This window comes from Bacillus sp. NSP9.1, from assembly GCF_000465465.2.
Taxonomy (GTDB): domain Bacteria; phylum Bacillota; class Bacilli; order Bacillales; family Bacillaceae; genus Bacillus; species Bacillus sonorensis_A.
The window spans coordinates 3,750,343-3,806,779 of record NZ_CP048273.1; the positions used below are offsets into that span (position 1 = coordinate 3,750,343).

61 protein-coding genes, 1 tRNA gene and 2 pseudogenes (2 of these 64 running past the window's edge) are annotated in these 56,437 nt (G+C 46.0%); 22 read left to right on the forward strand and 42 right to left on the reverse strand.

The window, feature by feature from the left end; all coding sequences use genetic code 11:
- The 3 genes from M654_RS19510 to M654_RS19520 all read right to left on the reverse strand — a co-directional run.
- Positions 1 to 157 carry the 5' portion of a GerAB/ArcD/ProY family transporter gene (locus tag M654_RS19510; protein ID WP_163170567.1) on the reverse strand. 986 nt of this gene lie to the left of the window's left edge, so only the first 157 of its 1,143 coding nucleotides appear in the window; the start codon lies at positions 155 to 157; the stop codon falls past the left edge of the window.
- 349 nt (positions 158 to 506) lie between these two features.
- A complete protein-coding gene (locus tag M654_RS19515; protein ID WP_026589598.1) occupies positions 507 to 1,919 on the reverse strand; it encodes an alanine/glycine:cation symporter family protein in 1,413 nt (470 codons plus the stop codon).
- 165 nt (positions 1,920 to 2,084) lie between these two features.
- Complete coding sequence (locus tag M654_RS19520; protein WP_026589599.1) at positions 2,085 to 2,462, reverse strand: DnaJ family domain-containing protein; 378 nt, start codon at positions 2,460 to 2,462, stop codon at positions 2,085 to 2,087.
- A gap of 261 nt (positions 2,463 to 2,723) precedes the next feature.
- Here M654_RS19520 and M654_RS19525 point away from each other — a divergent pair, with 261 nt between their 5' ends.
- From M654_RS19525 to M654_RS19535, 4 genes are all read left to right on the forward strand, one after another.
- Complete coding sequence (locus tag M654_RS19525; RefSeq protein WP_026589600.1) at positions 2,724 to 4,685, forward strand: lipoteichoic acid synthase; 1,962 nt, start codon at positions 2,724 to 2,726, stop codon at positions 4,683 to 4,685.
- A gap of 127 nt (positions 4,686 to 4,812) precedes the next feature.
- Positions 4,813 to 5,565 (forward strand): type I methionyl aminopeptidase, encoded by a 753-nt coding sequence (gene map, locus M654_RS19530; protein WP_026589601.1) that lies wholly within the window; start codon positions 4,813 to 4,815, stop codon positions 5,563 to 5,565.
- A 143-nt stretch (positions 5,566 to 5,708) separates the two neighbouring features.
- Entirely contained in the window at positions 5,709 to 5,864 is a 156-nt protein-coding gene (locus M654_RS23655; RefSeq protein ID WP_179115635.1) for a hypothetical protein, read from the forward strand.
- Positions 5,865 to 5,998: 134 nt separating this feature from the next.
- Positions 5,999 to 6,130, forward strand: a complete 132-nt coding sequence (locus M654_RS19535) for a YflJ family protein (RefSeq protein WP_077735322.1) — start codon at positions 5,999 to 6,001, stop codon at positions 6,128 to 6,130.
- Between the two features lie 42 nt (positions 6,131 to 6,172).
- Here M654_RS19535 and M654_RS19540 read toward each other — a convergent pair whose 3' ends face one another.
- Positions 6,173 to 6,823, reverse strand: coding sequence for an MOSC domain-containing protein (locus M654_RS19540; RefSeq protein ID WP_026589602.1), 651 nt, complete (start codon positions 6,821 to 6,823; stop codon positions 6,173 to 6,175).
- A gap of 110 nt (positions 6,824 to 6,933) precedes the next feature.
- Between M654_RS19540 and M654_RS19545 the strand changes: the two genes are divergently transcribed.
- The 3 genes from M654_RS19545 (at position 6,934) to M654_RS19555 (ending at position 8,241) form a co-directional block, all read left to right on the forward strand.
- On the forward strand, positions 6,934 to 7,206 hold the full coding sequence (locus M654_RS19545) for an acylphosphatase (RefSeq protein WP_026589603.1): 273 nt from the start codon (positions 6,934 to 6,936) through the stop codon (positions 7,204 to 7,206).
- Positions 7,207 to 7,321: 115 nt separating this feature from the next.
- A complete protein-coding gene (locus M654_RS19550; protein ID WP_026589604.1) occupies positions 7,322 to 7,606 on the forward strand; it encodes an autorepressor SdpR family transcription factor in 285 nt (94 codons plus the stop codon).
- Positions 7,603 to 8,241, forward strand: coding sequence for an SdpI family protein (locus tag M654_RS19555; protein WP_026589605.1), 639 nt, complete (start codon positions 7,603 to 7,605; stop codon positions 8,239 to 8,241). Before M654_RS19550 ends, M654_RS19555 begins: the two co-directional genes overlap by 4 nt.
- A 142-nt stretch (positions 8,242 to 8,383) precedes the next feature.
- On the opposite strand, the gene M654_RS19560 is transcribed toward M654_RS19555, so the two are convergent.
- The 3 genes from M654_RS19560 to M654_RS19570 form a co-directional block, all read right to left on the reverse strand.
- Positions 8,384 to 9,493 (reverse strand): nitric oxide synthase oxygenase, encoded by a 1,110-nt coding sequence (locus M654_RS19560; RefSeq protein ID WP_026589606.1) that lies wholly within the window; start codon positions 9,491 to 9,493, stop codon positions 8,384 to 8,386.
- Positions 9,494 to 9,623: 130 nt separating this feature from the next.
- On the reverse strand, positions 9,624 to 11,267 hold the full coding sequence (locus M654_RS19565; RefSeq protein ID WP_026589607.1) for a M14 family metallopeptidase: 1,644 nt from the start codon (positions 11,265 to 11,267) through the stop codon (positions 9,624 to 9,626).
- Between the two features lie 181 nt (positions 11,268 to 11,448).
- Positions 11,449 to 12,246 (reverse strand): MBL fold metallo-hydrolase, encoded by a 798-nt coding sequence (locus M654_RS19570; RefSeq protein ID WP_026589608.1) that lies wholly within the window; start codon positions 12,244 to 12,246, stop codon positions 11,449 to 11,451.
- Positions 12,247 to 12,370: 124 nt separating this feature from the next.
- Here M654_RS19570 and M654_RS19575 point away from each other — a divergent pair, with 124 nt between their 5' ends.
- The gene (locus M654_RS19575; RefSeq protein WP_026589609.1) at positions 12,371 to 13,153 is read left to right on the forward strand and encodes an MBL fold metallo-hydrolase; all 783 of its coding nucleotides are present in this window, start codon (positions 12,371 to 12,373) and stop codon (positions 13,151 to 13,153) included.
- A 6-nt stretch (positions 13,154 to 13,159) separates the two neighbouring features.
- Here the strand turns inward: M654_RS19575 and M654_RS19580 are convergent, their stop codons facing one another.
- From M654_RS19580 to M654_RS19590, 3 genes are all read right to left on the reverse strand, one after another.
- Positions 13,160 to 13,732 carry a VanZ family protein gene (locus M654_RS19580; RefSeq protein ID WP_026589610.1) on the reverse strand — a complete coding sequence of 191 codons (573 nt, stop codon included), beginning with the start codon at positions 13,730 to 13,732 and terminating at the stop codon, positions 13,160 to 13,162.
- Positions 13,733 to 13,793: 61 nt separating this feature from the next.
- Positions 13,794 to 15,230 carry an anion permease gene (locus M654_RS19585; RefSeq protein ID WP_026589611.1) on the reverse strand — a complete coding sequence of 479 codons (1,437 nt, stop codon included), beginning with the start codon at positions 15,228 to 15,230 and terminating at the stop codon, positions 13,794 to 13,796.
- A 108-nt stretch (positions 15,231 to 15,338) separates the two neighbouring features.
- Entirely contained in the window at positions 15,339 to 15,686 is a 348-nt protein-coding gene (locus tag M654_RS19590; RefSeq protein ID WP_026589612.1) for a YflT domain-containing protein, read from the reverse strand.
- A gap of 184 nt (positions 15,687 to 15,870) precedes the next feature.
- Between M654_RS19590 and M654_RS19595 the strand changes: the two genes are divergently transcribed.
- Together M654_RS19595 and M654_RS19600 are read left to right on the forward strand one after the other, a co-directional pair.
- Entirely contained in the window at positions 15,871 to 16,233 is a 363-nt protein-coding gene (locus tag M654_RS19595; protein WP_026589613.1) for a DUF3212 family protein, read from the forward strand.
- A gap of 65 nt (positions 16,234 to 16,298) precedes the next feature.
- Positions 16,299 to 17,330 (forward strand): NADP-dependent oxidoreductase, encoded by a 1,032-nt coding sequence (locus tag M654_RS19600; protein WP_026589614.1) that lies wholly within the window; start codon positions 16,299 to 16,301, stop codon positions 17,328 to 17,330.
- A 30-nt stretch (positions 17,331 to 17,360) separates the two neighbouring features.
- On the opposite strand, the gene M654_RS19605 is transcribed toward M654_RS19600, so the two are convergent.
- Positions 17,361 to 18,491: a DEAD/DEAH box helicase gene (locus M654_RS19605; protein WP_026589615.1), complete on the reverse strand. Its 1,131-nt coding sequence runs from the start codon at positions 18,489 to 18,491 to the stop codon at positions 17,361 to 17,363.
- A 137-nt stretch (positions 18,492 to 18,628) separates the two neighbouring features.
- Here M654_RS19605 and M654_RS19610 point away from each other — a divergent pair, with 137 nt between their 5' ends.
- Entirely contained in the window at positions 18,629 to 20,185 is a 1,557-nt protein-coding gene (locus M654_RS19610; RefSeq protein ID WP_026589616.1) for an ABC-F family ATP-binding cassette domain-containing protein, read from the forward strand.
- 125 nt (positions 20,186 to 20,310) lie between these two features.
- On the opposite strand, the gene M654_RS19615 is transcribed toward M654_RS19610, so the two are convergent.
- Complete coding sequence (locus M654_RS19615; RefSeq protein ID WP_026589617.1) at positions 20,311 to 21,495, reverse strand: MFS transporter; 1,185 nt, start codon at positions 21,493 to 21,495, stop codon at positions 20,311 to 20,313.
- A gap of 54 nt (positions 21,496 to 21,549) precedes the next feature.
- Positions 21,550 to 21,972: a MerR family transcriptional regulator gene (locus tag M654_RS19620; RefSeq protein ID WP_026589618.1), complete on the reverse strand. Its 423-nt coding sequence runs from the start codon at positions 21,970 to 21,972 to the stop codon at positions 21,550 to 21,552.
- Between the two features lie 163 nt (positions 21,973 to 22,135).
- On the opposite strand from M654_RS19620, the gene M654_RS19625 reads away from it, so the two are divergent.
- Entirely contained in the window at positions 22,136 to 22,960 is an 825-nt protein-coding gene (locus M654_RS19625; RefSeq protein ID WP_026589619.1) for an ion transporter, read from the forward strand.
- 39 nt (positions 22,961 to 22,999) lie between these two features.
- Here the strand turns inward: M654_RS19625 and M654_RS19630 are convergent, their stop codons facing one another.
- The 9 genes from M654_RS19630 to M654_RS19670 form a co-directional block, all read right to left on the reverse strand.
- On the reverse strand, positions 23,000 to 24,196 hold the full coding sequence (locus M654_RS19630; protein ID WP_026589620.1) for a cytochrome P450: 1,197 nt from the start codon (positions 24,194 to 24,196) through the stop codon (positions 23,000 to 23,002).
- Positions 24,197 to 24,215: 19 nt separating this feature from the next.
- Positions 24,216 to 25,217 carry a biotin synthase BioB gene (bioB, locus tag M654_RS19635; RefSeq protein ID WP_026589621.1) on the reverse strand — a complete coding sequence of 334 codons (1,002 nt, stop codon included), beginning with the start codon at positions 25,215 to 25,217 and terminating at the stop codon, positions 24,216 to 24,218.
- A 15-nt stretch (positions 25,218 to 25,232) separates the two neighbouring features.
- Positions 25,233 to 25,922 (reverse strand): dethiobiotin synthase, encoded by a 690-nt coding sequence (gene bioD, locus M654_RS19640; protein WP_026589622.1) that lies wholly within the window; start codon positions 25,920 to 25,922, stop codon positions 25,233 to 25,235.
- Positions 25,919 to 27,055, reverse strand: a complete 1,137-nt coding sequence (bioF, locus tag M654_RS19645; protein WP_026589623.1) for an 8-amino-7-oxononanoate synthase — start codon at positions 27,053 to 27,055, stop codon at positions 25,919 to 25,921. The genes bioD and bioF overlap by 4 nt, the downstream gene beginning before the upstream one ends.
- Complete coding sequence (bioA, locus tag M654_RS19650) at positions 27,045 to 28,391, reverse strand: adenosylmethionine--8-amino-7-oxononanoate transaminase (RefSeq protein ID WP_026589624.1); 1,347 nt, start codon at positions 28,389 to 28,391, stop codon at positions 27,045 to 27,047. The genes bioF and bioA overlap by 11 nt, the downstream gene beginning before the upstream one ends.
- Positions 28,376 to 29,146 carry a 6-carboxyhexanoate--CoA ligase gene (locus M654_RS19655; protein ID WP_026589625.1) on the reverse strand — a complete coding sequence of 257 codons (771 nt, stop codon included), beginning with the start codon at positions 29,144 to 29,146 and terminating at the stop codon, positions 28,376 to 28,378. Before M654_RS19655 ends, bioA begins: the two co-directional genes overlap by 16 nt.
- Positions 29,147 to 29,338: 192 nt before the next feature.
- Complete coding sequence (locus tag M654_RS19660; RefSeq protein ID WP_026589626.1) at positions 29,339 to 30,547, reverse strand: GTP-binding protein; 1,209 nt, start codon at positions 30,545 to 30,547, stop codon at positions 29,339 to 29,341.
- Positions 30,548 to 30,619: 72 nt separating this feature from the next.
- Positions 30,620 to 32,290: a nucleoside recognition domain-containing protein gene (locus tag M654_RS19665; RefSeq protein WP_026589627.1), complete on the reverse strand. Its 1,671-nt coding sequence runs from the start codon at positions 32,288 to 32,290 to the stop codon at positions 30,620 to 30,622.
- Positions 32,284 to 33,396: an NAD(P)/FAD-dependent oxidoreductase gene (locus M654_RS19670; protein ID WP_026589628.1), complete on the reverse strand. Its 1,113-nt coding sequence runs from the start codon at positions 33,394 to 33,396 to the stop codon at positions 32,284 to 32,286. The genes M654_RS19665 and M654_RS19670 overlap by 7 nt, the downstream gene beginning before the upstream one ends.
- A 135-nt stretch (positions 33,397 to 33,531) precedes the next feature.
- Here M654_RS19670 and folE2 point away from each other — a divergent pair, with 135 nt between their 5' ends.
- Positions 33,532 to 34,431: a GTP cyclohydrolase FolE2 gene (folE2, locus tag M654_RS19675; protein WP_026589629.1), complete on the forward strand. Its 900-nt coding sequence runs from the start codon at positions 33,532 to 33,534 to the stop codon at positions 34,429 to 34,431.
- A gap of 34 nt (positions 34,432 to 34,465) precedes the next feature.
- Here folE2 and M654_RS19680 read toward each other — a convergent pair whose 3' ends face one another.
- A complete protein-coding gene (locus tag M654_RS19680) occupies positions 34,466 to 35,131 on the reverse strand; it encodes a DJ-1/PfpI family protein (protein WP_026589630.1) in 666 nt (221 codons plus the stop codon).
- A gap of 125 nt (positions 35,132 to 35,256) precedes the next feature.
- Here M654_RS19680 and M654_RS19685 point away from each other — a divergent pair, with 125 nt between their 5' ends.
- Positions 35,257 to 36,171, forward strand: coding sequence for a LysR family transcriptional regulator (locus M654_RS19685; RefSeq protein WP_026589631.1), 915 nt, complete (start codon positions 35,257 to 35,259; stop codon positions 36,169 to 36,171).
- Positions 36,172 to 36,200: 29 nt separating this feature from the next.
- On the opposite strand, the gene M654_RS19690 is transcribed toward M654_RS19685, so the two are convergent.
- The 7 genes from M654_RS19690 to M654_RS19720 all read right to left on the reverse strand — a co-directional run bounded on the left by M654_RS19690 (position 36,201) and on the right by M654_RS19720 (position 44,381).
- A complete protein-coding gene (locus M654_RS19690) occupies positions 36,201 to 38,090 on the reverse strand; it encodes an ABC-F family ATP-binding cassette domain-containing protein (RefSeq protein ID WP_026589632.1) in 1,890 nt (629 codons plus the stop codon).
- Between the two features lie 82 nt (positions 38,091 to 38,172).
- Positions 38,173 to 39,597, reverse strand: a complete 1,425-nt coding sequence (locus M654_RS19695; protein WP_026589633.1) for an SLC13 family permease — start codon at positions 39,595 to 39,597, stop codon at positions 38,173 to 38,175.
- Positions 39,598 to 39,756: 159 nt separating this feature from the next.
- Positions 39,757 to 40,608 (reverse strand): methyl-accepting chemotaxis protein, encoded by an 852-nt coding sequence (locus M654_RS19700; protein ID WP_026589634.1) that lies wholly within the window; start codon positions 40,606 to 40,608, stop codon positions 39,757 to 39,759.
- A 15-nt stretch (positions 40,609 to 40,623) separates the two neighbouring features.
- On the reverse strand, positions 40,624 to 42,081 hold the full coding sequence (locus tag M654_RS19705) for a benzaldehyde dehydrogenase (protein ID WP_026589635.1): 1,458 nt from the start codon (positions 42,079 to 42,081) through the stop codon (positions 40,624 to 40,626).
- Between the two features lie 324 nt (positions 42,082 to 42,405).
- The gene (locus tag M654_RS19710) at positions 42,406 to 42,564 is read right to left on the reverse strand and encodes a hypothetical protein (protein ID WP_163170568.1); all 159 of its coding nucleotides are present in this window, start codon (positions 42,562 to 42,564) and stop codon (positions 42,406 to 42,408) included.
- A 68-nt stretch (positions 42,565 to 42,632) separates the two neighbouring features.
- Positions 42,633 to 43,352 carry a YebC/PmpR family DNA-binding transcriptional regulator gene (locus tag M654_RS19715; RefSeq protein WP_026589636.1) on the reverse strand — a complete coding sequence of 240 codons (720 nt, stop codon included), beginning with the start codon at positions 43,350 to 43,352 and terminating at the stop codon, positions 42,633 to 42,635.
- A gap of 111 nt (positions 43,353 to 43,463) precedes the next feature.
- The gene (locus M654_RS19720) at positions 43,464 to 44,381 is read right to left on the reverse strand and encodes a DMT family transporter (RefSeq protein WP_026589637.1); all 918 of its coding nucleotides are present in this window, start codon (positions 44,379 to 44,381) and stop codon (positions 43,464 to 43,466) included.
- A gap of 196 nt (positions 44,382 to 44,577) precedes the next feature.
- On the opposite strand from M654_RS19720, the gene M654_RS19725 reads away from it, so the two are divergent.
- Positions 44,578 to 44,739 (forward strand): hypothetical protein, encoded by a 162-nt coding sequence (locus M654_RS19725; RefSeq protein ID WP_163170569.1) that lies wholly within the window; start codon positions 44,578 to 44,580, stop codon positions 44,737 to 44,739.
- A gap of 13 nt (positions 44,740 to 44,752) precedes the next feature.
- Here the strand turns inward: M654_RS19725 and M654_RS19730 are convergent.
- From M654_RS19730 to M654_RS19750, 5 genes and pseudogenes are all read right to left on the reverse strand, one after another.
- Positions 44,753 to 45,040, reverse strand: a pseudogene (locus M654_RS19730) (nuclear transport factor 2 family protein); the annotation flags it as partial.
- Between the two features lie 144 nt (positions 45,041 to 45,184).
- Positions 45,185 to 45,307 carry a PhrK family phosphatase-inhibitory pheromone gene (locus tag M654_RS19735; protein WP_026589638.1) on the reverse strand — a complete coding sequence of 41 codons (123 nt, stop codon included), beginning with the start codon at positions 45,305 to 45,307 and terminating at the stop codon, positions 45,185 to 45,187.
- Positions 45,304 to 46,416 carry a Rap family tetratricopeptide repeat protein gene (locus M654_RS19740; protein ID WP_026589639.1) on the reverse strand — a complete coding sequence of 371 codons (1,113 nt, stop codon included), beginning with the start codon at positions 46,414 to 46,416 and terminating at the stop codon, positions 45,304 to 45,306. Before M654_RS19740 ends, M654_RS19735 begins: the two co-directional genes overlap by 4 nt.
- An 878-nt stretch (positions 46,417 to 47,294) precedes the next feature.
- Positions 47,295 to 47,525: a hypothetical protein gene (locus M654_RS19745; RefSeq protein ID WP_026589640.1), complete on the reverse strand. Its 231-nt coding sequence runs from the start codon at positions 47,523 to 47,525 to the stop codon at positions 47,295 to 47,297.
- Entirely contained in the window at positions 47,526 to 47,786 is a 261-nt protein-coding gene (locus tag M654_RS19750) for a glutaredoxin family protein (protein WP_035428779.1), read from the reverse strand.
- A 147-nt stretch (positions 47,787 to 47,933) separates the two neighbouring features.
- On the opposite strand from M654_RS19750, the gene M654_RS19755 reads away from it, so the two are divergent.
- From M654_RS19755 to M654_RS19765, 3 genes are all read left to right on the forward strand, one after another.
- Positions 47,934 to 48,092 (forward strand): hypothetical protein, encoded by a 159-nt coding sequence (locus M654_RS19755; protein WP_163170570.1) that lies wholly within the window; start codon positions 47,934 to 47,936, stop codon positions 48,090 to 48,092.
- A gap of 58 nt (positions 48,093 to 48,150) precedes the next feature.
- Positions 48,151 to 48,224: transfer RNA gene (locus tag M654_RS19760), tRNA-Cys, on the forward strand.
- Between the two features lie 26 nt (positions 48,225 to 48,250).
- Positions 48,251 to 48,973, forward strand: a complete 723-nt coding sequence (locus M654_RS19765; protein WP_035428781.1) for a phospholipase A2 family protein — start codon at positions 48,251 to 48,253, stop codon at positions 48,971 to 48,973.
- Between the two features lie 381 nt (positions 48,974 to 49,354).
- Here M654_RS19765 and M654_RS19770 read toward each other — a convergent pair whose 3' ends face one another.
- Positions 49,355 to 49,495 carry a YvrJ family protein gene (locus M654_RS19770; RefSeq protein WP_035428783.1) on the reverse strand — a complete coding sequence of 47 codons (141 nt, stop codon included), beginning with the start codon at positions 49,493 to 49,495 and terminating at the stop codon, positions 49,355 to 49,357.
- 277 nt (positions 49,496 to 49,772) lie between these two features.
- On the opposite strand from M654_RS19770, the gene M654_RS19775 reads away from it, so the two are divergent.
- The 3 genes from M654_RS19775 (at position 49,773) to M654_RS19785 (ending at position 50,646) form a co-directional block, all read left to right on the forward strand.
- Entirely contained in the window at positions 49,773 to 50,057 is a 285-nt protein-coding gene (locus M654_RS19775) for a hypothetical protein (RefSeq protein ID WP_152521013.1), read from the forward strand.
- A 114-nt stretch (positions 50,058 to 50,171) separates the two neighbouring features.
- Positions 50,172 to 50,453: a sigma factor-like helix-turn-helix DNA-binding protein gene (locus M654_RS24445; protein ID WP_026589642.1), complete on the forward strand. Its 282-nt coding sequence runs from the start codon at positions 50,172 to 50,174 to the stop codon at positions 50,451 to 50,453.
- On the forward strand, positions 50,443 to 50,646 hold the full coding sequence (locus M654_RS19785) for a hypothetical protein (RefSeq protein WP_026589643.1): 204 nt from the start codon (positions 50,443 to 50,445) through the stop codon (positions 50,644 to 50,646). Before M654_RS24445 ends, M654_RS19785 begins: the two co-directional genes overlap by 11 nt.
- Before the next feature lie 532 nt (positions 50,647 to 51,178).
- On the opposite strand, the gene M654_RS19790 is transcribed toward M654_RS19785, so the two are convergent.
- A complete protein-coding gene (locus M654_RS19790; RefSeq protein WP_026589644.1) occupies positions 51,179 to 52,093 on the reverse strand; it encodes a DUF5655 domain-containing protein in 915 nt (304 codons plus the stop codon).
- Positions 52,094 to 52,522: 429 nt separating this feature from the next.
- A pseudogene (locus M654_RS23980) lies at positions 52,523 to 53,170 on the reverse strand (HNH endonuclease); the annotation flags it as partial.
- A gap of 124 nt (positions 53,171 to 53,294) precedes the next feature.
- Here M654_RS23980 and M654_RS19800 point away from each other — a divergent pair.
- Complete coding sequence (locus M654_RS19800; RefSeq protein WP_051290481.1) at positions 53,295 to 53,981, forward strand: hypothetical protein; 687 nt, start codon at positions 53,295 to 53,297, stop codon at positions 53,979 to 53,981.
- 217 nt (positions 53,982 to 54,198) lie between these two features.
- Here M654_RS19800 and M654_RS24220 read toward each other — a convergent pair whose 3' ends face one another.
- The 4 genes from M654_RS24220 to M654_RS19815 all read right to left on the reverse strand — a co-directional run.
- Positions 54,199 to 54,402 (reverse strand): hypothetical protein, encoded by a 204-nt coding sequence (locus tag M654_RS24220; RefSeq protein WP_035428784.1) that lies wholly within the window; start codon positions 54,400 to 54,402, stop codon positions 54,199 to 54,201.
- 339 nt (positions 54,403 to 54,741) lie between these two features.
- Positions 54,742 to 55,233: a hypothetical protein gene (locus M654_RS19810; RefSeq protein WP_026589645.1), complete on the reverse strand. Its 492-nt coding sequence runs from the start codon at positions 55,231 to 55,233 to the stop codon at positions 54,742 to 54,744.
- Positions 55,234 to 55,319: 86 nt separating this feature from the next.
- Complete coding sequence (locus M654_RS23665; RefSeq protein WP_026589646.1) at positions 55,320 to 55,481, reverse strand: hypothetical protein; 162 nt, start codon at positions 55,479 to 55,481, stop codon at positions 55,320 to 55,322.
- A 579-nt stretch (positions 55,482 to 56,060) separates the two neighbouring features.
- A protein-coding gene (locus M654_RS19815; protein ID WP_026589648.1) for an SMI1/KNR4 family protein crosses the window boundary here: on the reverse strand, positions 56,061 to 56,437 show its 3' portion. The gene runs 76 nt beyond the window's last position; 377 of the gene's 453 nt are visible here — the last part of the coding sequence; its start codon lies beyond the right edge, outside the window — the gene reads right to left on this strand; the stop codon is at positions 56,061 to 56,063.

Below are 56,437 nucleotides of genomic sequence, written 5' to 3' on the forward strand. Positions count from 1 at the left end.
CGGCAGCAAGTGACGCAGGGATATACAAGACAGAGCTGCCTATGGTAAATAAAAAAACCAATACCTGAAATTGTCTTGCTGAAATCACACCATTTTCAAGCATATTTATACCTCTTCCAGCAATTTTCTTTCCAATAGTATGATCGCGAACAGACATTTCTATCCTGCAATGATAAATGTATGATATATGATCAAACATTACATATTACAGAAATGATTTTTGCTTTCAGTGCAAGTTTATGCTGGACTCACCTCTTGTTGGAGCAAGATAAAAAACGGCGGGGCACCGCTTAAACGCCCCAGCCGTTTTTTATCTTTACAAAAAGCGGACACGGGCTTGGAAACCGAGCCTGCCGAGCTAAGCTCACGCCCGCGCTGTTTTCATCCGCACATTCTGTTCAGCGCCCCTTCGACTCCTGCCATGCCAACGTTATTCATGATTCTCTATGCTTAAACTCGTAAAATCCATGGCTAAATCCCTTTTTCATTTTCCGTCTCGCCGATCGCTAAGAATTGTTTACCTTTTGCTGCGTTTCGTAAACGCTCTCTTGCTTTCCGATATCTTTCAAATAGTACTTTTCTGATGTGAAAAACTCATCGTATAAAGATCTGACTTTCCTGCTTAAGAGCAGCACCGCTATGATATTCGGAAACAAAATGAACGCAAGCGCAAGGTCAAGAAAGCCCCAAATCGCCTTCGCTCCGCCTGCCGCGCCGATGATAATGGCCGCCAGATAGACCAGCTTAAGCACATGTCCCGCGATCTTGCCAAACAAAAACTCGGCTTGCTTAACCCCGTAAAAAATAATCACCGTAATCGTTGATAAAACGAAGAAGACGAGCGAAATCGACACGAAATATTCCCCGCCGCTGCCAAAATAGCTGCGAAAAGCATCCGCGGTCAGCGCCGCCGGGTTTTGCAGGGCGTTTTCCCCTGTCCATACCCCTGATGAGAGAACGACAAAAGCTGTCGTTGTGCAAATCAGCAGGGTGTCAACGACAATGCCGATGACAGACCAGAAGCCCTGCCTCACCGGGTGGTCGGTCATTGCCGCTGCATGGGCGATCGGCGCTGTGCCCATTCCGGCTTCATTTGAATAAAGGCCACGGGCAAACCCCCAGCGGACGGTTTCGGCAATGGCTGCTCCTGCAAATCCCCCCAATGCCGATGAAGAGGTAAACGCATTCGAAAAGATGAGAGAGAAAAAAGCGGGCACTGCTGACACATTCGTGAGGACAATGAGGAGACCCGCCCCCACATATGCCCCTGCCATAAGCGGCACCACCAGCTCTGTCACTTTTCCAATCCGTTTGATCCCCCCGATGACAACCAGGCCGATCAAAAAGGCAATTCCGATTCCGGCGGAGATTCTATTGAGAGAAAAGGTTTGCGCCAATGAAACAGAGGCCGAATTTCCTTGCACCATGATGCTTGGAACCAGCTCAATGATCAGTGCGACGGAAAAAAAGACGCCAAGCCATTTCATCCGCAAGCCTTTTGTGATGTAGTACATCGGTCCGCCGACAAACTCGCCGTCTTCATTCTTTTCTCTGTAATGAACAGCAAGCACGCTTTCCGAGAACTTAATCGCCATGGCAAACAGCGCGATCAGCCACATCCAAAAAACCGCTCCCGGACCGCCGAACATAATGGCCGCCGGCACACCGACAATGTTTGAGGCGCCGACCGTCGAACTGAGAGCGGATGTCAAGGCCTGCAGCGGTGTGACCGTCCCTTCTCCCTTCGGCTTTTTCCCTACGCTTGCGATCGTCTGTTTGAAAATGTATAAAGGATAACGAAACTGAAAAAATTTCAGCAGGACCGTCAAATACAATCCTGTCCCCGTCAGCAACACAATTAAAGGCGGCCCCCAAAGCCAATCAGATATACGCTGTACCCATGTTAACAGTATGTCCATCCTATCACCCTTTGTTCGTTTATGTGTCATTACCACAAATGAAGAAACATAAACCTTTTTTGCAGCAATCACATATGAATAGGGTTCGTCATCATACCTATCGATTCCTTCGACTTCCAGATCGAAAGAGGTGGAGCAGACATAAAAAAACGGCGGGTCTCCGCCTTATGAACGCCCCAGCCGTCCGTATATTTTATCTTTATAAAAAGCGGACGCCGGCTTGGAAAACATTCCTTTTTTGTCGGCGAGCCTGTCGAGCTTGAGCTGGTTTTCCGTTTTTCTCTTCATTAAACGCTCGCGCTCGTTTTCATCCGTGCACTTGGCTATCAGCTCGTCAATCGTCATCATCTCTTTTTTCAGCGCCCCTTCGTCTCCTGCCATACCGGCGCTTTTCATGATCCGGTATGCCATGCGAAGATGCTCGGGCACATGCTGGGCCTCATCTTTTCTGAGCGGCTTGCCCATTCCGGGAAGATTGTCAAATTCCCCGTCCTTCATCGCCTGCTTAATTTTGTCCTCCGATATGATGCTCGCAAAATCCATGGTCTAATCCCCCTTTGTCGTTCATATACTATGATCAGTCTGCCACAAAAACACCCTTCCGCCAATATATGTGAAGCACAAAATATTTCCAGATCACCTTTCCGGACGTGAAAAATGCAATATTGCCGGGCGTTTTGCTGATATTTAGGCCGCTTGAGTTTCCGCTTTTCTAAATCGGCATTTCATGGTATATTTTATACATTCGTTTTTTTCTTTCGTTCCGATGGTTTTATACTGATCCGGAAAAAAGGAGTGTAACAATTGAAAAGATTTATTAAGGAGAGGGGCCTTGCCTTCTTTCTGATAGCCGCCATATTGCTATGGCTAAAAACTTATGCTGCGTATGTAATTGAATTTAATTTAGGAATAACCAACACAGTTCAACAGATTTTGCTTTTTGTGAATCCGATTAGCTCAAGCTTGTTCTTTCTTGGATTGGGACTCTTGTTCAAGAAAAAAATACAGCAGACAGCGATTATAGTGATTCATTTTTTAATGTCTTTTTTGCTTTATGCAAACATCGTATACTACAGATTTTTCAGCGACTTTATCACATTGCCTACGATCATGCAGGCAAGAACAAACGGGGGGCAGCTCGGAGACAGCATATTCTCGCTGATGCACCCGCTTGATGTGTTTTATTTCATCGATACTATCATTTTAATCGGTTTGGCCGTATTTTATAACAGGCCTTCTGAAACAAGCACGAAAAGACCGTTTAAAATTGTCATGGGTGCAAGCGTCCTGGTCTTTCTCGCCAATCTCGCGGTTGCGGAGATGGACCGTCCCGAGCTCCTCACCCGTTCTTTTGACCGCAACTATCTTGTGAAATACTTGGGAACTTATAACTTCACGATTTATGATGCGGTGCAAAACATTAAGTCAAACAGCCAGCGCGCCCTGGCCAGCTCCAGCGACGTGACGGAAGTTGAGAACTATATTAAAGCCAACCAGGACAAACCGAATGCCGAATACTTCGGCAAAGCGAAAGGCATGAACGTCGTATACATTTCCATGGAATCGCTGCAGACGTTCCTGATTGACTATAAGCTTGACGGCAAAGAAGTGACGCCGTTTTTAAACTCGCTGGCTCATGATGATGAAACATTTTATTTTGACAACTTTTTCCACCAGACTGGACAAGGTAAAACATCAGATGCCGAATTTATGATGGACAACTCGCTGTATCCTTTAGCACAAGGGTCTGTCTTCATCAATAAAGCGCAAAACACGCTGCAGTCGGCACCGGCCATTTTAAAATCCCAAGGCTATACATCAGCGGCGTTCCATGGCAACTACAAAACGTTCTGGAACCGCAATGAAATGTATAAAGCCATCGGATATGACAAGTTCTTTGACGCTACGTACTACGATATGAGCGAAGATAAAACGAAAAACTACGGCATGAAGGATAAGCCGTTCTTTAAAGAATCAATGCCGCTGTTAAAGAGCCTGAAACAGCCTTTCTATACGAAGTTCATTTCGCTGTCAAACCATTTCCCATTCGAAATGGATGAAGGCGATACAGACTTCCCGGCCGGTGACACCGGAGACAGTGTCGTCGACCACTATTTCCAATCGGCCCACTATATGGATCAGGCGCTTGAACAATTCTTCAACGACCTGAAAAAAGCCGGATTATACGACAATACGATTGTTGTCATGTACGGGGACCATTACGGCATTTCGGAAAACCACAACAAAGCGATGTCCAAAGTATTGGGCAAAGAGATCACGCCATATGAAAACGCGCAATTACAGCGGGTTCCGCTGTTCATCCATGCGCCTGGGGTCAAGGGAATCAAATCCCATAAATACGGAGGCGAAGTCGATGTAGCCCCTACTCTGCTTCATTTAATGGGCGTGAACACGAAAGATTACTTGATGAGCGGTTCAGACCTTCTGTCGCCTGAACACCGCGAAGTGATTCCGTTCAGAAACGGCGACTTCGTTTCTCCGGAGTACACGAAAACGAACGGACACTACTATGATACGAAGACAGGAGAGCTTCTGAACGAGAAAGACATCGATCCGAACATCGAAGAATCGGTGAAAAAAGAGCTCGAAATGTCCGATAAAATCGTCGACGGAGATTTGCTGCGCTTCTACAAACCGAAAGGCTTCAAAGCAATCGATCCGAGCGACTACGACTATACAAACCATAACCCGAAAACATCGGAATCTGATGCATCGAAAACGACAAATTCAGATTCAGGACAGTAATCGTCAAGCGCCCGCTTTCCTCATGGAAGGCGGGCGTTTTTTTGTCTTGAAGCCGGAGCTGTTCCTTTTTCGTGAACAGATATGGTAAGCTTGATTTGGAATATAAAAAAGAAAGCGGGAATGAATCGTGATTGTAACGAATGACCAAGAGCTTGAAGGGCTCAAAAAAATCGGCAGAATCGTCGCTTTGGCACGGGAGGAAATGAAGGAAAAAGCAGCTCCCGGCATGAGCACAAAAGAGCTTGACCTCATTGGAAAACAAGTGCTTGAAGCCCACGGAGCAGCTTCAGCTCCGGAAAAGGAATACGATTTCCCGGGAACGACATGCATCAGTGTAAATGATGAAGTAGCCCACGGCATCCCGAGCAAATCGACCATTTTACAAGAAGGCGATTTGATCAATATCGACATTTCGGCAGAATTCGGCGGCTACTACTCAGATACCGGCATTTCTTTTGTTCTGGGAAAAGGGGATGAAACGCTGCACAAGCTGTGCGAATGTGCTGAGAGCGCATTTCAAAAAGGCCTATTGCAGGCGCGGGCCGGCAAAAAGCAAAACCAAATTGGCAGAGCCGTATACAATGAAGCGAAAGCAAACGGATTTACCGTCATTAAAAATCTGACGGGACACGGCATTGGCAAAAGCCTCCACGAAGCGCCGAACCATATTTTAAATTATTTCGATCCGTTTGATAATGCATTGTTTAAAAACGGAACCGTCATCGCCCTGGAGCCGTTTGTTTCAACAAAAGCCGAACATACTATAGAAGCCGGTGACGGTTGGACGTTCAAAACGCCCGACGGAAGCTTCGTCGCGCAGATCGAGCATACGATCGTCATCACAAAAGACGAACCGATCATTTTAACACAGCTTGATTGATTTTCTCATACTGTCAGTATGATTCCTTGCAGGCCTCGCAACGAATGCGAGGGTTTGCCGAGACGCTTAAGGCCCGGACCCGGAGAGGTCCGGGCTTTTATGTTAAAATAAAAAACAGAATGTGCGAAAGGAGCCCTTTTGTTATGCTGTTTGCCATCATCGGGCTGATCTTTTTGATCGAGAGCGTGTTCTTAACGGTATACGCCCACAAAAAAAAGAACGGCTATTTAAAATACATCGGAATCGTTCTCAGCATTTCGATTGCTGTGATGATCATCGTCAGCCTGACACACCAATGACACCATGCGCAGACAAACTCCCGAATTAGGACGAAAGACTCAGTTTTAGAAAATTGTCGCCCACCCCTTTTCAACGTTTTTCTATAGATGTTAGAATGCCAATTGCATCGAATCATAGAAGGGAGTTTTCTGCCATGCATTACGGAAGCAAAGGCTGGTATGTAGAAGAACTGAAAAAGCTAGGGATGACGAAGTATGAAGGAAGAAAGCTTCAAAGCTATAAAGCACACTTTTTAGCCAATCTGCTCGACAGCATGAAAAAATAAACGTTTCGTTTGAAATAGCCGTGCCACTGGGCACGGCATTTTTTAAGCTGTGAGCTGCTTTAAAAAGGAAGCTCTCCAGCTGTCTGACAAAGCTTCGACCTCCAAAATCCTCTGGATGGCGGGCTTGTTATTCCTGTCATGATACATCAGATGGTTGGCGTATGAGACGGTCATCTCGTGTGGATCGCGGGAGACGAGCTCCAGCTGCGCTCGGGGCGCGACGATCCCTTCTTGCAATACCCTGAAATAAAATCCGCTGTAACCTGTTTCTCTCACTCTCAATACCATATCTTTTTCATTCAGTTTTTTGGCAAGCTTAAAGCACGGCTGCCGCGGCTGGCTGATCTGCACAAGAGCTTCTCCAAGCTTAAAAGTATCGCCGATGCACACATCTTTTTCTGTTAAGCCTTGTACGGTCACATTTTCTCCAAACGCCGCCTGAGGAAGCTTCTTGTTCAGAACCTCCTCCCAGTATGCATAATGAACCGCCGGATAGACGCAAACCGCTTTATCGGCTCCGCCATGGTGGACGAGATCGGCCTGCCTGTCTCCGTCAAAGTTCGTGCGGCCCAAAAACACGGGCTTGTCGACGGCCTGTTTCACAATCGCCGTCTCTACCTTTTTTCCGGCAAATTCGTATGTATCCGGCTGTCCAACGTAAATCGACAGAATCTCATATTTCTGATTTTCCAAAACCTCACGCCCTTCCTTTATTTTCATATTGTAACGATTCAATTCGATCATGTCTATGCCGTGATCTGAAATTGGGAAATATGATAGCATAGAAGAAAAGGGGTGTTCCTATGCTTCAATATCGAATCATCGTCGATGGAAGGGTCCAAGGCGTCGGCTTTCGCTATTTCGTGCAAATGGAAGCAGACAAACACAAACTAACCGGCTGGGTGCGGAATCTTGACGACGGTGCTGTGGAAATCCGTGCCGAAGGGCCTGAGGAAAGCCTGAAACATTTCTTAAATGCCGTACAAAAAGGAAGTCCATTCTCAAAAGTAACGAACGTGAAAGTGGAAGAAACAAAACACATCGATGGCTATCAAAAATTTAATATCAGCTATTAACCCCCATACAACATCCGCCGCCAATGGCGGATTTTTTATTGATGTATTGACTTCATCGCCTTTTTATTTTAGTATTTAGTTAATTAACTAAATATCGAATTAAGGAATGCTTGACATGAATCAAACTTTTAAAGCTTTAGCTGATCCGACGAGAAGACAAATATTGAATCTTTTAAAAGACCGGGATTTGACCGCCGGTGAAATTTCCGGGCATTTTCAAATGTCAAAGCCGAGTATTTCTCAGCATTTGAAAATCTTAAAACAGGCCGAATTAATCCAGGATGAAAAAAAAGGCCAGTTCATCATTTACTCATTGAATACCACCATGTTTCAAGACATCATCAGCTGGGCATTCAGTTTTACTGAACAAACAGATCAGAACGAAGGGGATACAAAATGAAGAAGCACTTATTTCCACTGTCTATGATTTTAGCTAACCTTTTGATGTGGGCGATCACTTATCCGCGCATGTCCAATCAAGTTCCCATCCATTGGTCATTCTCGGGCGAGGTTGACAGATACGCTTCAAAAACGGAAGCGATGCTCACCATGATGGCCTTGCTTGTTTTTATGTATATCTTAATGATCCTGACGCCAAAGATCGACCCGCGCCGAAAAAACTATCAGCTTTTTGCAAAAACGTATCATCTCATCATCAACGCCATGCTGCTGATCTTTTCCCTGATCAACCTGCTGCTCGTGATGACCGGGCTCGGCTATGACCTGCCGACGGGAAGCATCGTGCCGGTACTGGTGGGCGCTCTTCTCATCGTCATCGGCAATTACCTTCCGAGAGTCCGCTCCAATTTCTTCTTTGGAATCAAAAACCCGTGGACATTGAGCAGTGATGCGATTTGGAAAAAAACCCACAGATTTGCGGCGAAGGTATTTACCGCAGCAGGGCTTCTAATCGCGGCAAACGGCTTGTTTTCTTTAAGCGAAAATCTGATACTGCCCATCATTTTGCTTACCGTTTTTGCACCTTATCTCTATTCCTATATGCTGTTCCGGAAAGAAAACGGCATGAATGGATAAAGGCTGGATGATGGACATCCGGCTGTTTTAAAAATTCATGCCGAATAGTTAAAAGCAAAACATCAGGCTGTCCGTACTCCCGGACAGCCTCTTTTATTTGCTTCCCTGATCTTCAGCGAATATGCATAAGCTGACAACGTCCTTATTCTTCCCATTTCATTGTTTCATAGGGCTTTTCCTGATAGAAATAATTTGGTTTGACTTCTCTATCCTCATAATAGCTGTGAAAAATATGGGTCGATGCCGGCGATAGCGGCGGAATCAGCCATGTCCAGCTTGCAGCAAGCTCCCTTCCCTCTGCGGCTTCCTGTTCTTCAAACCGTTTAAACTGGCTGGCCGCGGTATGGTGGTCAACGATGCTGACACCTGCTTTTTTATAAGAATGGAGGACTGCCCTGTTCAGTTCAACAAGCGCTGTGTCTTTCCACAGCGAAGCATTCCGCACTGTATCAAGCCCCATAACGGCCGCGACTTTTTCGAGCACATTGTAGCGATCCGTATCCGCGAGATTGCGCGCGCCGATTTCCGTTCCCATATACCAGCCGTTAAAGGGGGCGGCATTATAATGAATCCCCCCGATTTCCAGCTTCATGTCCGCAACGATCGGGACGGCATACCATTTCAGGCCCAGCTCTCGGAAAGCGGCAATCTCAGGGTGTGTGAGCGCCACCTCTTTCACAATCGCCCTTGGCAGTTCATACCAGACTGGCGGACGGTCTTCGACTTGAAACACGAGCGGAAGCGGATCAAAAGGCGTTCCCTCGCCTTTCCAGCCAAGCGCCTGACAGACTTTTGTCAGCTTCAAGGAAGCCGGGTCGCCGATCACGCCGTCTTCCGTCTCATATCCCGCATACCTGATCAGCTGATGGTTCCAAATGGTCACTTTTTTCTTCCCGTCTTGCTCAGGCGGAAAAATGGTAATAAACGGTTTGATTTTCCCGCTGTTTGTCGCCAATTGAATGTGTTGAAAGAGCGCATCCCTTACCTCTTCCTCTGTTCGGACGTCCCTGTGATCAAGGACGTTTAGAGAATGCCAAAACAGCCTGCCGATGCAGCGGCTGCTGTTTCTCCAGGCCATTCGAGCGCCGTGTTCGATTTCTTCCCGCGTGTGTGTGTAGCTTCCCGTTTTCTTGATTTCCTCTTGTATGTTATGTAAACGGAGCTTTTTTTCCTCTTCGGATTTTGCCAGCTCTCCGTAACATTGCTCAATGAAGGCCTTTGCTTCATTCCATCGTTCTTCATGTGCCTCCAACCGGATTCTCTCCTTCCTGATCTAAAGAACTGATACTTATTGTATAGGTTTCCGGCAATGTTTAAAACCTTTCTGTATGAAATGACAAAAAACCGCTAAAAAGCATCCGTCAAATGACGGATGCCGCTTTTTATTCTTGAATATGAAGCGTCTTTTGCTCGGACATAAAGCGAAAGATCGGGAGCTCTTTGCCTATTTCAGACGAAATATAGCCTGTGCTGACAAAGCTGTCCACCGATTCAGGCTCAAGCGCGATCGATAAAAGGTTGGTTTGCGGCTGAGCGGTGAAATAGATTTTTGTTCCCTTTGGAAACTCTTTTGTCTTCAGTTTAAGTTTTGTGTCCACTTTTACGACAGGCCGGCCTTCGGATTCCCCCGCCGTTTCCTTGGAGACAACCTGATAAGCTTCGGCGGTGAGCTTTTGCTTAAACTTCAGCGTCACGCCTTTAAGCCCCTGATCTTGCAGTTTCTGATCGATTTCCTCATGCCCCGGCAGAACGAGATAGGCCGTCGGCCGTGTACGCGACAGCGTTGGAACAGATTGGCTGGCGCTGTAATATTGAACTGGCACATCGATGGCTTGTCCTGAGGCGATATCAGCCATTTTGAGCGTATCTGCAAATGGTCCGGCAAATTCGCTTTTGATGACGACCTGATCCTCGTCATTTGCCTTTATCGCTTTTTGGATGAGCCTTCGTTTTTCTGCGGCGACGAGATGCTTGACTTCAGCCGCATGCTTGACCGTCGTATCAATGATGGTCTCATGCGCGGCCACTTGGGCGGCGACTCTGCGTGCGAAATTTTCGCGGCCAATGTCGATTCCCCTGCTTTCAACCAGGAAGGAAAGAGCTGGCTGAAGGGCAAACGCGTTCCGCCCGATTCTCGCCTCTGTACCGCCTTCATAAATCTCTATTTTCCCGGCTTTGCTTTTGCCGGTCGTATAATAGGAATCATTTGAGAACCCTTTTTCATCAAGCTTTTCCTTGACTCCATCCACATAGAGGCTGTCAGCTGCATCCCTCAGCGGTTCCGGGATATTCAGATTTTTCCCTGATAAAATCAAAATATCGTGGTATTTTAACGCCCCTTTGTCACCGATTTGTTGGAATTCGTTTTGTCCGACGCCGTATTCATGAGCGTCAATCGCGACCTCAGGCGAGAATTTCGCGAATTCCTTATGGATGGCGCGCACTTCGGGAGACTCAAGCTTTACATGGTCTCTGTTTCCGTCGATTCCGCTCGACAGCCTCCTGTTAAAGTGATAGGAACCGTCAGGATTCACTCGCGGCACGATGATGACATTGACCTTCTCAAGGACTTGCTCACCGTATGGCCCGGCTAATTTCTCGGCCATTGCCAAAGCCGCTTCTCCGGCGGCTGGTTCATTTCCGTGAATCTGCCCCTGAAGCCAAACGGTCGGCTTTTTGGATATCGTGCGAATGCGCTCGTCTTTCGTAAAATAAAGCACCGGAATCTTTCTTTTTTCAATTGAAGAACCGAGATTTTTCATTTTGACATACGGGCTTTTTTTTGTCAGTCTGTGTATAAACTTCATCATTTCTTCCTGTGTCGTAAAGGCTTCCCCTTTTTTCACAAAAGCAGGTGTTTGAAAGGTTTCTTCAGGCTCTGGATACAGTGAAGACAATTGATCTGGCTGAGTGTAGTTTTTTCCGTAGTAAGGGGTTTCGGCGGCATGAACCGCATCGGAGAGCAGCAGTCCGGCAAACAAAATCGTCATCCCCAGAAAAGCTTGCAGACGTTTTGGCATGTTCATCTTTCCTCAGCTCCTTTCCTGAATACCTGCATTATAAATGAAATGTGCGCATTTTTTGTCTAAAATTTCAGAAAATGAATCATTTGGTACACATATACAGACGGGACCTTGATGAATTGCGATAAATGAAATGGTCCATTTTTCACTAAAAAACATTCGGCAGAACCGAATGTTTTAGCCTTTACGACTGTGAAGCAGGCAGGTGGTCGGACAGGCTGAACAGCTCCCGGGAAAAGTCGTCTCCCTTCATCGGTACGCCGTGTCCGGTCAACAGAGACGCCGGTCCGAGATCAGCCAGCTTGCGTATCGAATCGGCCGCTTGCGGCCAATCCATCGTAAAATATGCGGGCGGTCCGTTTAGCTCCTGCTTTTGGATCGCCACCTCAAAAAGGGATTCTTGCTCAACGGTTGTAATGGCATCACCTGCGATCAATGTTCTGTCTGACTGCCGGAAAAGCGAAACATGTCCAGGTGTATGACCTGGTGTCTCCACCCATTTCCATCCGGAAAGGAATGGGACGGAGCCGTCTTCGTCAAGCGGCTTGACATGGGATGAAATATTGATGGAATGCCGTGGAAACAATGGTGAAAGCTTGGCGACCAGCCCGCTTTTTACTTCCGGCTTGGCGGGCGGATAATCCGCTTTTCCCGTTAAATACGGCATTTCTTTCGGATGGGCGTATACGGGAACCGGCCATTTGTCCAACAGCTCTTCCAATGCGCCGACATGATCGAAATGCCCGTGTGTCAGAATGATCGCTTTCAGGCGAAAATCACTCCCAAATCGCTCCTCCGCCTCCTTTAAGATGGACGAAGCAGATTGAGGCATTCCCGCATCGATCAAAATGGCTTCACGCGTATCAGGATCAAAAATAAAATAGACGTTTACAATCTGAACGGTTAACCCGTAAACTCCTTCAGCATACTCCTCTAAAACACCGCTTTTAATCGAAGTCAGCGGCATATAAGGATCACTCATGATTTCACCACGCTTACTGTTCATATAACCATTAGTGTGCGCCTTTTACACCTTAATATGTGCTTTTTCTTTTAGATACCCCATGATACATTTAAAAAAACGATATCCAAAAGGAGGAAAAACGGTGATTGATGATTCATGGTTTACCGTGACAGATCTGGGCGGGGATACATTTGCGATCAGCGAGGACGGCCATTGGGAGCATGTCCATTCCTACTTGCTTCTGGGAGCGGATGAAGCGTATTTAATCGATACAGGCCTTGGCATTTCCAGCATTAAAAAGATAACGGACAAGCTGACAAGCCTGCCCGTCAAAGTAATTACAACCCATGTGCATTGGGACCACATCGGAAGCCACGGGGAATATGACTGCATTTATGTTCATGAAGCCGAGAAGGAATGGCTCACAGACGGAATCAAAGGGCTTCCCATTGAACAGATCCGCCGCGATGTCTCACGTGACATTACAAAACCGGTGCCTGAGACCTTTTCCCCTGAAAGCTATACTCCGTATCAAGGAGAGCCGACAGCCGTTCTAAAAGACGGCGATGTGCTCGGCAGGAGCTCAAGGCCGCTGATCATTTATCATACACCAGGGCATTCTCCAGGGCACATCTCTGTCTTCGATGAAACGACGGGCTTTTTATTCACCGGCGACCTTCTATATTCGGGAGCCCCCGTCTACGCTTTCTATCCAACGACTGATCCCTGCCAGTTGGTTTGCTCTCTTGAAAAAATATCCACCCTCAGGCAGGTCAAGAAAGTATTTGGCGGACACCATCAGCTTGGACTTGCCCCCGATATTTTAAAGGAAGCCGGGCGCGCCGCACATCATCTAAAAAAACACCGTTTGGCCAGGCATGGAACAGGCATTCATGAATTTAAAAGCTTCAGCGTTCAGTTTTAGCTCAAACTAAATATAGAGATTTTTCGCAGGAAGCCTTTTCCCGATGACGCGAAGCATATATGTACAGAGGCAAAAACCGATGACACCGCCAAGCGTGTTCAGGATTAAATCATCAACATTAAACGTTCTCACCGCGATCATTCCCGCCGCTGACAGGACTAGCTGCAGACATTCGATGAAAAAGCTCGTCAAAAACAGCAGGATGGCCGCGCTTTTAATAGATAGATGTCTCCATAAAAGCGAAAGATAAACACCTAAAGGTGCGAGGAGCAATACATTGTAAAACGTGAGGCGGGCGGCATGCCAAAAAAACCAGTCGAATCCGGCCGCCTGATACATTTGAAACAAGTCGCCCACAAAATAAAACGGAATGAGCTGAGCATCGATCGCTGCGAATTCCTGATCAGGAACATGAATTCCGCCCATCGTCAGCTGAAAGACGGCGCACAAGTAAACGAGGAAACTGGCAAAAACGATTTTTCTGAAAAAGCTTGTCCTTTTTCGATTTTTGACAACGTCATACAGAAAGTAGATAAAAGATAAGATGATACCGAGAATCAACAAATCAACAAACAACATACACTACACACCTTTCAAGTTCAAAAACAAAGAAGACAGGATGTCTCCCGTCTTCTTCATTTTACCATATACCCAGCACTTTCCACCATAATCCGCCGACAACGAGCCATGTCACGATATGAACGATCGACAGGATAAAGCCGATGAACCACCATTTTCCTTCCGGTATATAACCGGCTCCGAAAAAAACAGGGGCTGCCCCTGCGCCATAATGCGTCGTACAGCCGAAAAGGTTGCTGAAAAACGCGAGGGTGAGAGCCGATAAGAGCGGCGGCGCACCCGCGGCGACGATGACGGCGAAAAATGCCGAGTACATCGCGCTGATATGGGCTGTAGCGCTGGCAAAGAAATAATGCGAGTAAAAATAGACTAGAATTAAAATCAGGAATGCGCTGATCCAGGAAAAACCGGAAACAAAAGATTTCATCATATCGCTGAACCAGCCGACCATACCCAGCTTGTTCAAAAATGTCGCCAGCATTAACAAAGTCGAAAACCATATGAGCGTATCCCATGCACCCTGCTCTTTTTTAATATCGTCCCAGGTCAAGACCTGGGTCAAAAACAAGACCGACAGCCCGATCAAAGCCGTTGTCGTGGCGTCTATGTGAGCATTGCCTCCAAAGATCCATAAAAAAAGGACAAGGAAAAACACGATGACCATAAACAATTCCGAGCGTTTAAAAGGCCCCATTTCCTTCAGCTTGTCGGTCGCAATCCCAGCCGCATCCGGCGTCTCTTTAATTTCGGGCGGGTACAGTTTGTAGATGACAAGCGGTGTCACGATCAGGCTCACGAGTCCCGGGACAATCGCCGCAACGGCCCAGCTTGTCCAGGTCAAATTGACGCCCGCCACATCGTGAGCAAGCTTGGCGATTAACGGATTCGCCGCCATCGCCGTCAAGAACATCGCTGACGTAATCAAGTTCCCCTGGAAGCCGACATTCAGCAAAAATGCCCCGATTTTACGCTCTGTTCCTTTCCTCGGTGTTGAACCGAACGTCTCGGACAGCGAGTGGATGATCGGAAAAATGATGCCCCCCGCTCTTGCGGTGTTGCTGGGGATCGCGGGAGCGAGAAGCAAATCGCTGAAAAGCAGCGAATACGATAATCCGAGCGTTTTTTTGCCGAAGATCCGCACAAATAAATAGGCGATTCTCGCGCCTAAACCGGTTTTAATAAAGCCCCGTGAAATAAAGAATGCGATCACGATCAGCCATATCGTTTTATTGCCAAACCCGCTGAGCGTGTCTTCAATCGACAGCGTTCCGGTAAGGGCCGTCATCGCCAAAGCGAATATCGCGACTGCCCCCATCGGCAGCGGCTTGGAGATAAAGCCGATAATCGTTGCTACAAAAATAGCGAATAAGTGCCATGCTTTCGGATCCAATCCGCCTGGTGGCGGAATCAGCCAAATGACCGCTCCGGCTAAAATCGTAACGGCAAGAGGAAGGATTTTAACTGCTGGTTTTTGTGCTGTGTCTTTTTCTGTAGCCACAAGTTTCTCCTCCTATTCATATTTTCCGCTTATTATTCTACTCCTTTCACGATACCATTCAAATTTTATTTTATTAAAAAAACTGCCGACTTATGTCGGCAGCCTACGTTACACCCAGGATTTCACTTTGTCATGGTCTGTGACAAACAGGAGCACTTTCCCTTCATCGAGCCGCTTTTCAAACTGCTCGGCCTCCTGCTTTGAAAAGCCGATCTCATGCATTTTATTGCGGAGCTCGTCCCCTTTTTTCTGGAACAGATTGCCGACTGCATTTTTAATCCCCGTCTCCTCTGGTCCGATTGTATTGATCTCCGTGTTGCCTGCGAGTCTTTCCGTCCGGTCGTCGTCATGTGAAAGTACATAAATGTCTTCCCTGGCGACGCCGATCCTTTTGAGCTCCCCAACATCCTTCATAAGCTGTTCATCATTTGTATATTCCCGTACTACCGGTTTCATCCGAATCTCCTCCTTTTTTGATGCTGTATTTGCCAAATACCCGCTGTCATCAGCAGTAAACAAGCCAATGCTCTGCCGTAACAATATTACAATTGTGATACATTTTCAGGATCAGGTTTCGTCGGGCCGCTGTTTCAGGTACATGTTTAAAAAAGGACAAGGCATTCAAGGAGTGATGTTTCGCTTGAATTATTTTTCACAGGAGCAGCAATACAACGCGTGGATCATCAGCGATTTAGCCAAGCAGATTTTTTTAAGCGAAGGGCATCAAGAGACGGATACGCATATCTTTGAAAGCTTTGCGGCCCGCAAGTTCGGCATCAATATTGATTATGTCTTCTCGATCATCATGAATATCGGCGATCCGGAAAACAGAACGGCACACAGTACGGAAGACGTTTTAGCGTCTTATCTTTTTTCACTGCTTCCCTTCATTACAAAAGAAATGATTAAGGCCTCCAGAGAAGATGCCAAGCAATATGTAAAAAACGCCGCGGATTACCACCTTTTTCTTCCGGATTCAGTCCTGCGGCAGTCCTTTTTTTAACCGGGGGATGTTTTGCAATAGCGCAGTTTGGAATGATAAGGTTATGAAGAAAAGGAGGAATCATGATGCTGCAAAAACAAATTGAGCTTGCCAGACGGCCGCAAGGGCTTCCTGTCATCGATGATTTTCGATTTAAAGAAACAGCCATTCCGGAAGCAAAAGACGGGGAAGCGCTTGTCAAAACGCTGTATGTCTCAGTCGATCCCTACATGAGGGGAAGAATGCAGGATGCGAAATCGTATGTAGAGCCCTTTGCCCTTGATGAGGTCATCACCGGAGGCGTGATCGGCGAAGTGATAGCTGCAAAAGGAGACAAGCTGCAAAAGGGAGATGTTGTACTAGGGAATCTGGGCTGGCGGGAATATTCCGCAGTACCGGAAACAAACCTGCGGAAAATCGATCCTTCCCTCGCCCCTGTCACAGCCTATCTTGGCATCCTCGGCATGACAGGTTTGACGGCTTACTTCGGGCTTCTTGACATCGGCCGGCCGCAAGCAGGAGAAACAGTTGTCGTCTCAGGAGCAGCCGGAGCGGTCGGCTCAGCCGTCGGACAAATCGCCAAAATCAAAGGCGCACGGGTCATCGGTATCGCCGGTTCTGATGAAAAGACCGCATATTTGAAAAAACAGCTCGGATTTGATGAAGCGATCAATTATAACACGGCGGAAAACATCGCGTCAGCACTTGAAGAAGCATGCCCGAACGGTGTTGACGTCTACTTTGACAATGTCGGCGGCCGCATTTCAGATGCCGTGCTTACCCTAATCAACAAATTTGCGCGGATCCCGGTCTGCGGAGCGATATCTTCCTACAATGCCGAAAGTGCAAAGGATGACATGGGCCCGCGCGTTCAAACGGCTTTAATTAAAGCAAGCGCCCTGATGAAGGGATTTGTCGTCAATGATTACCGCGAACGTTTTCCGGAAGGCGCCAAACAGTTAGCCGAGTGGCTGAAAAGCGGACAGCTTCAATATGAAGAAACGATTACCGAAGGCTTTGAGCGCATACCAGAAGCATTTTTGGGCTTGTTTAAAGGACATAACCTCGGCAAACAGCTCATTAAAGTCGCCGAACCTGAAATGGCTCAGCTTCAATAAAAAAAGGAGGCTTTTCAAAGCCTCCTTCTGCTATTTTTCAATAATTCGTCCTCTTTCATAGACAATCCGCTGAAGATCGATCCCCAGCTTCTTCGCGAGTTTTTTCAGCCTTTCTTCCTCCACTCGGTTGACGAGGCTGATCACCGTTCCTTCATTTCCGGCCCTGCCCGTTCTCCCCGAACGATGGATATAGCCATCTTCATTGGGCAAATCGGCGTGGATCACAAATGGCAAATCTTGAATATCAATGCCGCGCGCTGCGATGTCCGTCGCCAAAAGCAGCGGAAACTCGCCTGCTTCAAACGCTTCTAGGATCTTGGCCCGTTCGATTTTTTTCGCTTCACTGTGCAGGACGCCGACATCAACATGGTGAAACTTCAATTTTTCGGCGTAAACGTTTAAATTGCCGATGTCCTTCACAAAAACGAGCGCCTGAAAACCGCTGAACCTTGAGAACTTCTGCAACATCTTAATTTTATCCCGCTGATCGCAGACGAGAAATTGGTGTTTGACTTTTGCGGATTCCTCGCTTGTTCTTTTGATTCTGAAAAGCTCCGCATCCTTTGTCATATCACGGAGCTCCCGTTCAGCGTCTTGTTTTAAAGTCGCGGAAAAACAGAGGATTTGCCGGTCGCGGAGCGTCGACTTGATGATGTTTGCAATCGTGCCGCGATGCTCCGGGGTGAGCAGGTGGTCTGTTTCATCAAGGACGATCGTTTTCACCTCATGCATTTTCAGCTTCTTCATTTTAATGAGCTCAAACACCCGTCCCGGTGTGCCCGCAATAATGTGCGGATGTTTTTTCAGCTTTTCCTGCTGTTTTTTGATGTTGGCTCCCCCGATAAGAGAAGCAGCTCTGATATCCGAGCCCTTCTTCCATTCTGTGATCACATCAAAAATCTGCATGACAAGCTCGCGGGAAGGGGCGAGGATCACAGCCTGGACGTGTTTTTGATCCGCCTCAAGCTTTTCTAAAAGCGGCAGGACGTAAGCGAGTGTTTTTCCCGTTCCCGTCGGTGATTCGGCGATCACGTCACGCCCCTCTAAAATCGGTGCGGCGGTGGTTTTTTGCACATTCGTCGGTTCGTGAAAACCTGCCGCCTTCCAATTTTCTTGAATAAACGGTTTTGCTTTATTTAAAAATGGCCATCTTTCCGTCATGTTTATCTCCTTTGTCCTCAGGTTGTTTCTGCTCTTAGTATCTCAAAACAGAGACGGCAGCGCAATTTTTCTTTTATTGTCCCCCAATGGTTCGATATAATCTTATAGAATACAGATTACAACTTGAGGTGCAAAACATGAGTTTACTTACAGTCACAAAGCTGAGCCACGGTTTTGGCGACCGGGCGATCTTTCAAGATATCTCCTTTCGCCTGCTCAAGGGCGAACACGTCGGTCTCATCGGGGCAAACGGTGAAGGAAAATCGACCTTCATGAATATCATTACTGGAAAGCTTGAACCTGATGAAGGCAAAGTCGAATGGTCAAAAAAAGTCCGGGTCGGCTACCTTGACCAGCATACGGTGCTGGAGCGCGGACAAACGATCCGCGATGTGCTGAGAAACGCCTTTCACTATTTATTCGAGATGGAAGAAGAAATGAACGCCATCTACGGGAAAATGGGAGAGGCTGATCCCGATGAGCTTGAGAAGCTGCTTGAAGAAGTCGGCACGATCCAGGACGCGCTCGACAACAACGATTTTTACGCGATAGATGCTAAAGTCGAAGAAATCGCCCGCGGTCTCGGGCTTCAAGACCTCGGTCTTGACAGGGATGTCACAGATTTAAGCGGAGGACAGCGGACAAAGGTGCTGCTTGCCAAACTGCTGCTTGAAAAGCCCGACATCCTTCTCTTGGACGAACCGACAAACTACCTGGATGAGCAGCACATCGAATGGCTCAAGCGGTATTTGCAGGAATACGATAACGCGTTTATTCTGATTTCGCACGACATCCCGTTCTTAAACAGCGTTATCAATCTCATCTATCATGTGGAAAATCAACAGCTGACACGCTACGCCGGCGACTACAATCAATTCCGTGAAGTGTATGAGGTCAAAAAGCAGCAGCTTGAAGCCGCCTACAAAAAACAACAGCAGGAAATCTCCGAGCTGAAAGACTTCGTCGCCCGCAATAAAGCGCGCGTCAGCACGCGCAATATGGCGATGTCCAGACAAAAAAAGCTCGACAAAATGGACATGATCGAGCTCCCTTCAGAAAAGCCGAAGCCGGAATTTCACTTTAAACAGGCGCGGACATCCGGAAAGCTGATTTTCGAAACGAAAGATCTCGTCATCGGCTATGACGAACCGCTATCCAGACCGTTAAACTTGAGAATGGAGCGCGGGCAAAAAATCGCTTTGTACGGGGCGAACGGCATCGGAAAAACGACGCTCCTGAAGAGCCTGCTCGGCGAAATTTCGCCGCTGTCGGGTGAAGTCGAACGCGGGGAATACCTTCATATCGGCTATTTCGAACAGGAAGTCAAAGAAAAAAACAACAACACATGTATTGAAGAGGTGTGGAACGACTTTCCTTCCTTCACACAATATGAAATCCGGGCAGCGCTTGCGAAATGCGGACTGACGACAAAGCATATTGAAAGCAAGGTGTCCGTGTTAAGCGGCGGCGAAAAGGCGAAAGTCAGACTGTGCAAGCTCATCAATTCGGAAACGAATCTGCTCGTTCTCGATGAGCCGACAAACCATCTCGATGTGGAGGCAAAAGAAGAGCTGAAAAGGGCCTTGAAAGAATACAAAGGCTCAGTCCTTCTCATCTCCCACGAACCGGAATTTTACACCGAGATCGCAACAGAAACATGGAACTGTGAATCTTGGACCACGAAGGTATTATAAACAAAAAACTTGTTTCCTTTGCAGGGAAACAAGTTTTTTTAGTAAGCCGATCATCGGGGTGAACGTTCACAGGATGTATAGACGGCGACCGCCGGCCCGTCAGCAAATGCAAGGATGATTTTCTTTTAATGACCTGCTCTAATCCCGGCCAAATGACGGCGGCCGAAGGCTAAGACGGCTACCCCGGCAAGAACTGCGATACATCCGGCAACATACGGTGTATGCGCGCTGAAATGATCGGCGAGAACTCCCGCGATCCATGGCGCGATCGCTCCGCCGATAAAACGGATTGAGCTGTAAGCACTTGAAGCGACTGACCGTTCGACAGGCGCCGCATTCATGACCGCGGTGGTCAAAATCGTGTTGATCATGCCCAAAATGCCGCCGGCAATGACAATCGCTGTGATGACAAAAGTCTTGTGCTCCGTCCAAATGCCGAGCGCCAATAAATCAGCGGCAAACAGCACAAACAGCAGGATCAAAGAACGGACGGTTCCAAGGACGCGCTGCACAGCCGGAGCGGTGAAAACGGATGTGACCGCAAGAAACAGTCCCCAGCCGAAAAAGACATAGCCGAGGCCCCTTTCATTCAAATCAAGTACGAATGGAGAATAGGCAAGCAAAGTAAAAAAGCCGAAGTTATACAAAAAGGCAGCCGCAGACAGCGTGAATAACCCTTTATAACGCAGCGCCCTGATCGGAGCGCTGACAGAAACTTTCTTTTGCGGCTTTGCAATCGGCGGCAGCAAAATGAAGATGGCCAGCAGCGCGACCGCCATTAAAACAGATACGCCGAAAAACGGCGCTCTCCATGAGATGCTTCCAAGCTCACCGCCGGCCAGAGGACCGACGGAAATCCCCAGTCCTAAAGCCGCTTCATATAAAATGATCGCTTTTGCGCTTCCGCCTGACGCCACACTCACGATGACGGCAAGAGCGGTTGAGATAAACAAAGCGTTTCCAAGTCCCCAGCCGCCCCGAAAGCCGACAAGCTGGGCGATGGATTGAGAAAATCCGCCGAGCCCTGCGAAAATAATAATCAGAATAAGACCGCAAATGAGTGTCTGCTTAGCGCCAATCCGGCTTGAGATAGCCCCTGACAAAAGCATCGCAAAACCTGTGACAAGCAGATAGCTTGTAAATAACAGCGATACCTGACTGGGGGACGCATCCAGCTGCCGGGCAATCGCCGGCAGGATCGGGTCGACCAGACCGATCCCCATAAATGAGATCACACATGCAAATGCTACGGCCCAAACTGCTTTCGGCTGCTTCAACATGCTTGATTTCTTCGATGGTTGTTCATTCATAACAGATCAGACCTTTCTTTTTTGCAAATAAACAAACGCTATAAAAATAGCGTTTTAATCAATGTTATCCAGCGCTTTCCGGGCTTTCTCGTTCATGCCCTCAAGGCGCTTCTTGAATGATTGGAATTTTTCAATCTTTTCATCTATCATCCGGAGCTGTTCATTCAGCATCGCTTGAATGTCTTCAAGCTTTTCCTTTCGCTCCTTTTGGTCCAATGATAAAAGATACCCTTCTTTATGCATTTCAAGATGCTTGCTCGTTTCCATAAACTGCTGAAGTTCATGGAGAGAAAACCCCAACACTTCCTTGGCGCTGATGACCTTTTCCAGCTCTTCCAAGTCGTCTTCGGAATAGAGCCGGACACCGCCTTCCGTCCGCTTTGGAGAAGAAAGCAAACCGATTTCTTCATAAAAGCGGATCGTTCTTTTGGTCAAGCCGCTTCGTTTTGCCATTTGATCAATCTTCATCCAGTTCACGTCCACAGCCTCCTGCCTTCTTACTGATTGTTATATGATATCACTCTTAAACTTTAACGTAAACGTTAAGTGTTGATCAACAAAAAAGAACTGACTTGACATTCGCCAGTCCATGTAACGTATCATAGAAATGGAAAACAAAACGGGAGGACAAAAAAACAAGGTGAATACTCATCAACATTCATTTAAAACAAAAGTTTCCACATTCGTCGAAAGCCGGATGTTTCAGTATTTTATTACGGCCGTTATTATTCTGAATGCCATTTCCATAGGTTTGGAAACCTATGCTTTTTTTAAGCCGTATCAACACATATTTTTTATATTAGACTGCCTGTTTTTAGCGATTTTCGCGGTGGAGCTGTCTCTTAAACTATCGGTGCAAAAACACCATTTCTTTAAAAACAATTGGAACATATTTGATTTTATTATCATCGCCGGCAGTTTCATTCTCTACAACACGAATTTCGTCAGCGTCCTTCGGATTTTCCGCGTGCTCCGGGTGCTTAGGACGATCACATCCATCCCGTCTTTAAGGCGGATCGTCAATGCGCTGTTTATGGCGATTCCGACCATCAGCAGCGTCCTGATTTTGATGATGATCATTTTCTATGTCTATGCCGTCATCGGGACGATGTTCTTTTCAACGATTGCGCCGGAATATTTCGGAAACCTGCAGCTCAGTTTTCTGACGCTGTTCCAAACGTTCACGCTCGAATCATGGGCGAGCGGAATCTTCAGGCCGATCTTCGCCGAAAGCGCCTGGTCCTGGCTGTATTTCGTCTCATTTATCGTCATTACGACCTTTATCATGATCAACCTGATCGTCGGTGAAATCGTCAATAACGCGCAAAAAATTTCTCAGGAAATTGAAGAAGAAACAGGAGATTTAAAGGAAGATACGAAAGAAATAAAAGAATTGCGGGCGGAAGTCAAAGAATTAAAGACGCTTTTATCAACCTATATCAAACAAAATGAAACGAAAGAATAAAAGAGCCGGTGTCTAAAAACCGGCCCTTTTTTGATCGGCTCACCTAAAGGCGACAGGCAGCTCGGCCAACGCTCTAAAACCGAATAACTTGCGGTAGCAAACATCTGATGCAGCCAGACGGAGTCCTGGCGCCCGCTCTAAAAGCGCAAGGATGGCCATTTGCGCTTCAAGCCGCGCCAATGAAGACCCTAAGCAAACATGAGGACCATGGCCAAATGCAAGGTGCGGATTCGGCTTTCTCGTGATGTCGAAAACATGAGGCTCCTTGAAAATGTCCGGATCGCGGTTGGCAGCACCTAAAAGGACGTATACCTGTTCATTCTTTTTGATCATCTTGCCGCTGATTTCACAATCCTCGGAAGCTGTGCGCGCCGTCATCTGTGTCGGACTTTCATAGCGCAAACACTCTTCAACTGCAGACTCAATAAGCAGCGGATTTTCCTTCAATACGGCAAGCTGTTCCGGATGCTTCATGAATGCAAGCAATCCATTGCTGACAAGGTTGACTGTCGTCTCATGTCCGGCAATGATAAGCAATATACATGTCGCAAGCATTTCATCTTCTGAGAGCTTTTCCTCACTGATGAATTTGCTGATCAAGTCGTTTTGCGGATGAGCTTTTCGCTTTTGCAGCAAATCTCTAAAATATGATATTAATTTCCCCGCCGTATCGCTTCCTTTGACCAGCGCCTGGCGCGAACGGGTCAAATCAATCGTCTGTATGACATTTGCCGTCCACTGTCTAAATTGATGCCTTTCATCTTCCGGGACACCAAGTATTTTGGCAATGACAAGACTAGCCAAAGGAAAGGCAAACTCGGAAACAATATCCGCGCTTTTCCTGCCATCGAGCTGATCCAGCAGACCAGCAGCTGCTGCTTTTATATCAGGCCGTAAGGATTCAACGATTTTCGGTGTGAACTCTTTTCCAATGAGCGCCCGCATTCGCTTATGGCCGGATTGGTTTTGATACAGCAGCATATTCCCCTGTAAGTTTTTCAGATATTCATATTTTGCTGTCGTTTCCGGAAGAGGAACGCGGTTTTGAAATCTGGCGTCCTTCAAAATCGCTGCTGCTGCTTCATATCCGGTCACATACCAGCCCGGATATTTGAATACCGTTCCTTGATAAACAGGATGAACAGACCGCAGCTTCTCATAAAAAGGATAAGGATCTCTCCAAAATTCAGCATCTGAAAGCAAACTAGGCTTTGCCGGATGTAATTCTAACGCCATGTCAATCCTCCGTATCGTTTTATTGTTGAAGGCTGGCTTTCATTTCTTCAACCGTTTCGACTTCAAATCCCAAATCACGCAGCATCTGATGGTCTTCTGTTTCAAGCTGTCCTGCCGTTGTTAAGTAATCTCCGACGAAAATCGAGTTGGCGGCATACAGCCCGAGCGGCTGCAATGAGCGGAGATTGACTTCGCGCCCGCCGGAAATGCGGATTTCCTTTGACGGATTGATAAAGCGGAACAAAGCCAGCACTTTTAAACAGTACAGCGGGTTCAATTCATTGACCCCTTCCAACGGTGTGCCGTCAATCGCATGCAAGAAATTGACCGGGATCGAATCGGCATCAAGCGCTTTTAAGCTTCTTGCCATATCGATGACATCTTGCTTCGTCTCCTTCATGCCGACAATGACACCCGAACACGGCGACATCCCGGATTGTTTGGCCGTCTCCACTGTTTGGACTCTGTCATCATACGTATGTGAAGTCGTAATATTGGAATGGTTGCTCTTTGATGTATTGATGTTGTGATTGTACCTGTCAACACCCGCCTCTTTCAGCCGATGAGCCTGCTCCGGTTTTAACAGGCCGAGGCATGCGCAGATTTTCAGCCCGTACGTATCTTTGATTTCTTTTACAGCATCGACAACTTGATCGACTTCCCGGTTTGACGGGCCTCTGCCGCTGGCCACGATGCAGTAAGTGCCGATATTTAAATCGCGGGCGCGCTTGGCGCCTTCAAGCAATGTCCTTTTGTCCACCATCCGGTACGAATCGATCGGCGCCTTCGATATGGCGGACTGAGAACAGTAGCCGCAGTTTTCCGGGCAAAGGCCGGACTTTGCATTCATAATCATGTTGAGCTTTACTTTTTTCCCGTAGTAATGCTTTCTAATTTGAAAGGCAGCATGCATCAAAAGCAGAACTTCATCATCCGGACACTCCAAAACGGCAAGCGCCTCTTCGTCTGTGACTTCCGCTCCCCCCAACACACTCTCTGCCAGGTCCATCCATTGATTCATCTTTTTTGCCCCCATTTACATTTGATTCATGATATAGGAAACATCGACATGGTCCTTTATCATGTTTTGCATGTTTTCCGCTGTTAGATGTTCAAGCTTCGGTGTCACGCCTAACACCGGCACTTCACATAATGTTTCAATCATCTCCGGGTTGGTTTGTTCATCACGGCCCGGCCGCACGCTGATGCCATTGATCACGATGCCGATCAAACGAATGCCGATGCTTTTGGCGTATTGTACGGTCAAATACGTGTGATTAATCGTTCCGAGGTCAGGCCTTGCGACAATGACAGCCGGCAGCTGCAAAGCCTTTATCAAATGGCTGACCAAATAATCCTTTCCAAGCGGCACCGCGATTCCGCCTGCTCCCTCGACAATGAAGCAGTCATGCCGATCCTTGATCTTTTTCCAATGGTTCATGACCTCCTCCATCCCGGCCGTCTTTCCTTCAAGCTTTGACGCAACATATGGAGCTAGCGGTTCTTGATATGCAAAAGGAGAAATGTCCTCATGAGAAAGAGCGGTTTGCGACATTTTCTTCAACAGCGATGTATCGCTATCCGGGTGTGTGCGCGAAATTCCGCTTAAAAAAGGCTTAAACACGCCGACATCGATGTTTTGTTCTTTTAATACAGCGGCAAGGCCGCAGGAGATGACGGTTTTCCCGATTTCCGTATCCGTTCCTGTTACAAAAAAACCTTTCATTTCACCATGTTCAACTCTCTTCCGATTAGATTAAACGCAACTAACAGATCGTCGATTTCTTTTAAGCTGATACCGGCGGAGACGGTCAGCCTGATCCGGCTTTCTCCTTCCCGTACCGTCGGCGGACGGATGGCCGGTGCATAAATGCCCTTTTTCTGAAGACCTTGTGCAAATCGCACGGCTTGCTGCGTGTCCCCGATGATCACAGGGATGATCGGTGTCTCTCCCCCCTTGACGGTAAAGCCGATTTTCTCAAGACCTTCCTTAACGGCTTTGACCGATGACTGTAATGACAGGCGTTGTTCTTGGCTTTCTTCGATGATCGCAAAGGCCTCGCACGCAGCGGCACAGCTCGCCGGCGGTATGGCCGTCTGGAAGATAAATGTTCTGGTATGATTCCGCAAAAAATCGATCAACGCGTGCGAACCTGCGGCAAAGCCGCCTTCTATGCCGACAGCTTTGCTTAAGGTGCCGATCACAACATCAGGACGGACGCCGAAGTATTCGCTTGTTCCCCTGCCATTCGCACCCAAAATGCCTGTTGCGTGCGCATCATCAACAATGACGAAGGCCTGGTAGCGTTTGGCAAGCGGGATAATCTGATCAAGCGGCGCGATCGTTCCATCCATGCTAAAAACGCCGTCTGTGACAATAAAGCGCCGCTTACCGCCAAATGTTGCAGAAAGCTTATCTTCAAGATCATTCATATCCATATGGCGGTAAATGACGGTGTCGGCTTTTGAAAGGCGGCATCCGTCAATAATACTGGCATGATTCAATTGATCGCTGAAGATGATATCCCCTTTTTCAGGCAGCGAAGACAGCACACCGATATTGGCTAAATACCCGCTTGAAAACAAAAGAGCCGCTTCCGTCTCCTTAAAATCCGCGATCTTCCGCTCAAGCCTTTCATGCCAGCAGGTATTGCCTGTCGTCAGCCGTGAACCGCTGCTGCCTGCCCCGGCTTGATCCAGCGCCATTTTGGCCGCCGCGATCAAACGGTGATCATTGCCCAGTCGCAAATAATCATTTGAAGCCCAGACCTTGTCGGCATCAGGCGTCCGCAATCTTCGGTAAAGACCGGCCGCTTTCGTTTTCTCAAGGCGTTCGTACAGCCAGTCGTCAAACGACACGGCTTGTCACCTCATGAATCGCTTCCTTCATAATGGCAACCATTGCTGCAAGCTCATCCGTTGTGCTGGCGAGCGGCGGCAGAAATGCGACAACATCCCCGAGCGGTCTCGTCAGCATGCCAAGCTCCCGCATTTTTAAAGAGACTTGGTACCCAACGCGCTGTTCAGGCGGATAAGCTTGTTTCGTTTCCTTTGACTGGACAAGCTCTATTCCGCACATCAATCCGAGCTGCCGGATGTCTCCGACATGAGGAAGGGATTTCAGGTCTTGAAGAAGAGCATGCACGACTTTCGATTTGGCGGCGACCTGTTCTACGATTCTTTCAGTTTCAAACAGACGCAGGTTTTCGATCGCAACCGCACACCCAAGCTGATTCCCTGTATAGGAGTGGCCGTGGAAAAACGTTTTCAGATTTTCATAATCGTCATAGAATGCGTCGTAAATCTCTTCTGTGGCAAATGTGACGGCAATCGGCAAATAGCCTCCGGTAATTCCTTTTCCCGCCGCCATTAGGTCAGGCTGCACAGCTTCGTGTTCACAAGCAAACATTTTTCCGGTCCGCCCAAACCCTGTCGCCACTTCATCAACGATCATGAACACATCGTATTTCGTGCAAAGCGCTCGAACGCCCGCTAAATATCCTTCTGGCATGACAATCATGCCTGATGCGCCTTGAACCATCGACTCAATCGAAAGGGCGGCGATCTCTTCGTGATGCTCCATCAAAAGCTTTTCCAGTTCTTCCAGGCATTCATCGCGGCACTGGTCCGGGTCGCCGCTCGTGGACCGGTATACATAAGGAACCCTTGCTTTGAAGCTGTCAAACATGAGCGGACCGTATACATGGTGGAAAAGCTCGATGGAACCGACGCTGACGGCGCCGATCGTATCGCCGTGATAGCCGTTTCGCATCGTGACGAATTTTTGCTTCTCGGGCTTCCCTTTATTCTTCCAATACTGAAAGGCCATTTTCAGCGCGATCTCCATCGCTTCAGCTCCGCTGTCGGAATAAAAAACGCGGGTCAGATTGTCAGGTGTGATCTTGATTAATATTTCGGCAAGCTCTGTCGCTGGAACATTTGTCATCCCCAGCAATGTGGAGTGAGCGATTTTTTCCAGTTGTTTTTTAATCGCCTCATCCAATTCCTTTTTGCGATGGCCGTGTACATTGAGCCACACTGAAGAAAAGCCGTCGTAATATTCTTTGCCATTTATGTCCTTTAGCTTAATTCCGTCTCCGCTTTCAATGATTAATGGATCTTGATCATAATCCTTCATTTGTGTAAAAGGCAGCCAAAGATGTTTTTTGCTTTTTTCAATTAACGATTGCCCCATTTTTCTCCCCCCGTCTGAATCAATACCGGCTGGTTTTCCAAGTAATCGATACAATTCTCTGCATTGATGAATCCGCGAACAAAAAATATTCGGCAGCCGCTTTCGTCTCCGTATTCTTTCATTTTCGTCATCCGCCGATAGCCCAGTTTTCGTGAAGCGACATAGCCGGTTATGTAATCGGGATCATCAGACCAGCATAATTCTGCGATGATATCCGGGTGTGCGCATACTTTTGCCGCTATCGCGAGCGCCTCCTTCAAGCGCGGATTCAGCGGCATGTCGCGCTCTCTGGCCCACTTTTGAAAGTCGTCTTCAGGCCAGTCGATCCGGGAAACCCGGACACCTTTTTCATGCCTCCCATCGATTCGCTCCCCTGCATCGATGTCAAACAAGACCGCTCCCCTCAGAGCGATGTCCTGAAGCGCTTTTTCAAACATGCTTGCTGGAACGCCCGCTTTTTGAAGAAGCGCCCGCGCGAGGGCCCGGCCGTTTTCTGCTGCATCAACTTCATGTGTTTCAACCGGCAAAGGCTGAATCAAGCTTACCGGTTCGTCAACACATTCAAACTGGATTTGCATAAAATCCGGTTCCCCTCTTGAATGGGATAAGGCTTTATCCAATAAGGTGTGGACGGCTCCCTTCAAACCGCTGAAGGATGTCAGGCGCTCTCCCCCGGATATATGCTTTCCGCCCTGTTCATGAGGTCCGTTTTTGGATGCTCTCATTCTGACGCTGTAATATTTGTCCCCCTGCATTGTTTCATCCCCCCTTTGAAACCGGACGCGAATATGTTAACTTAAATTAATTTTAAGTTAACATTACAAGTAGAATATTAGTATTCCTTACCTGATATGTCAACACGATGTGAAATTGCTCATACACAAAAAAAGACAAAAGGGAGCTTAAAAGGCTCCTCTTTTGCCTTATTGAAAGACGATTTGCTGTTGTTATGCCTGCCCTGCAGTTTCAATCTGCCAATCAAACGGGTCGGGCAGAAGCGACCAATCATCCGCCATTTCGGAATCTGTGAGCAGGCATCGATCCGCTTCGGCTGAAATCTCGTCAGGCGAAAGGTTGAGTCCGATAAAGACGAGCCTTGTATGGCGGTCGCCGAACTCGGGATCCCATTCCTCTAAAACCTCAGGCTCATCCCGCAATATTTGTTCCTGCTTATGCTTCGGCAAGGCTGCGACCCAATATGAGATCGGCTCAAGACTTGCGGAAGGACCCGCCTGGGACATCAATAAGGCAAGACTGTTCCTTGTCGCACACCAGACGATTCCTTTCGCCCTGACAATGTTTTCCGGAAGGGTATGAATCCAATTATAGAACCGCTCTGTATGAAAAGGACGGCGCGCTTCATACACAAAGGACGATATCCCGTATTCTTCAGTTTCAGGCGTATGCTGCTCCGGCCCCTGATTTAACTCCCTCAGCCAGCCCGCCGAATTGCTTGCCTTTTCAAAGTCGAACAATCCTGTATTCAAAATCTCTCCAGGATCTACTTCACCCTTTACCGCGCGGATGATTTTCGCAGCCGGCTGCAAGGTTCTCAGCACTTTTTCAAGCTTAGCCAGCTCCTCTTGGGAAACAAGGTCGCATTTATTCAAAATCAGGACATCGCAAAATTCGATTTGGTCAATAAGCAGATCGGCAATCTCGCGTTCATCCTCTTCCCCGACGGCTTCTTTTCGATCGAGCAGGCTGTCTCCGGACTGAAAGTCATGCCAAAAACGATTCGCGTCAACAACCGTCACCATCGTATCCAGACGGCAAAAACGGGTCAAATCGATGCCAAGCTCTTCATCAATGTAGGAAAAGGTTTGCGCAACCGGAACCGGTTCGCTGATCCCTGTTGACTCGATCACGATGTAATCGACGTTCCCCTGCCGGGCGAGCTTTTCAACCTCTATCAGCAAATCCTCCCTCAATGTGCAGCAAATGCAGCCGTTTGACATTTCGACCAGTTTTTCATCCGTCCTTGAAAGCCCGCCGCCCTGTTTGACGAGTCCGGCGTCGATGTTCACTTCACTCATGTCATTGACGATCACGGCGACTTTCAGCCCGTGGCGGTTTTGCAGTATGTAATTCAGCAAAGTCGTTTTGCCCGCCCCTAAATAGCCGCTCAACACTGTTACAGGAATTTTTTTACTCATTTTCATTCTCCTTTTTATCACTTTGTTAAATCGTAATAATTACGATTTGTATTTTATTTCATCACAAATCAGTTAAAAATGCAAAGGCACCAGTTTTAAAACAGCCCAAAACAATGCGGCCGACGCGGCAGAGGTGATCATTTGCCTTCCGATGAGACCGGCCGCCGTTCTCATCCCCAATTCTTTCGCGATCGTCCACACCGTCACCATGCAGGAAGAAAAAGTGGACGCCAGGTACACCAATAAAAAAAGCGTCCCTCCGGATAAAGCTTGCAAAAGAGCACCGTTTCCTTCATTAAAAAGGAGAATGCCGTCTTTCCTGATGATTGAAAAAACCAGTCCAGATGCGGCTTCACCAGGAGCGCCGAACGCGTGTAAAACAGGTGATGCAAGCAGTGTTAACAAGTGAATCACACCAAGCTCATGTAACATCGACGCGGCAAGGCAAATGATGAGAAAGATCGGCATTGCCTGCAGAATAAATTGATTCACCACCGATTTCACTCGAAATGCGGTTCCTTTCCACGATGGACGCTGCAAATAAGTTTTCCGGCTTTGAAAATAGGAAGACCATTTCTCATCCGCCGGATACCAAATCCGATTATGAACGGCCCCGACAATGACCAGCGCCGCAAGATACGGAATAAACAGCCATTCCCTGCCGGCGGCATGAAAAATAGAAATCGTCGCCCCGATTTGATAACTGCAGGCCGATCCAAATGATATCAATGAGACGCATTGCTTCCGCGTACACATGCTGCATGAGCGGGTCTGATGAACAGCCACGACATTGCAGCCAAACCCGGTTAAAAACGGCACTAAATCCCGGCCATTCAGTCCGATTTTTCTCATATACGGATCAAGTGAATCAACAATCCGATCCTTAACACCCGAATCATCTGTCAGCGCATTTGCAAAAGACATAAACAGCACGACCGGAAACGCCCAAACGAACGAATAGATTCCAAGGGAAAAAAGCCCGTAATTCCCGGCCAAAACCGCCCGAATCCATGACGGCTTTCCCTGCATCATGTGTTGAAGCGGTTCGACGACCCATTGATCCGCGTATGGCTGCATCCATTCGGAAACATGGTAAGCGAGCATCACCGGCAAGATAAACAACAGCCCCAGCACAGAAGCCGAAAGAATCGGACCCCATATCGGCCGGTCAAACAGCAGCTTTTGATCAGCAGTACGGCCAAGCTCGATCTGTTCGATCTGCTTCCGTTTCCCATGATGGAAGACAGCGCCTTTTTTTAAAAAAGCGAAGATTTTCTCTTTTTTATCTTCAGTCAGACGTCGCGAGTCGATAAGAAAGACAGGCAGATCATGTTTTTTCACTTGCTCAGAAAGCTTGTGCCGCATGTCCGCCGTCATCTTATCTTGAAATGTCACGATAAAACAGACATGTTGACAAACGGGCGGAATCAGCTCAAGGATCAGGCGAAGCTCTTCAGAAAAATGTGTCCCCCGCAAAACGGCCACCACCTTATCGGCCGTTTCAATTTCGTTCTTGACCGTCTTTTTCGCGATGTTGTCTTCCTCGCGAATGCCCGGCATATCAACAACCGTCCAGCCTGGAAGGCGCTTTCCCTCCCGTTCTGCCGCAAAAATCGTCGACCCCCTTACATTCGTTTCCTCTCCATACCCTTGACCTGTGATCGCGGAACATAATGTCGTTTTCCCGACCGACTCCAATCCAATCAATAATAGACGCTTGTGCTGCTTCGGTTTGATTAGCATTCACACTCAACCTCACAGCAGCTCAAATCATCGAGAAACATTTGATTGTTCCTGTATTCGGCCAACACGTTCTCATCAAGGGCAAAATCCCATTTTTTCAGTAAGTGCTCAGCAATAACGGCAAACCTTTGCCGGAATTTATAAATAAAACAAAAGACGGCGTTTTGATGCCTGACACTAGGTCCGATCAAATAAAGATGTTCCGTTTTTGTCGACATATCCTCTTTTGTTAAAAGCGGCTTGCCGTCTTCCCCCCACGCAAACAAACGGCTGATCTGCTCTGCTCCCGAATGAAAGCCGGTCGCCACAATCGGCCGTGTTTCAGAGCGGATTCTCCTTCCATCTGACAAGTGCAGATCATAGGCTGCTCCATTTGTCGTCAGTTTTCTGACACTGACATGTTCTAAAAATTGGACGTTTCCTTTTTCATACGCCTGTTCAAGACGTTCCCGGGTGTATGGCGAAAGCGACCGGCTCGGATCGGCCTCAGCGTTTTCCTGAAGGGCATTCGGCATGACGACCGTTACATCGCTTCCATATGACGCCAGCTGCTCCGCCGCATCCATCGCGCTTTCATAGCCGCCGATCACATAATAATGGCCTTTTTTCAATTGCCGCCATGCAGCCACTTTGCTGTTATGCAGCCCCAGCTCAGCTCCAGTGAAAGGGAGCTTTGGAAACTGGAATTCTCCGGTTCCCCAGATGACGGCCTTTGACTTGATGATGCCGTGATTCGTTTCTATTGAAAAACCGTCGTCATGTTTATGCAGCTTATGTACAGCCGTACCTTCTGCCAGAGGCAGCTCGAAATGCTCGGCTAAAAGCGCCAAATATTCCCCATACTCCTGCCCGCTCAAATGCTCTCGCTGAAATGTAAAAGCGGGAGATGTTCCCGGGGCTACAGCATTCAGATCTAAAGCGCCGAAACCTTGGCCTGTGAAGGATGGTGTGATCAGCTTCATTTCTTCAGGCCATTGCCAAAATGATGCTCCTACACGTCCTTTATCTAAAATCACGAACGATTCAAAACCGAGTTTTTTCAGAAGGATTCCCATTCCAATACCAGCGGGTCCTGCCCCGACAATGACGATTTCGTTATTTTCCATGACAATCACTCCTTAAACGAAATCATTACGATTTAAAAGATATGTTTCACAACGTGAACCACTTGATTTTATCACATCATTCCTGCAAAATAAATAGGAATTATTTCGATTTATGCTCAGAAAGGAGTTTCAGCAATGGAAAGAAAACTTCAATTCCCCGCAAAACCGGAGCGCCACCGCCGCTTCGGATCGGTTGAACCGATAAAAGGAATAAAGCCGACTGATAAAGAACACATGAAGGATCTGCAAAATATGCCGAACGACTATTTTTTCGATATTGACTCGGTCGGCATCGCAAATGTTTCACATCCGATCCAGGTTCAATCTGCTCTAAATCCGAGGACGCAGACGACAATCGGCACTTTTTCGTTAACGACCCATCTGCAAAAGAGCCGCAAAGGCATCAATATGAGCCGTCTGACAGAGCAATTGCAGCGCTACCATGAAACAGGCTGGACCGTTGACCTTCACACGCTGAAAGATTTCACAAAGGAATTGGCGGACAACATGGAGCAGCAAAGCGCAGCCGTTTCCGTTTCGTTTCCATGGTATTTCGAGCGGCGCAGTCCTGACACCGAATTGCCCGGACTGATGCACGCAGATGTTCAGATGAGTGTCTCCTTTGAAAAAAACAAAGGCTGGTCGCAAACCGTTGGAATCACGTCAAAAGTGACGACCCTTTGTCCTTGCTCTAAAGAAATCAGCGAGTACAGCGCCCACAATCAGCGCGGGATCATCAGTATCACGGCGCACATCCATGAACAGGCGGAAATGCCGGACGATTTTAAAACAGCACTCCTCGCCGCGGCGGAAACGAATGCAAGCGCCAAGCTCCATCCCGTCTTAAAAAGACCTGACGAAAAGAAAGTGACAGAACAAGCCTACGAGAATCCGAGGTTTGTAGAAGATGTCATCCGCCTGACTGCGGCCGACTTGTATGAAATGGAGTGGGTTTCGGCGTTTGAGATCGAATGCCGGAATGAAGAATCGATACATATGCATGATGCCGTGGCGCGGCTCTCATTTTCTAAATAAGGACGGGCTGCCGGGAATAAACCGGCAGCTTCGACTATTTGATTTTCCGCGCGTATTCAATATCATCCCGATACTGGCTGTACCCCTCTTTATACTCCATAATCCGAGCCGTTTCTTCAATGAATGTTTCATCATAGCCCGCTCTTCTCAATAAGTGAAAGCCCATTTCCATGCCTGAAGCGATTCCCCCGGCAGTGATGATCCGGCCGCTGTCGACGATTCTCGCCCGGCTGATGCGGCAGGCCGGCGCGATGTCAGCCAAGCGGTCGATCGGAACTTGCCCCATCTCTGACGCCTCAAGCCGATCCGGTTCTTTTCGGCTGGTGGCACAGAGCCCGTCTAAGAGCCCCATGCGACCGTAAATCCATGATCCCGTGCATACGCTGACCAAAAGCGTCGTCTCTGGCAAAGAGCGGATAAACTGATGCAGTCGTTTGTTGTTGGTTTCCTGGCGTGTGCCGAATCCGCCCGGAATGAAGAAAGCATCCATATCAGGCTGATCATTGAAACTGTAATTCGGTTGAACGGTTAAACCGGCTTGCGTCTGAACCGGTTTCATCGCATCCGCCACAAGAAAGGCGTCCAGTTCAGGATCGAGCCTCCTCGCCACGGAAAATACTCCGTATGGGGCGGCATAGTCGATGATTTCAGCATCCTTGAAAATATACACGCCAAGCCTAAATCCTCTCGTTCTGCTCATTGTTTTCCTCCTTCATTTTTCTTTTATTCTTGCAAAACCTACGATATCATGGAGAGAACCATTTTACTTATGAATGATTACGATAGAAGTCATTTTAATTTTCGATAGCGAGGAGATGCCAAGCTATGATTGAGCTTTTAGAGGGGAAATTTTTTAAAACCTTCATCGCCGTCATGGAAGAAAAAAACTTCAGCCGCGCCGCTGATCGGCTGGGGTATGTACAGTCGACGGTCACCAGCCATATTCAGCTTTTGGAACAGGCTTGCGGACAGCGTTTGTTTCACCGGCTGTCAAGGGGAGTGAAGCCGACACCGGCCGGTTTGAAGCTTAGCAAATATGCTTATCAATTTATTCAATTAGGGATGTCTTTAGGAGAAGCGATGAATGAACTGGATCAGCCTCAAGGTACCGTCCGGATTCGCATGCAGGAATCGTTTTTTCTGACGCGCATGTCTTTTTTGATCGAAGATTTTCTAAAAGATTATCCAAAAATCAGATTGCAATTGGAAAGCGGATTCCAGCACGATATCGTTCAGCAGGTGCTGAACCATGCCGCCGATTTCGGCATCGTGCCGCAAAATCCGAACCGGCCCGATCTCCTTTTCTATCCTTTGTTTGCAGAAAAACTGGTGTTTATCGCTCCCCATGTGCTCGCTGAGAAAGTTGAATCCGAGGGCTTTGGCGTCCTGAGCCGGGAAACATTCATCAGCTTCGGCACAAGCTGTGTGTACCATACAGAAGCGGGCCGGCTGCTCCAAGAAGCCGGCGTTGAAGGAAACAGCGCCTTGGAATACCCAAGCATCGACATGATCAAACAAGCTGTCAGATGCGGAATCGGCTTTGCCTTCATTCCGGAAGTCGCTGTCAAACAAGAGCTTGAAGCCAAGCAATTCAAACTGCTGCCTGTGACTGCCCCGATTGTCTCCACGCACGGGCTCATCGTTCATCAAGACAGGGAGCTGAGTCTGGCAGCGTCTTTATTAAAGGAAAAAGTAACCGGCTATTTTTGTAACGAAGCGGAAAAAAGCCCGGCAAATTAAAAACTGCCGGGGTTACCCGGCAGCATCCATTACGATTGTTCCAGCTCCTCGATCATCAGCGACAGCTCGGTCCAGCGCTCCATCGCTTCTTCAAGCTCGTCGGCTGTTTTGCTTTGCTCTTCCATCAGCGTCTGGATTTTGGCGAAGTCGCTTCCCGCTGCGGCGATTTCCTCTTCAAGCTGTTTATGCTTTTCTTCAAGGGCCGCGATTTTGTCTTCGATGCCTTCCCATTCGAGCTGATCTTTATAAGACAGCTTTTTCCTTTTCTTTTTCTCAGGCTTCACAGATTCGGCTGTTTCTTGAGAAACCTTCTCTCGGCTGATTTCCTTTTGTTTTTCCATGTATTCGCTGTATGACCCGTGAAAGCGCGAGACGGCTCCGTTTCCTTCAAAAACAAGCAGACGGTCGATGACACGGTCGAGGAAATAACGGTCATGGGATACCGTTACGACAACGCCGGGAAACTGTTCTAAGTAATCCTCCAGCACCCCGAGCGTCTCCGTGTCCAGATCGTTTGTCGGTTCATCGAGAAACAGGACGTTCGGCTCCTCCATCAGCACCTTCAACAAGTACAACCGCCGTTTTTCACCGCCGGAGAGCTTGTGGATAAAGTTGCGCTGCACACGGCGCGGAAAGAGGAACCGTTCCAGCATCTGCTCGGCGGTGATCACTTGACCGTCGGCCGTTTTAACGATTTCAGCCGTCCCTTTGATATATTCGATCACTTGCAGCGAATCATCCATTTCACTGTGGTCCTGCGTATAATAACCGATTCGGACCGTCTGGCCGATCGTGATGCGGCCCGCATCAGGCTCAAGACGACCGGCAAGCGCGTTTAACAGCGTCGTCTTGCCGATTCCGTTCGGCCCGATGATGCCGATTCGATCTCCAGGAATGATCAGCTCATCGAATGATGTGACAAGCTGTTTCCCGCCGCGGCTGATCTCGACCGCTTCAGCTTCGATCACCTGCTTTCCGAGGCGGTGGGAGCCGATCGCAAAATCAAGCGTCGCGCTCGTTTCCAGCGCATCCTGCCCTTTCAATTCCTCCACGCGCTGAATTCGCGCTTTCTGTTTTGTCGAACGGGCCTTTGCTCCCCTCCTGAGCCAAGCAAGCTCCCTTCTCAATAAGTTCTGCCGCTTCGTTTCGTTTTGCTCGGCGAGCGCTTCCCGTTCAGCCCTCTTTTCTAAAAACACTTCATAATTCCCTTTATACGTATACAGATGGCCGCGATCAAGCTCATAAATCCGGTTTGTCACGCGGTTGAGGAAATAGCGGTCATGGGTGACGAGCACGACTGAACCCGAATATCCGCTCAAATAGCCCTCAAGCCACTCGATCGTTTCATTGTCAAGATGGTTTGTCGGCTCATCCAAAATCAAAAGATCAGCCGGCTGAATGAGTGTTTTGGCAATCGCGACACGCTTTTTCTGTCCTCCGGAAAGGTGTCTCACTTCTTTGGTCACATCTGCAACGCCAAGCTTGGTCAAAATCGTTTTCGCCGCCGTGTTCGCGTCCCAGGCGCCGTGCTCATCCATTCTGCCTTGAGCGGCCAAAAGGTTTTCCTGTTTTTTCGGATCAGCGGGAGACGCGTTCAGTTCCTGCAACGCTTTCTCATATGAAGCAATCGTTCGCATCATCACGGAATCGCCTGCATAGATGTGCTCCAGCACCGTTTCAGACCCATCCAAATCAGGATCTTGATCGAGATACTCGATTTGCAGGCTGCCCGGTTTCACAATCTCCCCTTGTTCCGTCGACTCGAAGCCGGCAATCACTTTCAGCAGGCTGCTTTTTCCCGTCCCATTCGGTCCGATCAAGCCGATTCGCTCATTTTCTTCAATATGAAACGATATATGATCAAATAATGTCTTGTCTCCGTATGTTTTATATAAACCTTCAGCTTTAAAAATACTCATCTATTCTACCAATCCTTACGTCATGTCATACTATTATTTTAATGTAGTTGATAAAAGAAAACTAGTGAGAGGTTTACAAGTTTTACTGCAGGACAACCGGGAGCCAAACATAAACGCTGATGACGATGATCAACACACCGGCGATATTCAGCCAAAACCCCGCCTTGATCATATCCTTCATGCTTAAAACATTGGCGCTGAACACTGCGGCGTTCGGCGGGGTGGAAATCGGAAGCATGAAGGCGCAGGATGACGCGAGTGCCGCCGCGGCCATCAGCCCGTACGGCTCGACTTGAAGCGCCGCTCCCAAGCCGACGGTCATCGGAATCACCATATTGGCGACAGCGGTATTGGACATGATTTCCGTCATGAATAAAATCGCCGCCGTTAACACGATCAAAACAAACAGGTATGGATGACCATCCAACAGCTTGAGCTTACCGCTGATCCACGCCGTTAAGTTCGTGGCGGAAAATCCCGATGCAAGCGACAGTCCGCCGCCAAACAAGAGAAGCAGGCCCCAAGGCAGCGTCTGCATATCCTTCCACTCCAAGATCCGCTCACCGCGGGCACTTGGAATGAGAAACAGCAAAACCGCTCCCAAAATCGCGATCGATGTGTCTGACAGCTGAAACGGGAGCAAAAATTTGAACATCCATAAAAAAGCGGTCGCCAAAAACACGGCGAATACCGATTTTTCCTCTTTTGTCATCGCGCCGAGCGCCTTCAGATCATGATCGATAAACCCGGGCTTTTTACCTGAAAAACGGCTGACTTTAAACTGCACCTTCGTTAAATAAAAATAAAGAATGATCAAAAAAAGAACGGAAACCGGAAAACCGAACAAAAACCATTCAAAAAACATAATCTCACGGTTCAGCATCTGTCTGGACATCGCCGCAAACACGGCGTTCGGCACCGATCCGACCAGAGTGGCGAGACCGCCGATCGATGCCGCATAAGCGACGGCCAGCAATATGCTTTTGCTGAATTTCTGCAGGGAACCCCCTTTTAAGATCTCTTTTTCCTGCACTTCTTTGATAATGGCGAGCGCAACCGGCAGCATCATCAGCGCTGTGGCGGCATTGGAAATCCACATCGATAAAAACGCCGTCGAAAGCATCACCCCAAGCACGATCCGATGGCTTTCCGCCCCGATCCGCTTTAAAATATGCAAGGCCATCCGCTTGTGAAGATTCCATTTCTCAATCGCGATGGCAATGATAAAACCACCCATGTACATAAACACGATCGGGTCGCCGTATGCCTTGGCCGTCGTTTCCATATCGAGGCCGCCCAATGTGGGCATCAGAATGATCGGCAACAATGACGCAGCCGGAATCGGCACGGCTTCGGTGATCCACCACACGGCGGTCCAAACCGTCACAGCAAGAACGACCCGCGGTGCATAAGCAAGCTCCGCCTCGGGCATCAGGCCAATGATCAGCAAAAAACCAATCGGCCCCAACAATAATCCGGCCAGCTTCGTCGGTGTATAGACGTTCATATATCCCTTCCTCCCCCTTGAAAGCGGTTTCTGTTATCACTTTCGATTTAGGTTGGAAAAATTCCTCCAAAAAATTTAAAATAAAATTTTAATTATTGGAATGGATTGCAAGAAAGAAATTCGCAAAAAAAGCCGCCGGCATCGGCAGCTTTCGTTTCTTTAGTCTTCAAAATGATGTTCAGCCATTTTCGCGAGGTTTTGCGCATTGCTGCTGATTTCCTGCATCGTTGCGGAAATTTGTTCGACACCCGCAGCCTGGCCGCTTGTATGTTCATTGATGACTTCGATTGACTGTTCAAGGTCTTTTAATAAAGCGTGGATCTTTTTGGTGATTTGATCAATTTGACCGACGTTTTCTTTTGAATGTGTCGCAAGCTTTCTGATCTCATCGGCCACGACGGAGAACCCTTTTCCTGATTCACCCGCTCTCGCCGCTTCGATCGCCGCATTCAGCCCCAAGAGATTGCTTTGATCGGAGATGCCTTTGACGGTGACAGAAATTTTTTCGATTTCGCCGGCGCTTTCGCTTACTTCCTTCGCCTGCTTGGAGATATCGGACATTTGGCCGGAAAATCCGCTCACGGATTCAGCGATATCCTGAATCGCTGATGCCGTCTGTTCGACGATGACGGATAAACTCTCGGCGACGCGGTGAAGCTGGTCCGATTTTTCCAGGCTTGTGCCGAGTCCGACGCCGCCGATGACCCTTCCGTTCTCATCATGCAGGGGAATCGCTCTGGCGGCAAGCGGGAAGCCGAACAGCTCCTTTGGCACCATGCTCGTTTGCTTTTTGTTTTGGCGGATGGCGTTTGTAATAATGTCCCCTTCCTGCAATGGATCGCCTGGTTTAACGTTCAGGGAAAAGGTCTTGCCGGGAATGTTGATGATCAGCTTTTCTGTATCATAAATGCCGACTGTCACATCATCCTGGATCAGCTGATTCAGGAATGGCGCGACTTTGACAAAAGCATCCAGAAGCGGATGGATGTCTGTTTTGACTGCTTCACTCATGTTTCAAACCTCCTACTAGTATGGGAAAACTCGTTTTTGATGCTGGACGGAGATCCACTTTAACGTCGTGAATTCTTCCAGGCTCCATTCGCCGTTCAGCCTGCCGAGCCCTGATTGTTTTTCTCCGCCGAAAGCGACATGCGGCTCATCGTTGATCGTCGTGTCATTGATATGAATCATGCCCGTCTCAATCTGCTGGGCGATGGCCACGCCGCGCTCAACATTTCCTGTATGTACGGCCCCGCTCAGCCCGAATGGCGTATCATTTGCGATCTGAATCGCTTCTTCCTCTGTCTCAAACGGGATGACGCATACAACCGGACCAAACAGCTCCTCTTTCGTAATCGACATGCCGGGCTTCACATCCGTCAAGATCGTCGGTTCGACGAGATTGCCTTTGATGTCGCCTTTGATCAGCGGGACAGCGCCCTCTTCGATTGCGTTTTCAACAGCTTTTCTTAAAAGCTCCGCCTGGCGTTCATGAATGACGGGCCCGATAATCGTTTCAGGGTCCATCGGATCACCTGTCTTAAAAGCGGACACCTTTTGATAAAACGATGTTAAAAACTCGGGATAGACCTCTTTTTGGACGAGAATCCGGTTGGCTGACATGCAGATTTGCCCCTGATGGGTGAACCGGCTGAAGGACGCCGCATTGACCGCATATTCCAAGTCGGCATCCTCAAGAACGATCAGGGCGCTGTTTCCGCCAAGCTCAAGCAGCGGTTTTTTGAAATGTTTAACAGCCAGCTGGCCGATATGGCTGCCGACCTTCGTTGATCCGGTAAACGAGATGATCCTCGGAATCGGATGCTCAACGAAGCTGTCGCCGATTTCTGCGATATCCGTCACAACGACATTCAGCAGGCCTTGCGGAAGTCCGGCTTCCTCAAAAATCTTGGCAATCAATGTGCCCCCGCATATCGGCGTCTCCTCATGCGGCTTTAGCACAACGCCATTGCCCGCGCCAAGCGCCGGGGCCACCGATTTGACGGATAAAAAGAACGGAAAATTAAACGGACTGATGACACCGACCACACCGGCCGGAATCCGGTAAAGCCGATTTTCTTTTCCCTCAACAGGTGAAGGCAGAATCCTCCCCTCCATTTTGAGCGGGAACCCCGCGGCTTCTTTGATCATATTGATGACGAGATCAATTTCAAACGCCGCTTTCAGTCTGGTTCCGCCAAGCTCTTCCATAATCAGATACACGATGGCTTCTTTATGTTCTTCAATATAAGCGGCGGCTTTTTCTAAAATCGCCCTTTTTTCATACGGGCCGACGCGATCCCATTTCTTTTTCGCTTCCAAAGCTGACTTGTAAGCCTCATCGACATCATCCGGGGTCGCCTTGCGAAACGTTGTGATTGTTTTATGGGTAAAAGGATTAAGATCGGCGAGAATGCTTTCACTGCGGCCGTCCTTCCATTCCCCTCCTATGTATTGATGGTTGAGGTCATTTATTCGAAACATTCGGGGCATCTTCCTCTCATACAATTTTGGGAAAAGTTAGACTACAATATATGTATCGGCATTCTTGCAAAAAAATTCAATCTGATAGGACTTCTGGCACAAAAAAGATATGACGGTGCGATATCGGTAAAATTTAGTTGAGGTAAAAATAAGGATGAACCCAAGGAAATTGTTGCGATATCCTTTAACCTTGACACGATCATTCTGCTTAAAAAGCTGATTCCCGTTCCTTGAATGTCATCATTGATTATGCTGATATCCGAGAATTGTCGCTGTCTTAAGCCTGGCCGAAATCTTCCTAATGCCCCATTCACCCATTCGTGGTTATTTCCCAGGTAATTCGGATTGTTCAGCAGTTCTATGTTTTCGTTTCGGGATCAAGGATTTGGATGAATACCGGCGGCCGCGGCTCATTCCGATTGCAGCTTCAACGCCGTGGATACGGCGGCCGCGCGCCACGACAGAATCATAGACGACCGGCATAAAAAAACCCCGCAAATGTAAAACTTACATTTGCGGGGCCTTTCATTTCCGGCGGTTTGCTTTTTCGTTTACGCGCCTAAATCAACATTATGATAGACTTGCTGCACATCCTCCAAATCTTCCAGCGCATCGATCAGTTTTTCAAACTGCGCCTGCGCGTCTTCCGGAAGTGTGACATCGTTTTGCGCGAGCATGGTCAGCTCTGCGACGGTGAATTCTTCAATACCGGCGTTTTTCAGCGCTTCCTGCACGGCATGGAACTGATCAGGCTCGGCATAGACGATCACCGCCTCGTCTTCTTCTAAAATATCGCGGACATCGATATCCGCTTCCATCAGCAATTCGAGCGTTTCATCAGCCGTTTTTCCTTCAAAGCCGATGACGGCTGTCGGGTCAAACATGTAAGCGACAGAGCCGCTCACACCCATATTGCCGCCGTTTTTGCCAAACGTTGAGCGCACATCCGCCGCCGTCCGGTTGACATTGTTCGTCAAGGCGTCAACGATCACCATCGCTCCGTTCGGTCCGAATCCTTCATAGCGAAGCTCGTCATAGTTTTCTTCAGAACCGCCCTTCGCCTTTTCAATCGCCCGCTCGATAATCGCTTTCGGGACATTGTATGTTTTGGCGCGCTCAAGCACGAACTTCAGCGCCTGGTTTGCCTCAGGATCGGGCTCTCCCTGCTTTGCCGCCACATAGATTTCCCGGCCAAACTTGGCGTAAATCCGGCTTGTATTGGCATCCTTCGACGCTTTCTTTTCTTTTATATTGTTCCACTTACGGCCCATGATACTACCACTCTCTTTCAACATTGAATTCACAAAATCTATTATACCGCAGCCTTTGGCGAATTCATTATATTGATGCATCAAATTTGCGACATTTTATTGGAAATCCTGCTAGGATGCGAGATGTTGGCTATCCTTTGCCGTTTCTTTCTTCAAAACCGTGACAAAAATGCCGCCAATCACAAACGCCACACCGAGCATATGGATGAAGGTGAACTGCTCCTTGAGGATGATCCCTGACAGCGCAACAGCCGAAACAGGCAGCACCGAGGTGAAAATCCCGGAAATCCCTGCCGGCACCTTTGTCACCCCGCTGTACCACAAGTAGAAAGCAAGCACCGTGACGATCAGCGCATAATACAGCACATATGACCAATCAACGATCCCAGGCGCGCTAAAGTCGAACGACAGCGCTTCGTAAGCCGCAAACGGCAGGAAAAACAAAAACCCGAAAAGCGAGACAAACGTCGAAATCGCCAATGCGGAAATGTGAGGCGACAGCATTTTCGCCAGCAGTGTAAACAGTGCTTCCCCAACGACAGCGGCAGCGACCAGGAGGTTTCCTAGCAAAGCGTGCGGATTGCCTCCGTCTCCGCCCGCTCCAAACAGATTGATCGTCATCACGCCCATAACAGCGAGCACGATCCCGAGCGCCATCCGCTTTTCTATTTTCTCTTTCAACAAAAAGAAAGCCAAAATCCCGACCGCCATCGGCGTGGTGCTTGTGATGATCCCGCTTTCCATCCCCGTCGTCATGCCGACGCCGTAAAGCAGGCAGATGCTGAACAAAAAAACGCCTGTAAAAGACTGTATCAGCAACACAAAAACGTCTTTTTTCGTTAGCGCGGGAAAGCCTTTTTCAAAGCAAAATAAAAGGATCACCAAGACAATGGCAGCGATCAAAAACCTGAGGCCTGACGATAGAAACACCGGAATCGTTTCCACCATCAGCTTGCCGACGACGACCGAGCTGCCGACGATCGCCATCGCGAGAGCGAGCGATATGTAAGCCGTCAATTGCTTCCGCATGTCCTTCTTCTCCTGTCTTTATGGATTTCATTCATGTTTACATATTGATTTAGTTTATCAAATATCAGGTGATTGTTTTTGTTATTCCAGCTTAATTTTTCATAAAATTTGCAAGCCGACATGGAAAATAATGCATAAACATGAGCAGCTGAGAAATACTAAGGTTGTACACATCATGGAAAGGAGCTTGTTCACCATGAATAAAAACGACCTGCAGGAATGCATCACCGAATGCGAAAGCGCATTGACCCATTTGCATCACGCATTAAACAAGGTTCATGACGAAGCAAAGCCAAAGATGGAACATGCGGTAAAAGACTTGGAAGAATGTGTGGCGGAATGCCGGAGTCATTTGTAAAGAAAGACCTGATTCAGGAAATTGCCCTTCCCGAATCAGGTCTTTTTTGATGGGAAGCCTTTTTCGGCGTCCCTTGATGAAAACACATGCGCCACCTGCCATCAACCCGCTTCCAGATTGAACTGCGCAGCGTTTCCTGCTTTCTCGTCTGATCCTTTAAACGGTATGTGGCAAGCACAACACCATCATCCGCCAAAGGACGCACCGCAAAATCAGCGATCCCCATCTTTCTCACACCGATCCCCCCGGCTCCGAGACAATCCTGTTTGAAGCAGATGTCTCCCGAGCTGCCAAACTCGAAAAAGCCGTCTGTCTATAATGCCGCCAGCTGTTCCGGCGAGGAGTGGGTTTAATCATTGCTTTTCAAGTTGTATATTTCATTCAATGTTCTTCCTCTTTTGCTCTTTCTTTTTTTCTGCTAAAAAAAGAAGCCCTAAAAAGGACCTCAACCTCCAACAGGCAATTCCGCTACTTGAACACTGTCTGACGCCATAATGTGGCTTTGGGATAGAGCAGCTCCGCCTAAGACCACGGCTGTTAACGCTAAGCAAAGAATGATTTTTTTCATGACAATACCTCACTCCCTAATGATCTCATTTTGTTTTCGGCTGTCATTGCTATTTTAGCAAATTCCAGCGCTTCCTTGTAGTCTCCTTTCCTTTCGTAATGGCTTGAGATAAGCAATGAAAGGTCGCAGACGCCGTCTAAATCATTCATCTCTTCCAAGGCATGGATGTCATCTTTGATGGTCTTTGCGTTTTCATGACGATACAATTCATAAATAATGTTTATTTTCTTTTCATAAATCTTATTCCCGTTTTTCTCTAATTCCTTCTGTCCTTTTTGATAGTAGTACAGAGCCGCTTCTGTTTCTCCTATTTTGAAAAACTCCCTCACCAGCATGTACAGAGAGTTGATATAATAACTGGACGCACACCATTCGGAATTGCTCAACGCGTGCTGCACGGCGAGAATACAGTCCTGGGACCGGCCTGAATTCGAATAAAGAATGCTGATATTATGATGGAGCATCGCCTCTAAAAACGAATCGTCTATCTCTTTTGAAATTTCGATCGACTTTTGGAAATATCCTTCCGCATCTTGAAAACGCTGCATCTGCATATAATTTGTCCCCATGACAACCATGGAAATCGCCAGCTTCTTTTCGTACCCGTCATGCATGCTGTAAATATTCATCGCGTCTTTCGCGTAGTTCAAGGAAACCGCGTTCTGCCTGAGCGACATATACAGCCAGGACACTTTAAAATAAAACTCGGCCGCTTCGATTTTGTCGGGAATCTTCGCCAATCTTTTCTCGGCAACCTTATAAAGGCTGATCGCCCGCTCAACATTCTTGTTGTATGCCTCATGCATCGCCTCAAAAAAGTAGAAATAGTAATCAATCATATCATCCGTCTGTTCGATTGCGTTCGCTTGCGAATCATTGAAGTAAGACTGATGCGGCCGGCGCTCTCCCCTGGCATCAAAAAGCATCATCCGGTACCGCTCCTCAAGCAGCGAGAAATAGACGAGCACATTCTGATTCTCTTCCATCTCGGCAAACATCGACTTCGCCTCTTCAAAAAGATGCTTCGCCTGCTGAATATCATGCTTTTTAATGGCCAGATGGAATTCGTTCAACACCCCCGCCACCACTTCAGAAGCGACCTTCCCCATGCCGAACCCCTCATTTCATATTAGATTGTTAATCTTCTTTTTTATGATCTTATCATAGGGTTTGCATTTTGTAATGACCTTTTGTCAATTAATGAGAGATTTTTGTCAATCATTCGGTTTAAATGGAACCTGGCGCAACTCGATAGTTGATGCACCTCACCCTTCTCCTGTCTATTTAACCAGTGTTGCTATGTTATTCTGTTACTTAAAAAATGCAAGGGTAATCTATGAAGGGATATCAAGGGGGAGGAAAATTGGATTTTAATGATCGAAGTGTAGTGAGTGATATCTCAAATAATAGGACCAGGCAGCTCATGGAATAAGCAAAAAACTTACCTGTGACAGGGGAAAATTGGAAGTAAAAACCGTGGTTTAAGTTTTTGAGCGAGTATGAAACAATTGTTTTGGCGACATAAAACGCCCGGGACTAGTGAATTACACCCCCGAGCATGTCGCATTGCTTCGCCTGTTTATAGGCTCTGTGGCGCTTTTAGTGCTCGCTGTATTCGCCCGCATCCGCCTCCCATGGTGAAGGATGTTCTGATGATTTTATTGCCCGGGTTTTTAGGATTTTCTGCATCACACTCTGCTTAATATCGGTGAGCGCAGGGGTTGCCAGCTTGCTCGTTTCGACGACGCCTCTAATTTCCGGTGAAAGAGCCGGTTCATTTTTCAGCTTTGAACCATAGGGACTTCAGCATTTATCGGATTTACATTCTTCCGTATTGGTAGCTTCTAATTTCCACGGTCGATCCGCCCTTTTCTAGCCATTTCTCCGGTCAGTCGAATCTGATCACCTTTAGTAATGACAGTTATGCCTGATTATATCCGTTGAATAGTTATAACCAACAGTATAATCACCATAGAACAACTGAAATCTAATTACCATATATTTCATGGTGTAAAGGGCAACAGCAAAGCTTTACACCATATGCTTCTTCAATTGATTTTTTAACTGCTTTGAGGGCTTTTGAATACTCGTAAGCTATATCTTGGTAGGAACTCTTCTCTTTTTCAGAACAAGTATCAAGACATTTTGTTATCTTCAATAGATCAATTTTGATCTGATGGATCTTTCCAATATCCTGTTCAAATATACATCCAGCCATTTAAAACACCTTGATCGATTTTTCCATTGATAATACTTCACTGATTTTCTTGATATCCGCTCCTGAAATCTCATGCCTTCCTTCTGCTGTTTCAATCACAGTGTAAGGAGTGAAATTCACATTAAGACTTCTGAGCTCTCGAGCGGCAGCCTCATCATTTATAGCATCTCTTTCTATAAACTCCACGTTATTTTTCCATAGCCATTGTTTTAGAGCCTTACATGGATTACATGTCGGATTGATAAAAACTGTTATTTTCAAGGTTATTCCCTCCCCTTTTATTATTCAATATATAAAGGTGAAAAAACGGAGCCCAAAATCAAAAAATAAAAAAATTGTTTTCTTTTTGATTTTCTTCTCGCTTACTCCACCTTAATTAGTGCAGGCAATAGAAGGGAGGAAATTTAAATGGCTAAAGACCAAAACAAACAAGAAATGATTCTGCCTCAAAGCGAGTTAATATGTAAACCTGATCGAAGATGTTGTGGTTATGGAAGCGATTGTCCTGGTGAATTCAAAATTACCCCTGTAGGAGATGTGATCTTTAACCGGTGTGGCTGTTTTTAATAAAGATGTATCTTGCTATAAAAAGAGCGGGAACTAACCCTTCCCACTCTTTCTCTTAGGCGGCATAGCCAAGCGGTAAGGCGAAGGACTGCAACTCCTTGATCATCGGTTCGAATCCGATTGTCGCCTCCATAATAAAATTAAAGGAGATCGATAACATGGGGATCATGATTACGCCTTTAAACACTGACAAAAGGAACATCATTGTTGATGAACTCAATAACAGCGCAGACTTTGCTTTACTCGTTGCAGAGATCACTAAATATCAAGATGTGACAGAAACGGAGAAAACAGATTCATTTGAATTCACTTTCCTCTTTCCAGAGCAGGAAAAAGAGGTGAAAAAAGAAGCTCTCTTTGTAACATTAAATGACGAAACAATTGTCGAAGCGGTTAGGGAATCGTGCGGGAAATTACGAATCAAAGCTCACTATTCAGCAATTCTAGAGACTGGTGAGAAAGTTACTCGTCAAGCTGTTGTTTCAGATCGATCTGTTGTTAATGAGCTTGAGATTCCATTTGATGAACGATATTTTCAGTTTGTAGAGCACCTTAAACATCCAACAGGCGCAGAGGAGATTAATGCAGAAGACGTCTCAACACAAGCATGGTATGAAGGTTGTTTAGTCTTTGGTGATCCGGCTACAGGCTTTCATCATTATAAATGGTGTGGTGCTAAGTGTGGGAGCGGGACTCCAATCAACGCCTTAGACCGTTGCTGCCGAGCACATGATTATTGCTGGGCAAACTTCGGCAAGGGCGATGATGAATGTGATATGAACCTTTATCATTGTGCAAGCAAAACATCTGATCCGGGATGGTACATGGTTGCTACATTTGGATATGAGTGTGCAACCAGCGGTTTATTCGGCGTTTGCTAAATTAGATCCAATAAAAGAAGACTCTCCCAAAAAGAGTCTTCTTTTATGATACAAGTGTAAAGAAAAGACTGTAAACACCAAGCGAACTAACGGCAGAAGCTAGAACGCATATGGCAAGAAATAAGGTTGAATTAGAAAGACGTTTGAAGGAAAAAAGAACGGTTATGGATAAGATGATACTTGCTAGAAAAGAAAATAACCAAAAATAACCCACAATATTAAAGGGACTTACATAGCGGAACAAATAATTTGTTATATAGAAGAGGTTAATGATTAGGAATACGACCAGAAGTACCTTCTTCATATTTCCACCCCTTTCTAAATATGGAATGGATTCTCCACTTCATTTTAACAAAAAAAAGAAAAGATCCATAGGCCTTTTCACTTTTTTATGACGGATCTTAGATGATTTATTGCTTCCGTTAAGGATTCAATCTTTTTCTCAAAACGGAGAAGCAAATAAACTGCTAAAACTAACGGAAAGCCAAAGTTGCCAACGACCGTCATAATCTCCTCAAACATTGGATCATCCCCTATACATATTCAGTCAAATTCGATGTGATTCAATAAACCTAAAACGCAATAGTCAAAAGGGTATAGACAAGAATTGTCAAATATTAAATATATTCTCTTTCTAATTAAAGGTGAAATCTCCTCTGAAATACTCAAAAAGTTGTGTGAAGAACATATAGACAGAAAAATTTTCTTTCACGAGAAAAGAACATGAGTTCTGTTTTTTCATTTCTTTTTTTATTTTAACCGCTTTCTCGTCACCTTTTATTGTAAAGGGGGTTTTTATATGAAAAGTGAGTCCAGTGTTTCTGATGACTGCTTCTGTCAAAATTTCAACAAACATATTAATGCCGATGAAGCGCATCGTGACTTGGCGCAATTAAAAAGCCGCTTATCAGAAGTTAAGAAAAATCCGGTGATGAAGGAATTTTTAGAAGATCCAGACAACAATGAGATCTTTTATGTTGCCCTTAAGCATCCTACGAATAAAAACCTAGCCGCTTTAGATGAGAGGTTTAAGTCTTTTTATCGCATCAATCGCATTATTCGTTACCTATCTGGGTTTATTTGAAGATACCCAATCGATTATGACAAAAGGGTAAAAAGAAGAAACAACAGATATCAATTAATACTGAATAAGCCTCTCTCCGATTTTAAAGATGAACCCCAAAATGAAATAAGCGACATGATCTCTAACAACCAAAGTATTGATCCACTAGAACAAATTATATCTACTGAGCAATCCATTTTCCCAATATGCAACGAGCCACTAAATAAGGCAGTAAGTCATCTTACTCCGAAACAAGCAAAGATTCTGCAGCTATATTATGAAAAAGGATTTAGCAATAAAGTAATTGGATGGTTTTTTGGACAGACAGAGCAGAACATATCATACTGGCACAAAAAAACCTTAAAACATTTAAAAGAAGCCCTTGAAGTCCGAGGAGGGAGTATACATGAACCCTGAAAGAAACGAAGAAATCGAGTTCATTTTAAATCAATTGGAGGGCAAAATTAAAAAGCACATAAAGGAGACAGTCCTAGATGAAAGAGAAGATCTTTCACAAGAAATGAAACTAAAAATCATAGAAAAGCTGGATAACATGTTAGATGAAGCGGTACCGAGCTTTTTTGAATACACTAGAAAAATATGCAAGTAAAACAAGATCTCTTTTATGCCAGCAAACGACTAGACGATTGAGATATGACAATGTAAAACAATGTGGTGAGTTTGAGCCAAGATTGTGTAAAAAACAATTTAGGCTCTTCTTTTTAAAACCCCCTATTGATTAACAACACTTTCCCCACAGGATAAAAAAGGATTCTGAGAAAGACAAAACAGACAATTAGGAGATGCTTGCTAATAACAAATCGGCCCCTTTTTCAAAATAATAGTTTTCCTGTAAACGAGGAATATGACCGTTGTGTTCAACCAGCAGCTCTTTACCGTCAAAATCGGGAATATTTTCACCGGTTGTGATTTAGATTTCTTCGGTAGGGTCGAGTTTGCGCAGGTATTGGTCTAACTGGTAGTGGTTCATGAGGGCGGCCTCCTGGTTGGTGAATGGGTGGATTTTGATTTGAGAGGATCGTTAAATTTATGAATTCGATTTCGTACTTTATTATCCTGCCCGCTACTTAATTTTCTGTTTTCAAAACAGAAAAGAGCCTTTTTTATATGTGAAAAGGCTCTTAAACTTTATTTTTCTCATAAACTTGTTTAATCAAACCGATGATATATTCAACATGCTCTTCATCGCTGATTTGCACTTCATAATCGCCGTTTCCCCAGTGGCCGGTCTCAGAAACATCTCTCATTAAACCCGCCGGATCATCCAGCTCGCCCTTTTTGGTGTTGATCCAAATTTTCAAACCCCTTTTTAAGAGAAGAACATCTACCATGTTACGCTTATTAACAGTAAATGCGATATACAGCTTTGTCGCTTTGACTGATATGTTGTCACCTACATTTAAAATGTCTTCTTTGAACTGATGGTATAGGTCAATCACCTCATCAGGCTTGCGGATTAGATGATCTTCTTCAGTAAATACTTTGATTTCCCTGCTCACTTGTTCAATCGCTTCACTTTGATTCGAAATTGTGTTTATCGAACCCGATGTCCTATTTGGTCTGATAGGATTCATTTGTATCAGGTCATTTTCATACCTTTTAATTTCCCACAATTCCATTAGTAAATCTCTAAAATTAATGGATTCCTTTTGGTGTGTAGTAAACTCAGGCGAAATAAAGATAATCCTTGATTGTAACCAATCAATGCTATTCCTTTTCAAATGCCTTCCTTGATTTTCATTATATTCAAGAATGAAGTCTGCTTTGTTATTAAGCATGATGGACAAATAAGCATAGCCTTGGTCAATCACGCTTGAGTGCTTCTTATTTTTATATTCAATAATGACAAACGATTGCGTCTGATCATCAAATGCCAGCGTATCAAAGCCGGCAACTCGAAACTCAGACGCGATGAATTTAAGGCCCAACAATTGCTTTAAATTCTTTTCACAAAGCTGTTGTATGTCTTTTTCTTTCTTAAACGGTTTTTCCCGGATTTCTTTCAGATCTTGATGATGTAATTGAAATAGATACATGTCTAGGCTCCCTTACTTTCATTAGGAATAAACGACGTCATTTTCTACAAGCATCCTCTTTAACAATCCGCTCAGTTTATTCTCGCTGTCTGATAAACAATTCATATACACCGTCGACATGATGAAGGCCTTTCTTTATCCGCCTTGAAAGGTATGAACCCTTCCTCCATCGATAAACGTTTAACATCAGGTGATAACGCACGCTTGATGGCGCCGACTTGCATTTTAAAAGGGGTATGGCGCCAATGAGACTTTTTGCTTCATGATAAGCATTTCGGATGTTGTAGAAATGCTCATTGATCCATGTGGAGATGACCCTAGCCTAATTTCATTATATCGGCTACCCGCTTTTTGCTTGTCTGGTAAGAGTCAACTTGGATATGACCATTCCTTAAGCTAATCATATTAACATTTTTTATCTAGTAGATATCAATACATTCCTTTAAGATAAGAAAAAGTAATTTCAACTCCTATCTTTTTCAAGTGATCCTTCCGCTGATCATACAATTTTTTCAACAGTCTTTGCTTCTCCTCATCTTGACCATAATGAATAAGACGATGACAGTGTGGGCATAGGCTGACCAAGTTTGCCAGTTGATCTAAGTCATATTTGAACTACTCTTGCTTGGCGATAGGGATAAGATGATGACACTCAACATAAGGCATGTTGGTAGATTTAGAGATAAAAGTTTTGTGGGAATGGTCAATTTCACATGTATAGTTTGAAAGCATCATAGCTTTTGAGGCAAGACTTGCATTTCTTGTCCATTGCTTTTGACCACCTTGATTAATGATAGGTTGTGGACGTTCTCTCTTTTGATTGACTTCATATCCCACACTCGCATTCTCAGATATGATAAATGTTTGGGCTGCTAATTGATATTGCTCTTCGTTATTCCGGTCTTCTAAAAATTGGCCATCTTCCTGCAATAGAATAAAATCATTAAACTGTTCTATTGATCGATATCCGATAAGACCTTCTATTTCTTTGTATGTAACTAATAAAGCTTGTAAATCGCTTATGATGTCTTCTGAACTCGGAAAATTGCTAACATCATAAAAACGACCACATACATGTCTATAAATAGGGGTAATAACCTTTAAATAATTATGAATCTGGTTTCCAGAAAACACACAAAACGTCTAAAGTATTGAAGAATTTTTGTCGATAATTATAAAAGGATATTTAATGGAGGGAAAAATGAAAAGGTTATTGACATTAATGTTTGTAGTTACGGTATTAACCGCTTGTTCAAACCCAAATAAACAGCCAGAGGAAGAAAAAGCAGTTCATCAAACTAAGACAACATCGAATCAAAAAGAGAAGAAAATTAAAACGCATAAGCTGACTGATAAAGATAAACGTTTTATTCGGCTTATAAAAGATGGTGAATACGATAAAGTCATTAAAGAAACAAGCGATTTAAGGAACGTCTTTGAAAAAGATTATTATTTTATTGCATCTGTTTATAAAAAGGAAAAAGAATTAAAAGAAACACATTCAGGTACTTACGATGACTATTCTTATATGAGTGCCATGTTAGATAAAGTTGTTTATGTGGAAAATCATAATGATTTAAAAATAGAACAATTCAAAGAGATGAACGACAAAAGGTTGAAATCCGCGAAAAAAGAACAGGAAATTCTTGATGAAAAAGAAAGAAAAGAAGAAAAGAACGAAAAGCTTGACGCTATGAATGATCGAACAGCCAATCCGAAAGAGGTTTCAATTGGTATGACTACTGAAGAAGTGTTAACTGAAGGATGGGGTCGACCAATTGATATTAACACAACTGTCACAAGTAATGGTAAACGCGAGCAATGGGTCTACAAAGGAAACAAATATCTCTACTTTGAAGACGGTGTATTAACATCAATTCAATATTAACAACAAACACTCCCCTATTACTAAAGGGAGAGTGTTTTTAATTTGTTTAAAACAATCAATCCTGCTTTTACGCAAATGAAAAAACAAAAAATTTGTGAAGAATTTAACGAATTCAAGGAGTCAAACACTCCGAAAAGAATTTTTATAAAAGAAAGGAGTGAATTTCGTATGACGGTTGAAGGCTTGTATGAAACTTCGATAAGATCTATGTAATCACCTATTCATTAAATGAAAATCCGCATTTTGGGCAGGTATGTTGAAAATGATAATCTTCATAATCATCCAAATCTAATTCCTGGCTGTCATTGATTTTTCCTCCGTTGCCTTCATGCTCAGCCAGCTCTCCCAAGATTTCATCTATTTCACTTTCTGAAAAGCCTGTAAGGGATAGATCAAAATTATTGTGCTTCAGGTCTTCCAAAACCTGTTCAAATTTGTAATCATCCCAGTCGCCGCCGATCTTAAAGCCAGGTTGAGCGCTTTTTCCTCAGCCTCATCCAGATTTACAACTGAGTCGAGGAGAGTCTTTGGTTCTTCTTCCATGAGGACTTTAAAGCGTTGGTGGCCGCCCTACAAGGTTGCCAGTCCTTTCATCAGACTAATGGTTCGACTGCTCCAAATCGTTTCATAGATTGTTTCAGTGCTTCGTATTCCAGATACCTGGCTGCAGATCAATGCGCGGATTATATGAGGCAGGGTTAATCTTTTCTATTGGTATAGTTCTAATAACCTGATGTATCGCCTCCAATAAAAAAACACCTTATTTAGTAAGGTGTCTGGTACTTTTTTGTATTCTTCTAGAATGTCTTTTTTCCGGTAATTCATCTAAACACTCTTGTAATAGCCTTTTATAAAGACTCAGCTTTTTAAGGCACCTTGATTCCCAACCCGATACCCCAAACCAAATTAATACGGCAGAATAAAAAACCAAAAGGATAATTGTAGGAGCAGCATCTGCATCTGCATCAGTCACAAGTTTAAGACCATAATTCATTGTGCTTCCCAAAACAAAAGATAGAATTGCGAAAAAAGCAGTAGTAAAGTGATTTAAAGCTTTTTTATTTTCAATCTGATCTTCCAGCCTGCCCAAGAACATTTGAATTTCCTTTTTATCATGATGCTTTTTGATTTCATCTTTAAATGCAATCTGATCAGCTAAGCTTTTTTTATGAAGGTTCTCTTGAAATCGTTGCAAATATATTTCTATGTTTATGATTTTACCATACTCAATTTTTTCAATACTATCACTCATAAAAATCACCCCTCTGTATATATCGGAAGTGTTTTTCTAATATTTAGGTGCATTCGTTACCGAGAAAAGCTTTCTTACTATTGTTTTCAGCGAATGCGCCCGCCTAGTCGTTTGTAAGTGTCTTTCCTGACTCCCATGATCTCTTCCCAATCCCGTCTCGTTAAATGTTCATCTTCCTTCGTTGAAGAGCTTAATACTTTTTTAAGCTGCTGCTTCATGTCAGCTGATAAAGCATCTCTCATCTTCATGTTTCATTCTCTTTACCGAATAAACACCACCTTGCGCTATTCGCTTTTTTGAATTAAAAATGGCTCCGGCTAATCTCCAGGAGGACGCAAAGATTATAGGGAGCCATGTGAAAATGACTTCCTGTGCAAACGGGATCTCACCGCTTGCGTTTCCCGTGACTATCGCGCGCAATCCTGCATAGACTCCAGCCGCTCCTCCTGTGAAGCTGACGACCTTCATCATCATTCGATACATCCGAGTTCACCCTTGATAAGGGAAAGGTGCGTCTCCCATTCTGGCCAATAAAAAAGCGGCCACCAATCAGCTGCACAACATCCATGTGCAAAAGATCAGTGTCCGCAGGCTCTCCGTCTTGGACTCGATATTCACGTTCGTTTTTCTTGTCTCTATCGTATGAAAAGTGGAATAGAAAAAGTCCCCCCATTTTATCCCCCTTTTTGTCGGATTTTTCTCGGATTTGAAACATAAAAAAAGCACTCAACCAAAGTTAAGTGCTTAATAATTTCTACTATCCACAGAAGGCTATATCAACGCAAAAATGGTCCAAAAATTTAAGTTCATCATAAAAAAACTTCTCTTTATTCCTCTTCTTCATACTCTCTTAGACTGTTAATTAATTCAGTGAAATTATCACAGACATAGGTTACCGCTGCTTCTGGATTCTCAAATGCTTCTTCGTGATCCCAAAAAACCACAGTCGGGTTTGTTTCAGAAGCTCTATAATCAAAGCAAATCTCATTACCAAATGCATCATCAGCAATAGGAATTAACCTATCTACCATTCTTCCATCTCTATATCGATTATAGGCATTAATAATAAAAGAGTCGCTATCTTCATGAAAACTATATAAATAACCAAAGACTGCCTCTTTTCTTTCACCAGCATCGAAAACTTCAGGAGTAGGTGTGCCTCCTCCATTTTTCATAACACACTCTTTATAATCTTTTGGAAATT

Excerpts from the sequence above, each read along its gene's own strand:
- M654_RS19660 (WP_026589626.1), bottom strand. The coding sequence starts at position 30,547 with ATGAGTAAAAAAATTCCTGTAACAGTGTTGAGCGGCTATTTAGGGGCG.
- M654_RS19610 (WP_026589616.1), top strand. The coding sequence starts at position 18,629 with ATGAGTTTACTTACAGTCACAAAGCTGAGCCACGGTTTTGGCGACCGG.
- M654_RS19770 (WP_035428783.1), bottom strand. The coding sequence starts at position 49,495 with ATGTTTGAGGAGATTATGACGGTCGTTGGCAACTTTGGCTTTCCGTTA.
- M654_RS19655 (WP_026589625.1), bottom strand. The coding sequence starts at position 29,146 with ATGCAGGGGGACAAATATTACAGCGTCAGAATGAGAGCATCCAAAAAC.
- M654_RS19790 (WP_026589644.1), bottom strand. The coding sequence starts at position 52,093 with ATGTATCTATTTCAATTACATCATCAAGATCTGAAAGAAATCCGGGAA.
- M654_RS19755 (WP_163170570.1), top strand. The coding sequence starts at position 47,934 with ATGGCTAAAGACCAAAACAAACAAGAAATGATTCTGCCTCAAAGCGAG.
- M654_RS19725 (WP_163170569.1), top strand. The coding sequence starts at position 44,578 with ATGAATAAAAACGACCTGCAGGAATGCATCACCGAATGCGAAAGCGCA.
- M654_RS19710 (WP_163170568.1), bottom strand. The coding sequence starts at position 42,564 with ATGCCGGTCGTCTATGATTCTGTCGTGGCGCGCGGCCGCCGTATCCAC.
- M654_RS19600 (WP_026589614.1), top strand. The coding sequence starts at position 16,299 with ATGCTGCAAAAACAAATTGAGCTTGCCAGACGGCCGCAAGGGCTTCCT.
- M654_RS19785 (WP_026589643.1), top strand. The coding sequence starts at position 50,443 with ATGAACCCTGAAAGAAACGAAGAAATCGAGTTCATTTTAAATCAATTG.
- M654_RS19740 (WP_026589639.1), bottom strand. The coding sequence starts at position 46,416 with ATGGGGAAGGTCGCTTCTGAAGTGGTGGCGGGGGTGTTGAACGAATTC.
- M654_RS19665 (WP_026589627.1), bottom strand. The coding sequence starts at position 32,290 with ATGCTAATCAAACCGAAGCAGCACAAGCGTCTATTATTGATTGGATTG.
- M654_RS19800 (WP_051290481.1), top strand. The coding sequence starts at position 53,295 with ATGAAAAGGTTATTGACATTAATGTTTGTAGTTACGGTATTAACCGCT.
- M654_RS19570 (WP_026589608.1), bottom strand. The coding sequence starts at position 12,246 with ATGAGTGATCCTTATATGCCGCTGACTTCGATTAAAAGCGGTGTTTTA.
- M654_RS19690 (WP_026589632.1), bottom strand. The coding sequence starts at position 38,090 with ATGAGTATTTTTAAAGCTGAAGGTTTATATAAAACATACGGAGACAAG.
- M654_RS19745 (WP_026589640.1), bottom strand. The coding sequence starts at position 47,525 with ATGGCTGGATGTATATTTGAACAGGATATTGGAAAGATCCATCAGATC.
- M654_RS19720 (WP_026589637.1), bottom strand. The coding sequence starts at position 44,381 with ATGCGGAAGCAATTGACGGCTTACATATCGCTCGCTCTCGCGATGGCG.
- M654_RS19565 (WP_026589607.1), bottom strand. The coding sequence starts at position 11,267 with ATGAACATGCCAAAACGTCTGCAAGCTTTTCTGGGGATGACGATTTTG.
- M654_RS19810 (WP_026589645.1), bottom strand. The coding sequence starts at position 55,233 with ATGAGTGATAGTATTGAAAAAATTGAGTATGGTAAAATCATAAACATA.
- M654_RS19580 (WP_026589610.1), bottom strand. The coding sequence starts at position 13,732 with ATGTTGTTTGTTGATTTGTTGATTCTCGGTATCATCTTATCTTTTATC.
- M654_RS19735 (WP_026589638.1), bottom strand. The coding sequence starts at position 45,307 with ATGAAAAAAATCATTCTTTGCTTAGCGTTAACAGCCGTGGTCTTAGGC.
- M654_RS19715 (WP_026589636.1), bottom strand. The coding sequence starts at position 43,352 with ATGGGCCGTAAGTGGAACAATATAAAAGAAAAGAAAGCGTCGAAGGAT.
- M654_RS19535 (WP_077735322.1), top strand. The coding sequence starts at position 5,999 with ATGCATTACGGAAGCAAAGGCTGGTATGTAGAAGAACTGAAAAAGCTA.
- M654_RS19520 (WP_026589599.1), bottom strand. The coding sequence starts at position 2,462 with ATGGATTTTGCGAGCATCATATCGGAGGACAAAATTAAGCAGGCGATG.
- M654_RS19630 (WP_026589620.1), bottom strand. The coding sequence starts at position 24,196 with ATGGCGTTAGAATTACATCCGGCAAAGCCTAGTTTGCTTTCAGATGCT.
- bioB (WP_026589621.1), bottom strand. The coding sequence starts at position 25,217 with ATGAATCAATGGATGGACCTGGCAGAGAGTGTGTTGGGGGGAGCGGAA.
- M654_RS19705 (WP_026589635.1), bottom strand. The coding sequence starts at position 42,081 with ATGTTTCGAATAAATGACCTCAACCATCAATACATAGGAGGGGAATGG.
- M654_RS19685 (WP_026589631.1), top strand. The coding sequence starts at position 35,257 with ATGATTGAGCTTTTAGAGGGGAAATTTTTTAAAACCTTCATCGCCGTC.
- M654_RS23655 (WP_179115635.1), top strand. The coding sequence starts at position 5,709 with ATGCTGTTTGCCATCATCGGGCTGATCTTTTTGATCGAGAGCGTGTTC.
- M654_RS19615 (WP_026589617.1), bottom strand. The coding sequence starts at position 21,495 with ATGAATGAACAACCATCGAAGAAATCAAGCATGTTGAAGCAGCCGAAA.
- M654_RS19555 (WP_026589605.1), top strand. The coding sequence starts at position 7,603 with ATGAAGAAGCACTTATTTCCACTGTCTATGATTTTAGCTAACCTTTTG.
- M654_RS19695 (WP_026589633.1), bottom strand. The coding sequence starts at position 39,597 with ATGAACGTCTATACACCGACGAAGCTGGCCGGATTATTGTTGGGGCCG.
- M654_RS19680 (WP_026589630.1), bottom strand. The coding sequence starts at position 35,131 with ATGAGCAGAACGAGAGGATTTAGGCTTGGCGTGTATATTTTCAAGGAT.
- M654_RS19590 (WP_026589612.1), bottom strand. The coding sequence starts at position 15,686 with ATGAAACCGGTAGTACGGGAATATACAAATGATGAACAGCTTATGAAG.
- bioA (WP_026589624.1), bottom strand. The coding sequence starts at position 28,391 with ATGGGGCAATCGTTAATTGAAAAAAGCAAAAAACATCTTTGGCTGCCT.
- M654_RS19515 (WP_026589598.1), bottom strand. The coding sequence starts at position 1,919 with ATGGACATACTGTTAACATGGGTACAGCGTATATCTGATTGGCTTTGG.
- folE2 (WP_026589629.1), top strand. The coding sequence starts at position 33,532 with ATGGAAAGAAAACTTCAATTCCCCGCAAAACCGGAGCGCCACCGCCGC.
- M654_RS23665 (WP_026589646.1), bottom strand. The coding sequence starts at position 55,481 with ATGAAGATGAGAGATGCTTTATCAGCTGACATGAAGCAGCAGCTTAAA.
- M654_RS19545 (WP_026589603.1), top strand. The coding sequence starts at position 6,934 with ATGCTTCAATATCGAATCATCGTCGATGGAAGGGTCCAAGGCGTCGGC.
- M654_RS19670 (WP_026589628.1), bottom strand. The coding sequence starts at position 33,396 with ATGGAAAATAACGAAATCGTCATTGTCGGGGCAGGACCCGCTGGTATT.
- M654_RS19765 (WP_035428781.1), top strand. The coding sequence starts at position 48,251 with ATGGGGATCATGATTACGCCTTTAAACACTGACAAAAGGAACATCATT.
- M654_RS19550 (WP_026589604.1), top strand. The coding sequence starts at position 7,322 with ATGAATCAAACTTTTAAAGCTTTAGCTGATCCGACGAGAAGACAAATA.
- M654_RS19775 (WP_152521013.1), top strand. The coding sequence starts at position 49,773 with ATGAAAAGTGAGTCCAGTGTTTCTGATGACTGCTTCTGTCAAAATTTC.
- M654_RS19605 (WP_026589615.1), bottom strand. The coding sequence starts at position 18,491 with ATGACGGAAAGATGGCCATTTTTAAATAAAGCAAAACCGTTTATTCAA.
- M654_RS24445 (WP_026589642.1), top strand. The coding sequence starts at position 50,172 with ATGATCTCTAACAACCAAAGTATTGATCCACTAGAACAAATTATATCT.
- bioD (WP_026589622.1), bottom strand. The coding sequence starts at position 25,922 with ATGAAAGGTTTTTTTGTAACAGGAACGGATACGGAAATCGGGAAAACC.
- M654_RS19700 (WP_026589634.1), bottom strand. The coding sequence starts at position 40,608 with ATGAGTGAAGCAGTCAAAACAGACATCCATCCGCTTCTGGATGCTTTT.